Source organism: Bradyrhizobium sp. 215_C5_N1_1 (genome assembly GCF_052075935.1).
GTDB classification, from domain to species: Bacteria; Pseudomonadota; Alphaproteobacteria; order Rhizobiales; family Xanthobacteraceae; genus Bradyrhizobium; species Bradyrhizobium barranii.
Genome location: NZ_CP197228.1, coordinates 2,153,264 through 2,209,028, shown reverse-complemented (window position 1 = coordinate 2,209,028; position 55,765 = coordinate 2,153,264). Strand labels below are relative to the sequence as shown.

Sequence of the window (55,765 nt, the reverse complement as noted above, 5' to 3'; positions counted from 1 at the left end):
CATTCCGCCGAGCCGTTGGCGAACTGGGCGACATAGATGTCGCTGTCGAGCGCGGTGACGCCACGGAACGAAACCGCGCGCAATGCACCGAGCCGCGCCAGGATCGCCTGGTCGAACGGAAGCTGCTGGCGCGTGATGTCGGCCACCTCCGACGTCATGCGCTCGTAGTCCGGCTGGCCCTTGCCGACACCATCGATGTAGTGGCGCAGCATCTCCTCACCATTGGCGATCGGAACGGCGCGGCGCGCGGCGCGGCCGGGACGCGCACCGAGGTTTGACGCCTCGACGTTGTGGAAGCGCGTCTGCCGGCCCGGCACCAGAACCTCAAGACAGCGCCCCGACTTGTCGGCGATCATCCAGGGATTGTTCACGGTGGTCGTGGAGGCCCAGGTCGCGTTGGGCCTGACGACGCTCTGCATCCTGCGATTGCCGCTGGCGTCGAGATTGAAGACCTGAAGGTCCTCGCCCATCTCGTTGTAGACCATGATCCTGATCGGCGAGGTGCCGGCGCGGCCGCGCACGCTCGCCTCCTCCGAACAGGAGACGATGCCGCCGAGTTCGTCATTGCCGTCGGCCCGGAACAGCACGTCGCCGGCCTTGCCGTCGGGCTCGAGCATCAGGCGGAATTCGGCCGTGCCGTTCTCGAACTTCGCGCCATAGATGTCATAGCCGCCGGGGCCGACGCCACGGAAGAAGAGCGATTCCACCGCACCGAGCGCCTGGAACGCCTCGCGCATTTCATTGAGCTGCCGGTGGACCTTGGCCGCAAGCGGCGCGCTCATGCGATCGTAGTTCGGCGTTCCGGCGCGCAGGTCTTCGATCCCGCGCAAGATCATCTCCTTGCCGCCCGCGACCGGGACCTGCTCCCTGAACCTGTCAGGAACTTCCGCAAGGCGGCGCGTGAAGTCCGCCTCGACCGCCTGGGCCACCGCTGCATCGACGCGAGGCGCGAGGCGAGCGCCGAACATCGCGCTCTGCACCAGCACGCGTGCAACCTTTGACTGCTCGTCGCGCAGGAAGATCAAGAGATGGTCGCCGCGGAAGGAGAAGGCGTCAGCGCCCTCGGCGAGGACCTGCGTTGCGCCCTGTCCCGTCTCACGCAACCAGAGACGATCGCCGTCACGTCGCAGCGTGAGCACGCGGTTCGGCGCGATCCTGTACCAGCCGACATATTGATCGAGCGACGCGGGGTCGACGGCCGCCGTCGGCATCTCGGCGACGCGAACGGCGCGGATATCGCGGCCGTTCATGCGCAGCGTCAGCTCCGAGGAGCGGCGCTCCGCATCGAGCGGGAACGTGATCTCGCCGGACGAGGCCGCGTAGGCCGCGGTGCCGTCACTGCCAACCGTCAGGCGCAGCCTGCGTTGTCCGGTGAGCTGGCCGTAGAGGTCCTCGCCCTCGCGGAAGATGGCGAACACCGAGGCAGGACCCATGGCGTAGAAATTGACGAAGGGGCGGTAATGCTGGGCCGGCACCTCGCCGGTATCCGCAGCGACGGGCGCGGGATCCGGGGTGCGATAGGCGATCATGCCGGCGGACACGATCACAGCCGGAATGATCGCGGCTGCGATCCACAGCCGCTTGCGCCAGCCGACCGCGACGGGCATGGCGGCGGCTGCGATGATGCGCTCGACGCGTGCGCGCACGGTCGATACCCGTGCCATCGCGAGCTCCACCGGCCGCGGATTTACGCTGGTTGCGACATCGAGCAGGATTTCGGCATAGGACCACCGGTCGTCGATGACTTCGATCGCCTCGGCGTCGCTGATGATCTCGGCGAGCTCGGCCAGACGCGCGAGCTGCCACCACGAGAACGGACTGAACCAGAACACTGCACGGTTGAGCGAGGCGAGCAGCAGGACGTAGAAATCGCGATTGGCGACGTGCGCGCCCTCATGCGCAAGCACCGCGAGACGCTTCTTCGCATCCCAACCGGAGAACTGCGGCGGCACCAGAATGGTCGAGCCGAACGTGACGGGACCGCCGACCTCGCGGCTGACGCGCACGTCGGCGTCGATCAGCTGCGGGCCGCTCATCGGCCTTGCCGCGCGTGCCAGACGCCAGGTCAGGCAAAGACCGATGGCCAGCCGCAGCAGCAACGCGCCGGCGACGCCGGCATAGACGATGGTGGCGACCAACCACCAATTGATCGATACAACAGCTTTTGCCGGCGCCACGACAGCAGCGCCCGGCGGAATCGGCAGCGCCGGTTGCGGGGCCTCCAGCATCGAGATGTCGGCCGGCAGGAAATCATCCGGCACGGATACCGGCAAAGGCATCCGGGTGATCGTCAGCGTCGGCCAATGCATCACGAAGGGCATCGCCAGCGATGCCAGCAGCACGACGACCCACGCCGTCATGTGGATGTGCGGATTGCGCACGCGAAACAGGTTGAGACCGAACCAGACGACGCCTCCCAGCACGAAGGAGCGTAGCGCCGCCTCAGCCAGAGTTGCGATCATTCTTTCTTCACTCCCCTCGCCTTCTTCGCCTTGGCCACCTGGTCGGCCAGTGTACGCAGCTGCTGCTGGTCGAGCATCGCATTGTCCACCATGCCGACGAGGACTTCCTCCATCGAACCGTTGCAGAACCAGTCGACGATACGCTGCACCGCCTTGGCCGCGACCCGCGCGCGCTCTTCCGCGGCGTGGTAGACATAGGTGCGTCCGTCCACGGTGTGCCGAGCATAGCCCTTTTCTTCCAGCCGGCGCAGCACCGTGCGGACGGTCGATTCCTTCAGACGCCGCGACAGCCGCTCGCGCACGACCTCGGCCGTAACGGGACCATGGGCCCAAACCAATTGCATGACCTCGTGCTCGAGGTCGCCCAGTTCGGGCAAACGATCGTCCATGGCATCTGACCTTGCGGATTGAGTTTTCTTGTAACGCTACAGATCGTCGCATATGCGGCCGCGCCGCGCAACGGCGATTCCACCTGAAATGGTGTTGCTATGCCGTCATGCCCGGGCTTGTCCCGGGCATCCACGTTCTTCGTCCCGCGCGGCAAAGCGTGGATGGCCGGGACAAGCCCGGCCATGACGATGTGGAGGCAGTCAGTACTGCGGCTCGTACATCTGGGACTGGATCAGGCCCTTCACGTCGTTGGGAGCGGGGCCGTCGGCGAGACCGCGCTGGTAGGCGACGTCTGCCACCGCAACGGCGATGCGGGCCGAGACCTCGCGAATGCGAGGGAGCGCCGGATAGAGGCTGCCCTGCGCGAGGTCCTCCTTGCCGACGCAATCAGCGAGCGTATGGGCGGCCGCCATGAACATCTCGTCCGTCACCAGGCGCGAGCGGCTGGCGATGACGCCGAGGCCGACGCCGGGGAAGATGTAGGAGTTGTTGCCCTGGCGCGGCACGAAGCTGCGGCCGTTGAGCGTCACGGGATCATAGGGACTGCCGCAGGCGAACAGTGCGCGGCCCTCGGTATAGCGGTAGGCATCCTCGGCCGAGCATTCGGCCTTCGAGGTCGGGTTGGAGAGCGCGAACACGATCGGCTGCTCGTTGAGCGCGGCCATCGCCTTGAGCACCTCGGGCGTGAAGGCGCCGCCGACCGCGGCGACACCGATGATCGCCGTCGGCTTCAGCGTCTTGATCGCGGTGAGGAAATCGGCGATCGGCGCCTGGCCGGCATGGGCATAGCGCAGCTTATGGCCAGAGAGGCCGTCACGGCCGCCGACGACGAGGCCGCGGGAATCCACCAGCCAGTTGCGCCGGAGAGCTTCCGCCTCGGAAATTCCCTCCGCCATCATGGCGGAGACGACGAGATCGGCGATGCCGGTTGCCGCCTCGCCTGCACCGAGGAACAGGATGCGCTGATCCCTGAGCTTGCCGCCATTGACGCGCAGCGCCGAGAACAGGCCGGCGAGCGCCACCGCCGCGGTGCCCTGGATGTCGTCGTTGAAGACGCAGGCCTCGTCCCGATATTTGTGCAGCAGCTTGAACGCCGAGTGATTGGCGAAATCCTCGAACTGGATCAGCACGCCCGGAAACGTCTTTCGCGCGGCCTGCATGAACTCGTCGACGAAGCTGTCATAGGCCTCGCCGATGAGCCGCCGCTCGCGCAGGCCGAGATAATAGGGATCGTTCAAGAGCTCTTCGTTGTTGGTGCCGACGTCGAGCACGATCGGCAGGCAATGCTCGGGATGCACGCCGGCGCAGGCTGAATAGAGTGAGAGCTTGCCGACCGGGATGCCCATGCCGTTGGCGCCGAGATCGCCCAGCCCAAGGATGCGTTCGCCATCGGTCACGACGATCAGCTTGGCCGGATAGGGCCAGTTCTTCAGGATCTCCGCGATCTGGCCGCGATCGCGCGATGAGATGAACATGCCGCGCGGCCGCTGGAAGATCAGACCGTATTTCTGGCAGGCGAGCCCGACCGTCGGCGTGTAGATGATCGGCTGGATCTCGTCGATATTGTCGACGACGACGCGGAAGAACAGCGCCTCGTTGCGGTCATGCAGCGCATTCAGCGCGACGTATTTCTCCAGATCCGTCGGCAGCGTGCGCAGATTGGTCAGCACGCGCTCGACCTGGGTCTCCATCGTCAGCACGCAGGGCGGCAGCAGGCCGCGCAGGCCGAGCGCGTCGCGCTCCGCTTCCGTGAAGGCGGTGCCCTTGTTGAGCAAGGGATCGCGCAGCAGCGTCATGCCGTGAGCGGGGTCGGATGATGTCGAATGGGCGCTGACCCGAGCAGGTCTATTCACGAATTCCCCCAGGGAGTTTCTTATTGAAGGGCAAGCATTGTCGGCCAGTGCTCACCTGAGATCAAGGACGTAGAGACTCAAGGCTCGATTGTGATCTCGCACCGCAGCGAGATTTCGCGAAAAGCCGGCATTTGCGCGCGAGAAGAGGTCAACGCAGCAGGACTACTCGGGCTTGATGTCGGCGGCCTTCACGATCGGCCACCATTTCTCGGTCTCCGCCTTCTGGAATGCGCCGAGCGCCGAAGGCGATTGCTGGTCGGCAGGCGGAATCTCCTGCCCCAATTCGGCGAAACGCTGCTTGACAACGGGATCGGCAAGCACCGCGACGATGGCCGCGTTAAGCTTTGTGACGATCTCCTTCGGCGTGTTCTTCGGTGCCCAGATGCCGTGCCAGTAGGAGATGTAGAGACCGGGCAGGCCCGCCTCGTCGACGGTCGGAATGTCGGGCGCGGATGCCAGCCTTGTCGGCGACGTCACCGCGAACGCCTTGATCGCGCCGTTCTTGTATTGCGGCAGCGAGTTCGAGGCTTGGTCGAACATGATGTCGATCTGGCCGGCGACGAGATCGATCATGGCGGGTCCGGCGCCGCGATAAGGCACGAACTGGAAATCGGTCCCGGTCTTCTCCTTGAAGAAGACGCCCGCGACGTGTGCGCCCGTGCCGGCACCAGCCGTGCCAGCAGTCGCCTTGCCGGGGCTGGCCTTCAGCCACGCAATCATCTCTTTCAGATTGTTGGCCTCGAGCGACTTCCGGCCAACGATCAGCTGCGTTCCCATCGCGATCGTCGCGACCGGCTCGAAATCGGCGATCACATCATAGGGCAGCTTGAAGATTGCGCCGTTCAGCACATGCGTGCCCCAATGGCCGATGGTGATCGTCGTGCCGTCAGGCGTCGCGCGCGCGACGCGGGCGCCCGCAATGCTGCCGGAGGCACCGGCGACGTTCTCGACCACGACGGTCGTGTGCAGCTGAGCGGCGATCCGCTCGGACAGGATCCGCGCCAGCGTGTCGGTCGGGCCGCCCGCCGCGAACGGCACCACGAGGGTGATGGGGCGCGACGGGAACGGCTGGGCGCCCACCGGTACGGCCCACGCCGCGCATCCGATCAATGTGCAAATGACGATCACATGACCGCGTAGTCCGGCCCACAGCCCCTGCATTCCATCCACCCTTTTTCATCGCCCGCATGTTGTCAGCGGGCTGGGGCCGGAGTGAACGCTGCCGGGCGGGCAGAGGCAAGCTGGAAATTATGCCGAGCGCTAACCAGCCGCCCGCCGCGGGGCCAGATTGGCGGCGCCATCAGCCGGCGGCGCGATCTGCATCAGGATGGTCTGGACCGGCGATGCGACCTCGATGCCGTTCTGCTGGAAGCGCAGCTTCATGCGGCGGTTGAATTCGCGCTGCACCGGCCAGCGGCCGGCCTCCGTGCAGCGGATCTGGCCGACGATCGACACCATGGCACCATCGACCTTGTCGATGCCCCACAGCTCGAGGTCGCCGCGAATTGCCGCGCGAAACTCCGGCTCGCGGCGCATCTCCTCGACGATGTCCTTGAGGATCTGGCCGGCGCGGTCAGTGTCTTCCTTGTAGGCGACATTGACGCTGACGGATGCATTGCCGGCGCCGCGGCTGGCATTGGTGATGGTCGTGACCGCGCTGAACGGCACGATGTGCACGGCGCCGTCGCCTGCGCGCAGACGAATGGTGCGGATCGAGACGTTCTCGACCACGCCGGAGAGGCCGGAGACGCTGACATTATCGCCGACCTGGACCGTGTTCTCCAGCAGCAGGAACAGACCGGTGATGAGATCCTGCACCAGCTTTTGCGAGCCGAAGCCGATGGCGATGCCGACGATGCCGGCGCCGGCCAGCAGCGGCGCGACGTTGACGCCAATCTCGCTCAGCGCGGTGAGGCCGACCACGGTGGCAATCAGGCAAAGCAGCGCCGTCCGCAGCATCGGCTGGAAGGTGCGCAGGCGCGCCGCGCGGGCGTAGTGCCCGTCGCGTGACAGCGTATTGATCTGGCGGTCCAGCAGCGCGTTGCTGGCTTCCCAGATGGCGGCAGCAATGAGCACAGCGATGCCGATGGTCGCCACCGCCGAAATCAGCCGGCTGCCGATCTGGCCTCCATAGAACCAGACGATGGCGTCGACGCCCCAGACTTCGAGCACGGCCACGAAGCCGATGAACGCGATCACGCTGGATACGATCTTGCGCAGCAACGGCAGATAGCGGTTGGCGCGGATCTCGAGGCCCGGAAAGCGCTGGAGGATCTCCGGCCTGATGCGGAAGCCGCGGTCGATCAGGCTCAGCGTCACCATGATGGCGACGCGCGTGATCAGCGCGACCACGACGGTGCCGACGAAATATTGCAGCAGCAGCGAATAGCCATTGCGGATGTTGAGCGCCCACACCGCCCACAGCGCAAGGTCGAGCGCGATGGCGAGATAGTGCCAGCCGCCGGCAATGCGGTTGCGCAGGCGCGCCGCGATCCCCTGCCGCTCCGCCGGGGCGCGGATGGCTTCGGCGACCTGGCGGCGGCATTGCAGGATGATGACGACGACGAAGAGATGCACGACCAGCAACACCATGCGCAGCAGCGCGGCATAGCCGGCGCGATGCAGGCCGAGCAGCAGCGCCACATTGGCGAAGGCGATGCCGGAGACACCGACGCCGACGATGCGCCGCGCCCAGATCTCGATATAGGCCGCGGTTTCTGCCCGAACCGGAACCAGGCCAAACGGCCCCGCCAGCGCGCGGACGACGCAGATGAGCCCGCGCGAGAACGCATAGGCATTGACGACGGCCAGGATCACGAGGCGGACGGTTGCTGGATCGCCGATCTCCGTGCCGAGCAGTGCGGTTGCGACACCGATGAAAACGAACACGGGAAGCAGCTCGAGCAGGAGACGCCCGAGCACGAAGGGCAGCCGCAGCAGCAATTGCCAGACACGTGCGAGACTGTGGCGGCGCTTGTGCAGTTCGGGCGCGGGCGTGACATCGGCGACCGATGAGGGCGGATCGGCGATGGGCAGCACCTGCGCCGGCAGGCGCGCGGTTTGGGGTACGCGTCCTTCCAGGAAGGCGACCGGTCGCCGGATCGCGCGGAAGATCACCCACTCCGCCGCAATGGCGCAGCCGAGCACCAGCGCGAGCTTCCACGCGATCTCGATCAGGAGGTTGTAGGCGACGGGATCGTTGGCGGTCCGTACGATCCAGTAATAGAAGGCGGGGAAATGCGTCAGCGTCCGCGCCACGTCGGCGATCTCGCGCGATATCTCGCCGATCTCTTCCGACACCGTGAGCAGGAGCTGTGCGCCAAGGCCGTCGGCCGAGAGCGGGATCGGCGATTTCTGCTCGTGCGCGGCGGGCACGGGCTGCTGCTGACCGGGCACATTCGCGATCACGCGCAGCGTATCGATCATCTGCGCACGTTTTTTGTCGTCCTGGAGCGTCTCCAGCGCCCGCTTGGCTTCCTCCGGCGACAGTGCGGCGGCCCTATTGGCGGCCGGCGGCTCGGCGCGAACGGTGGAAAGAGATGAGATCGCGATGAAGAGAGCGGCGAGGAACGCCGGGGCAAGCTTGTGCGACACGAGGATTCCCTGGAAAAGCGCATGCGCCGGCGGAGTCGGGACTGTCGCCGCCGAAGCACTGCGTCATGTCGTATCGACGCTATTCGCCCCGGCGCTGTGTCGGAAGTTGGCCAACGCGGCGACATTCTCTTGGCATTTGCCGCGGTGCAGGAACGGGAACCGTCGGCCCCGTGCGGCCGAACATCAACCGAGTGCGATGCGCACAGCAAAGCTCGTCCGTCATTCCGGGAGTCGGCCCGGAATGACGGCGAGGAGGAGGAGGAGAGAGCAGGATGTCAAAGCGCCTATCGCGGCGGCCGCATCACGGCCATCCGACATGATCGGTGTGATGCAAAATACAGCGCCGGGAAGGTAGGGGCTTTGCCTCACTGATGCAGCCCGCTAAACCTTGACCCGGCGTGCCGTTCGCGGTTTCTGCCGCTATGCGATAGTCCGAACGAGCTCCATCGCACTTAACGCGGCTGGATCTGCGGAGGTGGAGTCATAGACCTCCCCTTGCTCATGAGGTGGACGTTACGCGTCGCGTATTCGCGACCAGCACGATGCTCCTCCCGTGACACAAAACTGTCAAGCAGGATCAATGGTGCCGGTATCACATTTGAGGACGTGTTCCCTCCCACCTCGACAGATTGATCACAGTGGATCAGGGAATAAATTCCCTCCCGCCGCGTTTGTGTCAGAGAGTCCATTCGCCTTCCGCATTCCATCCATTTCCAGAAAGCAAGACATGAAAGCATTACTTTGCATCGCCGCTGTCGCGGCCCTCCTGACTGGATCAGCCTTCGCGCAGACCCCGCCGCAGACCTCGACCAAGAAGGTCGACGGCACCGAGAACGTCTACGTCTTCCGCTATGGCGGTCATCAGTCGATGTTCATCGTAACGCCGCAGGGCGTGATCGCGACCGACCCGATCTCGTATTTGCGTCCGGCAAAGCCCTATATCGACGCCATCAAGGCCGTCACCGACAAGCCGATCAAATACGTCATCTACAGCCACCACCATTACGACCACATCGCCGGCGGCCAGCCCTTCAAGGATCTCGGTGCCACCTTCATTGCGCACCGGCGGACCAAGGAGCGCCTGCTCGAGCTGAAGAAGCAGAATTCGCTGCTCGCCGATGTCGTGATGCCGGACCAGGTGATCGACGACAAGAAGAGCATCACGCTCGGCGGCACCACGCTGGAGCTGAACTATGTCGGCCGCAACCACTCCGACAATTCGCTGGTGATGCGGCTGCCGAAGGAGAAGATCGTCTTCGTCGTCGACTTCGCGCCGATCGAGTCCGTGCAGTTCCGCAACATTCCCGACAACGCCTCGCCGGTCGAGTATATCGCCTCGCTGAAGAAGCTGGCCTCGCTCGACTGGGAGCGGATGATCCCCGGCCATCCCTATGCCGGAGGGCGCTTTGGCACCAAGAAGGACGTCGAGGACGACATCGCGTACATGGAAGATCTGTCCGCGGAGGTGAAGAAGGCCGCCGATGCCGGCAAATGCTTCGACACCGCGATGAAGGAAGTGAAGCTGCCGAAATACGAGAAATGGGCGAATTACGAGACCGCCCTTCCCGCCAATATCGAGCGTTTCTGCTACTGGTGGGGCCGCGGGTATTGAGGGTCGGCTTGCTCAGACGCGACGAGCTTCGCTCGCGCTGAGATCGTAGGGTGGGCAAAGGCGCTCTTGCGCCGTGCTCACCACCTCTCGCCGGATGAAGATTGGTGGGCACGCTTTGCTTTGCCCACCCTAGGGATCGCCGCTAGCGAACGCGCCGCCCTGTCCTCGCCGACGGCGCCTGCGCGAAATACGGATTCGTCAGACATGTCGCCGGACGCCCCTGCGCGCTTGCCTGACACCGGGCGAACGAGGAGAAATGCAGTCCATCCGCTCGCCCTCCAACTCGCCGAAGACGTGCAGGCAGACCGGCGCATCGCCCCCATAGGTCTGGGCGCGCGCGGAACCGGCGATCGAGAGCGCGGCGAACAGGGAAACGACGACAGCAGGCTTGTACACGACAACCTCGAAATCAGAGAAACATTTCAGTCAAATCAACCGTCGACGAGTTGCCGATCAAGTCGAAGTTTTGCGTCAGCCAGCTTCGCGCGGCCTCGCGCCCCTCGTCACGCAGACGGCACAACAGACTCCATTCGGGATGGAACTGCGTGGCCGTTCCGAGCTGCGACATCAATTGGTCGTTTCCAATCCAGTGCATGAACATGCGGCTGTGCGTGTTGCGATCGAGCTCGCCATTGTCGATCAGCCGGGTCGCGAAGGCAATCGCGCGCATCTCACGCATCAGTGACGAATTGAAGCTGATCTCGTTGATGCGATGGAGAACGTCGGCGGCGCTCGCCGGCAGTTCGTCACGCCGGATCGCGGTCACCTGCACGATGATGACGTCTTGGCTACCTTTTCGATAGATCAGCGGAAAGATCGCGGGATTTCCGAGATAGCCGCCATCCCAATAATGCTCGCCGTCGATCTCGACCGCCTGGAAATATGGCGGCAAACAGGCCGAGGCGAGCACGGTCTCCGCGCTGAGCAGCGGCGTCTGGAACACCTTGATCTTGCCGGTACGGACATTCGTTGCGTTGAGAAAGAGCTGCGGTGCGTCCGGCGATGAATTGAGCCGATCGAAATCGACCACGCGTAGCAGCAACGACCGGAGCGGATTGAAGTGGAGGGGGTTGAGCAGGTTCGGCGGCACCGTGTGCGTCAGCGTGTGGATGAAAGCATGGACAGGGTGATATTCCGGCGGCAGCTTGAGGGCCTGGATCAACTGGTTGAGTGGCGAGAACAGGTCATAGACCTGATCCATCCGCGAGACCTCGTACCAGAACGCATGCAGGTTCTGCCGCGCCGCCTCGGCTCCACCGATGGCCATGCCTGAGGCCAGCACCACCGCATTCATCGCGCCCGCGCTTGTAGCGCTGATCGCCTCGATGGCGAGCCTGCCGTCCTCGAGCACGTGGTCCAGCACGCCCCAGACGAAGGCGCCGTGCGCGCCGCCGCCCTGGAGCGCGAAGTTGACGTTCTTCTGGTTGCTGGTCTCACGGGCGGTCACTTTGCGGGCTTCCGGCCTCCCTTCCCCTCGCGCTCCAGCGCCTTGCGCACCTCGTCGAATTCGCCAAGCGAGGCCTTGTCGGCGCGGGGGAAGCGCAGGTCGAGCTTTTCGAGCGCCGCGACGATCGCCGAGCCGATCACGACGCGCGCGAACCATTTGTGGTCGGCCGGCACGACATACCAGGGCGCGTGCGACGTTGCCGTATGCCGGACGATGTCCTGATAGACCGCCTGGTAGCGCGGCCACAGCGCGCGCTCCTTGATGTCGTCCATCGAGAACTTCCACTGCTTGGCCGGTTCCTCGAGCCGCTCAAGGAAGCGCTCGCGCTGCTCCTCCTTGGATAGATTGAGGAAGAATTTCAGAACCACCGTGCCGTTGCGGCTGAGATGGCGCTCGAAAGCGGAGATGTCCTCGAACCGCTCCTTCCAGATGTTCTTGGTGACGAGCCCTTGCGGCAGCTTCTGCTTGGCAAGAATCTCCGGATGCACCCGCGTGACCAGGCACTCCTCGTAATGGGAGCGGTTGAAGATGCCGATATGGCCGCGCTCGGGCAGCGCGATCGCGTGGCGCCAGAGGAAATCGTGATCGAGCTCCTTGGTGCTCGGCGCCTTGAAAGCATGGACCTCGCAGCCCTGCGGGTTGATGCCCTCGAAGATCGCCTTGATCGCAGAATCCTTGCCGGCGGCGTCCATGGCCTGGAGCACGATCAGCACCGACCAGCGGTCCTGGGCGTAGAGCTTCTCCTGAAACTCGATCATCCGCTTCTTGTTGGCGTCGAGAATCTCCTGCGCCTTCTCCTTGTCGAGATCGCCCTTCTCGTTGGTCTTGTAATCCTTGAGGTGAAACTTGCCCGATCCGTCGTAACGGAACGGCGTGATGTAGCTGTCAAGTTCCTGGGCGAGCGATTTGGACGGCTTCTTGCTCATGAGCGCGGGGCACCTTGCGTTGCGGCTTCAATCGGTCGAGCAGGCTACCAAGGATGCCCTTGGGAAGGAATATGATGAAAAGGACCAGCAGCACGCCATAGACGAGGTTGTCCCAGCCGACCGCCTTGGTGCCGAAGCCGATACGCAGGGTTTCCGCCAGCAGAATGGTGATGACAGCGCCAAAGGTCGGGCCGAGCGAGACGAACAGGCCGCCGACGATGGCCGCGAACACCATCTGGAGCGACACCGCGATGCCGCTGACGGTGTCGGGGGTGATGAACATCTGGTACTGGCAGTACATTGCGCCGGCGAGCGCCGTCATCACCGCACTGAGCAGCGTGATCTTCAGCTTCTCCGCGGTGACATCGACGCCGGCGGCGGCCGCGGCATCCTCGTCCTCCGAGATCGCCTCGAGCGCGTAGCGGGCCATGCTGCGGTCGACCCAGTGCCAGACCACGATGCCGAAAAGCCAGACCCCGAGCGCGATCAGATACCAGGTCGTCTTGTCGTCGAATTGCAGCGCCAGCAGCTTGTTGCCGGAGGCGCGATTCGGCGTATAGCCGAGCGAGCCGCCGGTATAGTCGCGCGTCGCCGTGATGACCTGGAGCACGATTCCTGACAGCGCCAGCGTCACCAGCACGAAATAGTGGCCGGTGATGCGGAAGCGGAAGCAGGGATAGCCGACGATCAGCGCCAGCGCACCCGCCGCAACCATGCTGATGGGAATGCCGATCCAGGGCGACCAGCCCAGATGATTCCAGAGCAGCGCGGTGACATAGGCGCCGATCCCCATGAAGCCGCCATGGCCGAGCGAGACCAGACCGAACCGTCCCATCATCGACCAGGACGTGTAGGCGAACGACCAGATCAGGATCAGCACCAGGATGTGCAGATGATAGGGATCGCGATAGACGAAGGGCAGCGCGACCAGCGCCGCCAGCCCCACCGCCCATGCCGCAAGCCGCCCCTGCCCCATCATCGGCGCCTCGCAAGCAGGCCCGCGGGCCGGATGAACATCATGACGATGAAGAAAGCGAAGGCGAGCACGTAACCCCATTCCAGATCGGAGAACAGGCCGCCGAGCGAGATAATCTCGGCGAACACGAAGGCGGCGATGAAGCCGCCAATGAAATTGCCGAGCCCACCGAGCACGCAGATCAGGAAGGTGATCGGCCCGAACGAAAGGCCGACGAAGGGGTGCACGTCATATTGCAGCACGAGCAGGCAGGCGGCGAGCCCGGCCAGCCCGCCGCCGATCGCGGACGTGATGAGATAGATGCGCCTGGTGTCGACGCCCATCAGCGCCATGATCTGCCGGTCCTGGGAAATTGCGCGGATCGCGGTGCCGGTGAAGGTCCGCGTCATGAAGAGGTAGACGACGACCATGCCGATCAGTGCGGCCGCGAATGAAAGCAGCCGCGCGTAACTAAAATTCATCTCGCCAAAGGCGAGCACCGGCAGGCGGATGCCGAGATTGCGGAAGTCGATGCCGAAAGCGACGGTGGCAAAGCTCTGGAGCACGAACAGCACCCCGCCTGTCGCAAGCAGCTGGTTGATCGGCGGCGCGGTGAGCAGCGGCGCGATCACGAGGTAGTGCAGCGCGGCGCCGAGGATCGCGACGAGCAAAATGGTGAACGGCGCTGCGATGAAGTAGCTGAGGCCGTAATACTGCACGATGAAATACATGGCGTACATGCCGATCATCACCAGCTCTGCGTAGCAGATCCAGGTCACGTCGATGACGCCAAAGATCAAATTGAGCCCGAGCGCGAGCAGTGCCAGCACGCCGCCGAGCAGGATGCCGTTGATCACGGCCTCCAGCAGATAGATGTCGAAAATGCCCAAAAAAGCTTGCATGCCTGCATAAACCTCATACCCCGAGATACGCTTCCTTGACCGTGTCGCTCGCCAGCATCTCGGCCGAGGTGCCGGACGCCCGGATCGTGCCCGCCTCGATCAGATAAGCGCGATCAACCACTTTCAGCACCTGCTGCACGTTTTGCTCGACGATCAGCACCGTCAGGCCGCGGGCGCGGATCCGCTTCACCAGCTCGAACACCTGCTGCACCACGACCGGCGCCAACCCTGCCGACGGCTCGTCGAGCAGCAGAAGTTTTGGATTCGACATCAGCGCGCGGCCGATCGCGCACATCTGCTGCTCGCCGCCGGACATGGTGCCGGCCATCTGGTGGCGGCGTTCCTTCAGGCGCGGAAACAGGTCGAACACGACATCCAGCCGCTCGGCATAGTGGCCGCGCGCTTCCTTCATGAAGGCGCCCATCTTGAGATTGTCGTCGACCGTGAGCTGCGGAAACAGCCGCCGGTTCTCCGGCACATGCGCGATCCCGAGGCTAACGATCTTGTGCGGCGGCGTCGCCACGACATCGACGCCCTCCATCCTGATCGACCCGCGCGTGGGACGGATCAGGCCTGAGATGACGCGCATCAGGGTGGTCTTGCCGGCGCCGTTCGGACCGATGACGCCGACGGCCTCGCCGGCCTTCACGTCGAGATTGACGTCGAACAGCGCCTGGAATGTGCCGTAACCCGCGCTGACCGAACGAAGCTCCAGCATCGTCTAGCCTCCCGAGCGGCGGCGCGCTTCCGCCGCCGCGGCCTGCGTGGTCTCTGCATCGGTGCCGAGATAGACCTCGATGACGCGCGGGTCGCCGGCAACCGCGCTCGGCAAGCCTTCCGAGATCTTCTCGCCGTGATCGAGCACCATCACGCGGTCGACGACGCGCATCAGCACGCCCATGATGTGCTCGACCCAGATGATGGTGATGCCGAGCTCGTCGCGGATGTTGCGCAGCATGTCCGCCGCCTGGTCCATCTCGGTCTCGTCGAGACCGCCGAGGCTCTCGTCGGCAAGCAGCAGTTTTGGCGCGGTGGCGAGCGCCTTCGCAAGTTCGAGCTTCTTCAGGCCGGCTGCGCCCAGGCCATCGACGCTGGCATGGCGATCGGTCGGCAAGCCCACCATCGCAAGTGACCGCTCGGCCGCCTCCTCCGCCCTGGCACGACTGTGGCGGCCCTGGCCGTAGAAGCCGGCCAGTGCGACATTCTCGAAGATTGTCAGGCGTCGGAACGGCCGCGGAATCTGGAAGGTGCGGCCGATGCCGCTGTTGATGATCCGGTGCGGCGCAAGGCCCGCGATCTCGACGCCGCCGAACAGGATCGAGCCGGATGTCGGCGCCAGCGTGCCGGAGAGCATGTTGAAGATCGTGCTCTTGCCCGAGCCGTTGGGGCCGATCAGGCCGAGGATCTCGCCCTGATCGACCCGAAACGACACGTTGTTGACGGCGGTGAAGCCACCAAACCGCTTCACCAGCCCGCTGACTTCCAGCACCGCCCTGCTCCGCCGCTACTGGTTGCTGTAGGTGGTGCCCTTCGGCAGCGGCAGCACAGCCTCGCGCTGCGCCTGGCTCTTGGGCCACACCACAGAGGATTTGTCGTCGATGTACTGGATCACGACCGGGAACGAGCGCTCGTTCTGCCCGGCCATCGGCGTGTCCTCGCCGTAGAACTTGACGCCGAAGCCGAGCATCGTGCCGCCTTCGGGGATGTCGGTGTCGAGCGCAGCCTTGCGCAGCGCGTCGGGATCGACGCCGCCATACTTCTTGATCGCGCGCGGCAGCACATCACTCATGAATACGTAAGTGTTGGACGCGCCGATGCCGACATGCGCCGAGCGGATGGCAACGCCGGGCCTGATCTTGTCGAACTCCTCGCCGACCATCTTGATGACGGGCGGGAGCTTCGGATCCATGGTCTTTTGGTTGGCGAGCCAGATCGAAATCGGGTCGGTGTTGAAGATGTAGGTGGCGTCAGCCCCCATCCCCTCTTTCAGCTTCTCGTAGACGCCGTAGCCGGCACCATGGCCCATCAGCGCGCCGAACTTCAGCCCCTGCTCGCGAGCCTGGCGCAGCAGCAGCGTGATGTCAGGGTTGTAGCCGGTGTGGAAAATGACATCGGGCTTGGCACGCTTCAGCTTGGTCACCAGCGCGGAGAGATCGGGCGCCGTCGCCGAATAGCCTTCCTTCATCACGACGTTGAAGCCCGCCTTCTTCGCGCCGGCCTCATTGCCCCTGGAGACGTCGACGCCATAGGCGCCATCCTCGTGGATGATGGCGACGCGCAGGTCCTTCGGCTCCTTGTCGAACTTCGCCTTGGCATTCTGCGCGATGAAATCCATCGTCATCATGCCGAACTGGTCGCCGCTCGCCTGCGGGCGGAACACGTATTTGTAGCCCTTGTCGTTGAACACGGCCGACGAGATGCAGGTCGTCATCCACATGAACTTCTTGAGCTGCTCGACGCGGGCGGCCACCGGCACGCATTGCGCCGAGGAGAAGAAGCCGAGCACCATGTCCACCTTCTCCTGCTCGAGCAGGCGGACGGATTCGTTGATGGCGATGTCGGGTTTGCTCTGCGCGTCGGCATAGACCGCCTCGATCTTGTAGCCCTCGACGCCGGTCTTGGCGAAGTGGTCGAGAATAATCTTTGCGCCGATATAGCCGAGCTCAGATCCACCGCCCGCGAGAGGCCCGGTCAGGTCGAAAACAACGCCGATCTTGATCTTCTTCTCTTGAGCCTGAGCCGAAGCCATCAAGCCCGTCGCTGATATCGCGACCAACAGCCCACGTACCAAGCGGGCAGCCATGCGCAGGCGCATCAAAACCTCCCTGGACGATTGTGCATCGCATTCTTGTTGCTTTTGCTTTTTGGCCCATCACATGGGCTGGGCGCAGCGATGTCAAGCCTCGCGCTTCAGCGCGACGCGAACTGCTGCTCGATAAAGGCCGTGACAAATCGCGGCATGGTCGGCGTGAGATCACTCATCCCGCGCACGAGATGAATGGCCGACAGCTCCGGATCGGCTTCGCGGGCGAGGTTGGCCTCGATCCGGGCCCGGGCCACGTCACCCGGCATGTCCAGGTTGATAATTTGAATCATTGCAATCGACGGACCAGTGACGACACAGTGCCAGTCCGACTGGGTCCGGTAGTCGGCCGCGGTCAAGCCGGTCTCTTCCCCGAGTTCGCGGATGACACTGCCGGGAATGTCGAGCGCGCCGTCACTGACGTCGTCCAGATCGGGCGTGCCCGAGGGGAAATAGATGCGGCCCGCATTGGCGGTGTGCTGCGCCATCTCGCCCATGATGAAGGCGCCGTCGGAGGCGCGCAGCGCGCCCATGCCAAAACCGTTGAACACGGCCTTGTCGGGAAAGCCCCAGTCGCGCCAGGCAAGGAAGCTCGCGAAATCCGTCTCGAAATAGGTCGCGGCGAGATGGCCGTCCGTGAACACGGCATCGCGCCCGAGCAGGACGCGGCCGTTCCACATCTTCGGCCGCTCGCGCAGCTTCTCGGCGAAATGCGCCGCAATCTCGGCGCGGCGCTCTTCGGCGAACGGCCAGGCGATTGGCCGCACGGCAAGATCAAGCGTCGTGACGCGATGAATGACCAATGACGTCATGACACCTGATTACAATGCCTTCGCGTCAGTTATTTGGCATTCCCCGTGGTCTTCTTGGCCTGATCGACGTATTTGTTGGTAAAGGTCTTGCTGACGTCGATCTTGGCGGCGGCGACCTCGGGCGAGCCGACGCTGAACACCGCGAGCACCGCATCCGCGCCCTTCGGGTCCATCTTGCCGGTTTCGGAGAACATCGGGATCGTGTTCTTCAGCGCGGCGAGATAAAGCTCCTTGTTCTTGCCGACCATCTCGTCCGGCATCTTCGCCATGATCTCCTCCGGCGAATGCGAATGGATCCAGCCGATCGTGGCCAGCATTGCGTTGGTGAGCGCCTGCGTTTCCTTCTCGTGGCCGTTGATCCAGGCCACGGTCGAGTACAGCGCGCCGCCCGGATATTCGCCGCCGAACGTCTCGAGCGTGTCCTTCTGGGTCCGGGTGTCGCTGAGGATGCGCAGATCCTTGTGGCTGCCCTGGAGCACGGTGACGGAGGGATCGAGCATCACGGCGGCGTCAATCTGCCCCTGCTCCATCGCGGCCACGGCGGTGGCGCCGAGGCCGACGCCGATCACGGCGGTGCCGGCGGGATCGAGCCCGTTCTTCTTGAGCAAATATTTGAGGAAGAAGTCGGTCGAGGAGCCCGGTGCGCTGACGCCGACCTTCTTGCCGGCGAGATCCTTGATCGACTTGATTTCGTTCGTGTGCGACGGCGAGACCACCAGCACGAGGCCGGGATAGCGGTCATAGACCACGAAGGCTTGAAGCTCCTGCTTCTTGGCGGCGAGATTGACGCAATGGTCGAAATAGCCGGAGACGACGTCGGCGCTGCCACCGAGCACGGCCTTGAGCGCGTCCGAGCCGCCCTTGAGGTCCACGAGCTCGACATTGAGGCCCGCCTTCTCGTATTCGCCGAGCTGCTTTGCCAGCACCGTCGGCAGATAGCACAGGCAGGCGCCGCCGCCGATCGCGATGGTCACCTTGCTTTGCGCCGCGGCAAGACCGGTGGTGAGCGTCAGCGCGAGCAGCGCGCCGGCGAGCCTGGCAATCGTGTTCTTCATTGGTTTCCTCCATTCGGCCGGCGGCACCATAGAGCAGCGGGACTGGCTTGAGAAGCACTGCCAAAGTGCGACTCGCCATCAGCCTTTCGGCACAATAGCATGGGTCCACAAGAACAATTCTTGATGGGGAGGATCATCCATGAATCGCCTTGCAATCGGCCTGTCGATCGCCGCCGCCTTTGCCACCGGATGCGGCGCCAACCAACTGCTCCGGCCGGCGCTGGCTGCCGAGAACGTCACTGCGCAGATCATCCACACCGGCGAGATGGAAGGCGACGCACTCGGCCCCGCCAACAATGTCGGCTACCGTTCCAAGATGTTCGCCAGCGCCGACGGCGCCACCATCTCGATCCAGGTCGGCAATGTGCCCAAGCACATGCATCCCAACACCAACGAGATCCAGTACATCCTGGACGGGACCGGGACGATCTGGCTCGGCGACAAGGAGGTGACGGTGAAACCCGGCGACCTCGTCATCATCCCGAAGGGCACGCCGCACGGCGGCACCAAGCCGATCAGCGGTCAGGTCAAGGCCATCGCGATCAAGACGCCGCCGCAGGCGCCCGATGACACCAAGCTGCTGGACTAGGCTCCCCGCAACTCGGGCCGGTTGAACGTTCGGGCTCGCACTGCCGTGCGGGCCCGTTCCGTGAATCCCGGCGCTAGATCGGGCGCGTCTGCTTCCGGATCTCGTTCGCGATCGGCTTGAGGGTGTCTCCCGGAAGCTGGCCGACGAGCGTGTAACCCATGCCGCCATCCGCCCACACGAAGCCCGCGACATCGCCGGTCGATTGCGGCATCATCGGCGTATCCAGATTGCGGTTGCTCATCGGGCGCGTCAGCAGGACGAGGCGGTCACCGCGATCATCATCATACATGAACATCGCGGCCGGACCATGCGACGTCGCAACCAGACGACCGCCCATCAGCCTGTAGCCTGAGACAGAGAGGTCCGGCACCTTGACCGGCTGCTTCAGCCGCCTGGAGACCCATTGCGTGAGCTCGGCGCTGTCGGACGCCCTTATCTCGACCGGCCGCACGCGGTCCGGTGCAAAGACGTTATAGGAGTAGGCGGCCTCTTGCGCCAACGAGGACAGTCCGTTCGAGCCTTCCTGCAAGACGCTGCGCATGGTCCACCCGCCGAGACCGCCGATGCCGAGAAGCAACACCGCAGCGATCGCACCCCACACCCGTAGCGGACGACGCTTCCGGCCCTCGATGATGTGCGACAAGTTCAACTCTGCCGGCAGCGGCTCATCGGCGATTGACGCCAGTGCGCCGCGCAACTGCTCGCGCTGGGCGGCGAAGGCCGCGACGCGCGCGGCGACATCAGGATGATTGTCCAGATAGGATGCGATCTCCGCGCGACGCTCGGGCTCGAGCGCCTGGTCCACATAGGCGTGGAGGTCATCTTCGGTGACCGGCCGCTGGTTCATTTCAAGCTCCGCAAGGCCACGACATTTTTGGGCGTAACGCCGTCCATCTCCTGCTGCAGCCTCTCCCGCGCGCGCGATAGTCGTGACATGACCGTACCAATCGGGACGTTGAGCACTGCCGCAGCGTCCGCATAGGAAAGATCCTCGACCGCAACAAGCAATAACACGGCCCGCTGCTCATCCGGGAGTTTTGCCAGCTTGCTCAGGACATCCTGATAGATCAACCTTTGCTCCTGGGCTGCCGCACTGACGAGTTCCTGCTCGCCTGCATCGTCGATCGGCATATGCCTGCCTCGCGCCTTGGCCTGGCGGAATTGGCTGACCGCCAGATTGTGGAGGATGGTGAACAGCCAGGCACGCACGCTGCCGTCGCGCCGCTGATGCCAGCGGCTGACGGCGCGCTCCAGGCAATCCTGGACCAGATCGTCGGCCGCGGAGCGGTCGCGCACGAGGGCGCGCGCATAACGGCGGAGCGCGGGGATCAGTGGCTCGACCTGAACCAGCATGTCCTTCATGAAGCGCTCCGCCTGCTCTCCCTTGCCGTCAGGCGAGATGTCATTGCGCCTCGATCTGGACCGCCTCGCCGGGCGTCGCAGCATCGCCGGCCGCAATCACCAGATAGCGCTTTGCAGTCGCGGCCGACTGGTCGACGATCTGCCGGATCGGGCCGGCCACATTGACGATAGCGGATCCGGCCGGATTGGTCATGAACGCCGCCAACGGCTGCAACGGGCCACTGCCGTCGCCATGCTCCGCCAGGGCAAGCACATATTTCTGCTTGGGCTGAAGTCCCGTCACCGAAGCCTGCAAGATCTGAATCAGGCCCTGATCGAACAGCGACACGCTGGTCGGCGCCATGCCGTCCTTCGCACCGTCCTTCGACGCAAGCGTCAGATGAGCGACTTGGCCGGCAACGCCGAGGGCCTGCAAATTCTGGCGGTCATCAGGGTTAGGCGCAGCATTTGGAACATACGCGATTGCCTGCGGCGCCTGGCCGATCGGAACGTTCCCGACCACCTTATTGGTCGCCGTGTCGATGGCCGCGAGTGCGTCCGCGTTCTCCAGCCCCACATAGATGCGCGTGCCATCGCCGGACGGCCAGACGCCGTGCGGCAGATTGCCGACCGGGATCGTCGCGACCTGCGAGAAATCGTCGGTGCGGAACACCTTTACTTCGTTCAGGCCACCGATGGTGACGTAGGCGAACGTGCCCTTGGCAGTGTGCGCGAAATTGACGTGGTTGGTGATCGGCCCGGTATCGATCGTCTTGATCGCGTTGAACGGTGGCTTGGCGTTGAACACCTGTGTCCGGCCGACGTCCTTCAGCGTGAACCACACCTGGTTTCCATCCGGCGTCGCCGCGATGTTCGGGCAGAATGGGCTCTCCTGCTTCACCGTGGCGACGATCTTGTGCTCGGCCACCGCGACGACGTCGGTCTCGGGATTGAACGACGAGCAGATGTAGCCGTATTTGCCGTCGGGTGAGAAAATCTGCATGCCCGGCCCGTTCGGGGTCGTGATGCGGGTCTTCTCCTTGAAGCTGATCGGATCGATGACGGAGATGTAGTTCTCGCCGCGAACGGTGACCCACACTTCCTTGCCGTCCGGCGTGAAGAACGCCTCGTGCGGCGATCGTCCGACGTAAGTGATATGCTTGACCGCGTTGGTCGCGGTGTCGATGAAGCTCACCGAATTCGAGCCGATCGATACCACGGCGAGCGTCTTGTGATCGGGCGAGAAGCCCATGCCATGTACGAGCACCTGGCCCTTGTAGAGCGGGCTGAAATTGCCGGGCTGCGGGTCGCCCAGCCGGATCACGCCAAGCAGCTTGTTGTCGACGGGATCGGTGACCGAGACCGTATTCGAGAACTGCTCTGCGGCGTAGACGCGGTCGTGGTGGCTCACCGGAATATCGGGAGCGGACAACGCGCCCGGTGCCTGCCCTGCCCACGCGACCGAACCGGTCGCAAGCATCGTGGCCGCCAGGAAAATGCTCTTCATCATCATGCTTCGTGACGTGGTCATCTGCGGCTCCTACTTCTTCATTCCCGTGGACATATCCATCTGCATGCCCGGATGATGATGAACAATTGTGTTGGGAGCTGAGGGCGGTTGGGTCGGGGCGGGCGTGGTGTCAGTCGCCGGTTCGCCGATCGCGAGCTTCATGGCCGCGATCTCCTGCATCTGGTCGACGATGATTTCCTGGGCGATGCGCCGCAGCTGCTCGTTCTTGCCGTAACGCAACTCGATCACCGCCATGTCGATCGCGCCCTGATGATGCGGGTTCATCATCGCGACGAAGTCGCGATCGATGTCGCCGGTCGGCTTGGCCGCCATGTCGTTCATCATCTTGGTCATCGCCGCTTCGTTTTCTTCCAAAAACGCACGCTCCTCCGCGCTCACCGCGGCCGGTGGGGCGGCCGGATGGGCTTCATGCGCGAACACGAGCAGCGGGAGTACGGACGCGACCAGAATTGGCGCGGCAAGGAACGCCGTGCCGAGGCCGGGCCTGGGCCATCGGTATCTGCTTGCAAGAGCCGCTACGGCGCGGCGAAACTGTGAGGGGGGCATCCTGAACTCCCATGCAGGTGGTTGCATGGGGGTATGACGTATGGCCGCGCGTTCTATTCCGGGCGGTCAATCACATAAACGTCAGCAGCCAAACGAGGCGGACTACCCCCGCCCGTCCACGGTCGGGCGCCAGACCAGCAGCCTGCGCTCAACCAGCGTCACCCCGAAGTCGATCAGGATGACGAAGGCCGACAACACGAACATGCCGGCGAACACGCCCGCGACGTCGAAGATGCCTTCGGCCTGCTGGATCAGATAGCCGAGCCCTGCCGCCGATCCCAGATATTCGCCGACGACCGCACCGACCACGGCGAAGCCGACCGAGGTGTGCAGCGAGGAGAACATCCACGACAGCGCCGACGGCCAATAGACGTGCTGCATCAATTGCCGCTCGCTCATGCCGAGCATGCGGCCATTGTCGAGCACGGTGCGGCTGACTTCCTTGACGCCCTGATAGACGTTGAAGAACACGATGAAGAACACCAGCGTCACGCCGAGCGCGACCTTGGACCAGATGCCGAGGCCCAGCCACAGCGCGAAGATCGGCGCAAGCACGACGCGGGGCAGCGCGTTGACCATCTTGACGTAAGGGTCGAACACTGCGGCAACCAGCGGCTGGCGCGCGAACCAGAAGCCGACCAGCACGCCGCCGAGCGATCCGATCACGAACGCCAGAATCGATTCCGTCAACGTGATGCCGAGATGCTTCCAAATCACGCCGGACGAGAACCATTTGACGATCTGGCTGAACACGTCGACCGGGTTGGAGAAGAAGAACGGCGGCAACAGGATTTTTCCGAACACCGGCACGGTCGCAAAGAGCTGCCACAGTGCGAGGCAGACGACCGCGACCAGGACCTGCAGCGCAAGCAGCGTCACGCGCGACATCAGATCGCCTCCGCCGCTTGGGTCGATTGCGCGTAGCCCTTCATCACCTCGTCCTTGAGCACGCTCCAGATCTCGCGGTGGAGCGCATGGAACTCCTTATCCAGCCGCACCTCGAAAATATCGCGCGGGCGCGGCAAGCTCACGCGCCAGTCGCCGATGATGCGCGAGGACGGCCCCGCCGACATGATCACGACGCGGTCGGCGAGCGCGATCGCCTCTTCGAGATCATGGGTCACGAACAGCACGGCCTTGCGGTCGGCATTCCAGAGGTCGAGCAGCAGATTGCCCATCACCTGGCGGGTCTGCGCATCGAGCGGCCCGAACGGCTCGTCCATCAGGAGTATCTTTGGGTCGCGGATCAGCACCTGTGCCAGCGCCACGCGCTTGCGCTGGCCGCCCGAGAGCATGTGCGGATAACGGTTGGCGAAGGCGCCGAGGCCGACGGAAGTCAGCCATTTTTGCGCGCGTTGCAGCGCCTCGGCGCGGGGCGTGCCCGCGATCTCGAGCCCGATCGCAACATTGTCGAGCGCGGTCTTCCAGGGGAACAGCGCATCGGCCTGGAACAGGTAGCCGGCGTCCCGGTTCAGCCCCGCGAGCGGCCGGTCGAAAATCTTGATGCTGCCGGCGGCGGGCTTGAGCAGGCCGGCCGCGACGTTGAGCAGGGTCGATTTCCCGCAGCCGGTCGGCCCGACGATGGCGACGAACTCGCCCTGCGCGACCGAAAGATGGGCCTTCTCCACCGCCGTATAGACCCGGTCGTCCCCCAGCCGGAACGCGACTTTGGCGTCTTCCAGCGCCACTGCCGTGGGCGTCGTCATGTATTCCCTCCGAACTTGGCCCGATGCCTTAGCCGCTCGCGCGGCCAAGTTCAATCGAGCCGCCAAGCGTGCTACGCATGGGTCCTGCCGTGCTCTTACCCTCCCCTGGAGGGGGAGGGTCGGCTCGCATGAGCGCAGCGAAATGTGAGACGGGGTGGGGTGACAGTCTCTCCTTTGAGGCAGTCCCCGCGTGGAGAGGTCACCCCACCCCGCTTCGCACTCCGCGCCGCTACATGCGAAGCGACCCTCCCCCCTCCAGGGGAGGGTAAGAGAGTGAGCCCCGCCCAATGCCTTCCAGGCCGATGATTGGCTATTCCCGCGTCAGCAAGAACTTCGGCTCACTCACGGCCGTCGACGATGTGTCGCTCGACATCGCCGAGGGCGAATTTCTGGCCATCGTCGGCGGCTCCGGCTCCGGCAAGACCACGCTGCTGCGGCTCGCCAACCGGCTGATCGAGGCCGATGCCGGCACGATCACGGTCGAGGGCGAGGATGTGCAAGCCGTCGATCCGGTCGCGCTGCGGCGCCGGATCGGCTACGTCTTCCAGAGCGGCGGGCTGTTTCCGCACCTGAGCGTCGCCGACAATATCGGGATCACGCCAAGGCTGCTGGGCGCACCGGCAGCGGACATCACCGCGCGGGTCGACGAGCTGCTCGAGCTCGTGCAACTCGACCGTCGCGCGCATCGCGATCGCCTGCCCGAGGCGCTCTCCGGCGGCCAGCGCCAGCGCGTCGGGGTGGCGCGGGCGCTCGCGGCACGGCCCCGCATCGTGCTGATGGACGAGCCGTTCGGCGCGCTCGATCCCCTCACCCGCGATGCGCTCGGCGAGGATTTTCGCGAACTGCACCGCAAGCTCGGCCTGACCACGGTCATGATCACCCACGACATGACGGAGGCGATCCTGCTCGCCGACCGCATCGCGGTGATGCGCAGCGGAGAGCTGCTGGCGCAGGGCACGCCCGCGGAGCTCTCGACGAGCGGCGACGCCTATGTGCTGGAGCTGCTGCGCACGCCGCGGCGCCAGGTCGAGCGGCTGAACGCGCTGCTGCCACAAAGCGGTGCGGCATGAGCCTGTTCGCCGATCCGCGCTGGGGCGAGGCGCTGTCGCATCTGCCCGACTATCTCGGCAACCATGTTCGGGTCAGCCTCGCCGCGCTCGCGCTTGGCCTTGCCGTCAGCCTGCCGCTGGCGATCCTGACCCGCAACCGCCCGGCGCCGCGCGCTATCCTGCTCGCGCTCGCAAGCATCGTGCAGACGGTGCCCGGCTTGGCGCTGCTCGCGCTGTTCTATCCGCTGCTGCTGCTGGTCGCGTCCGTGACACTCGCCTGGTTCGGAATCTCCTTCTCGGCTTTCGGCTTCCTGCCGGCGATGCTGGCGCTTGCGCTCTATTCGATGCTGCCGGTGCTGCGCAACGGCATCACGGGCCTCAACGGCATCGATCCCGCGCTGATCGAAGCCGCCAAAGGCGTCGGCATGACCGCGCGGCAGTCGCTCATCATGGTCGAGCTGCCGCTGGCGCTGCCGGTGATGATGGCCGGCATCCGCACCGCGGCGGTGTGGGTGATCGGCACCGCGACCCTGTCAACGCCGATCGGGCAGACCAGCCTCGGCAATTATATTTTTGCCGGGCTTCAGACCCAGAACTGGGTGTTCGTGCTGTTCGGCTGCTTTGCCTCGGCCCTGCTCGCGCTCGCCGTCGATCAGCTGCTCGGCCTGATCGAGAGCGGCTTGCGCCACCGCAGCCGCCTGCCTGCCGCGCTCGGCGGCATCGGGATCGCGGCGCTGGTCCTCGCAACGCTGGTGCCGACGATGGGACGCTCGTCGCAGAGCTATGTCGTCGGCGCCAAGACGTTCGCCGAGCAATATGTGCTGTCGGCCCTGCTGAGGGATCGCCTCCAGGCCGCCGGTCTCCCCGCGACCGCGCGGTCGGGTCTCGGCTCCAGCGTGATCTTCGAGGCGCTCAAGGCCGGCGACATTGATCTCTATGTCGATTATTCCGGCACGCTGTGGGCCAACCAGCTGCACCGCACGGACATCAAGCCGCGCGCGGAGTTGTTGGCGGAGCTCAAGACAGCGCTCGCAAAGGACCATATCACCCTGCTCGGCGAGCTCGGCTTCGAGAACGCCTATGCGCTGGTGATGCCGAAGAAGCGCGCCGAGGCGCTCGGCATCCGCACCATCGCCGATCTCGCCGCGCATGCACCGGCGCTGTCCATCGCCGGCGACTACGAGTTCTTCTCGCGCCCCGAATGGGCGGCGCTGCAAAAATCCTATGGCCTCTCGTTCCGCGCCCAGCGCCAGATGCAGCCGGATTTCATGTATGCGGCCGTCGCCAGCGGCGAGGTCGACGTGATCGCCGGCTACACCAGCGACGGACTGATTGCAAAGTACGATCTCGTCGTGCTCGACGATCCCAGGCACGCGATCCCGCCCTACGACGCGGTCCTGCTGCTGGCGCCGAAGCGGGCCGGCGATGAGCGACTACGGGCCGCGCTCGGGCCGCTGCTCGGCAAGATCGACATCGCCACAATGCGCGAGGCCAATTTACGCGCCAGCGGCAACGACGCGAATTCATCGCCGGATGCGGTGGCGAAGTGGCTTTGGGAGAAGGTGGGCAAGCGGTAGGCCCGGATTTCGTAGGGTGGGCAAAGGCGCGTAAGCGCCGTGCCCACCGTCTCTCAACACGAGCAACGGGATGGTGGGCACGCTTCGCTTTGCCCACCCTACGATCTGGGTCTGCGTAGCGATCAGCGCTACAGCCCCCGGATGATCCCGGCATTGATCAGCAGCCGGTTGAGCCGCCGCGCCTCGGCGCCGTCCTTGCAGCCGTAGAAGATGCCTTTGCAGCGGAGCATGATCTGCTTCTGCTCGGCAAAGGAGGGATCGAGCGGAATGCCGGCGGCTTCCTGGATCACCAGCGGGAGATAGGGGCCGTCGACCGTGTCCATCACGGCCTCGCTCTTCACCGGCTCGAAATTGATGGCGTCGATCGCGTAATAGGTCGCGTAGAGACGCGGATCGTAAGCGTCGAGCTTCTTGCCGAGGGCGCCCTCGTCGAGCCCGGGCTCGAGGAGGTTCGGTGCAAACTCGGGCTGATGATCGCCGTAGCGCACGATCAGGAAGGGCTCGCCGGGAAAATTCTTCTTCAGGCCCGCGACAAACGCTCTGTACTGCTCGGCGCTCATCGCCTGCCGGCGCAGATATTCGTCGATGGACGCCACATTATTGCCCGGCGCGCGCCAGTTCGGCAGCAGATCGGGGCGGAAGCGCGTCTCCCAGGGGAAATGATTGGCGCCGAGATAGATGAAAGTGAACAGCGGCTTGTTCGGCGGCTGCTGGCCCATCAGCTGGAGCGCCTTGTCGTAGAAAAAGGAGTCCGGCTCGACGTCCTTGGCGCCGAGATCCTTCGAGTCGAGGAAGCGTTCGACGCCGGTCGTCACCTGAAAGCTGCGCGCGCCCATGAAGCCGCCATAGGCGGGATAGAGCGATAGCGTGTCATAGCCGCAGCGGCGCAGCGCCAGCGGCAGGCCGCGCTCGACGCGGTTTGAGGCGATGCGCGTCACGAAATAGGCGAAGCGGCCGAACGAGCGCGAGGAGAGGCCAGCGAGCACGTTGTATTCGGTGAACCAGCTCGGCCCGCCATTGCTCTCGGCCAGGAACGTGCGCTGCTTGCCGTCAAAGGATTTGAAATGATCGCCATAGCGCGGCGGCACCTTGATGCCCTGGGCAGCGCGAATGTCGAAGCTCGATTCATCATGGACCATGATGATGTTCGGCCGGCGGCCCGCGGGGTGGCAGGCATCCACCAGCGGCATGTTGAGCCGCTCGTTGGTCGAGGCGGCCGACTCCATGAAGCCGTATTGCGCGAAGTCGGAGACCGCGCTGACGCCGGAGCGGAAGAATTTCGAGAGATAGCCGTCATCGTAATAGCCGCGCCAGGCCTCGTCCGGATGATAGAGCGAATAGCCGACCAGTGCGGCAAGACAGGCGAGCGTGGACGCGAACGCCGGCAGGCGGCGGATGCGAAACGGATCGAGCCACCACAGCGCATACATCAGCGGCAGCGTGACGAGGCCGGCCCCGATCACCGACCAGCGCAGGTTCGGGAATATCGTGAACAGGAACGCCACGGTGTCGCGGTCGATCATCATCAGGTCGATGAAGTTGACCGTCATCTGCACGACGTCGTGCTTGAGACGCGACAGCAGCACCAGCACGACGACCATGGTCAGCGACAGCGCACCCGACAGTGCCGGCCGCCGCAAGAGCGTGATCCAGAAGAAATTGAGGATGCCCCAAGCGAGCACGAACGAAAGCCGCGAACCGAAATCGGTCTCGGTCTCGTACATGAGCGCGAGGGCGGCAAGATGCGGCGCGGCAACCGCAAGCAGGCGCCAGATGCCGAGCGCGGCAACGCTCGCCAGCACGGCGGTGGTGGCAGAAGGACCTGGATTCGGCGCGGACGCCATCGACGGCACGCAACTTCTGGTCCGGCGCGATGAATACCCAGCCGTCGGGCCGGCCTGCGGCGTTCGGCGCAGCCGGAAGCCTGCACCGTGTCATAAAACTGTAATTGAATGGTCACGGACAAGCAACGCGTGTCGCGGTCCGACCTTCGCTTAATGTTAGCAGGCGGCGAACAGCCGCACGGCCAACTCCATCCCCTCACCCCGAGGAGCCTGCGAAGCAGGCGTCTCGAAGGGCGAGGCCCGAGTGGGCCTGCATGGTTCGAGACGGCGCTACGCGCCTCCTCGCCATGAGGGTCAGTCAGTTCAGGAGCCGCGGCCCGGCTTCGCGATCCCCGCGATAAACAGGTCGATCACCCCTTCCGCCATCCGCTCGGTCTCGCCCTCCTCCACCCCCCAGCGCGGAAAGTGGCCGTCAAGATTCATCCGGGCAAAGCCGTAGACCAGGGCGCGGCCGGCGATCTGGATGCGCTTGAGATCGACCGACCGCAGCAGACCCTGCTCCGCCGCGTCTGCCAGCATCCGTTCGGTCAGGGCGATCAGCTCGGCATTGTCGCGTGTCAGCTCCGCGGAACTGCCATGAGCGAAGTAGCGCCCCGTCGAGATGATCTCGAAATGCGCGGGGTTGCGCATCGCCCAGCGCAGGTAAGCGAGCCCGAAGGCGCGGAAGCGGCCGAGCGGGTCGGTGGCCGGCGCCTGGTCCAGCGCCACCTCGATCTCGGCGCGAAAGCGCCGCTGCGCCTCCCCGGCCACCGCCGCCATCAGCGCGTCGCGGTTGGGGAAGTGCCGGAACGGCGCCCCCGGCGAAACCGCGGCCCGGCGTGCGGCCTCGCGCACCGAGACTTCGGCACCCTCCGCCGCCAGTTGCAACGCAGCATCGATCAGCACGCGGCGGAGGTCACCGTGATGATAGGGCCGGGCTTCTGGCGTTTGGCGGCGGGCGCGCGGCTTGGACGGCTGTCGGGCGGGCATGGCGCTTCCTAGCATCACCTCAACGTGAATGTAAGCATCGATTACACCGTTGACGACTTCGTCAGCCTGAAATGTAATCGATGCTTACATTAAGGAGGAGACCGCCATGTCACAACGCCAAAACTGGTTCGAGGGCTGGCGGCTGCTCGCCGTGCTCACCCTGAGCCTGATCGCGCTCAGCCTGTGGATCGCGTCGATGCGGCAGTTCGAGGTCGAGGGCGTACGGATGGTGATCCGTTTCACGGCGCGAAGCTCGCTGCTGCTGTTCTGCCTTGCCTTCAGTGCTGCGGCGCTCGCACGGCTGTGGCCTAACGCCTGGACCCGCTGGCAGCGCCGCAACCGTCGCTATCTGGGCTTGAGCTTTGCGGCCTCCCACGCCATCCACGCAGGCGCGATCGTTGCCTTCGCCAAAATGGACCCGGCCGGCTTTGTGGAGGCGACTTCGGCCGCGTCCTACATCTTCGGCGGCATCGGCTATGCATTCATCATCGCCATGAGCGCGACCTCGTTCGACCGCACCGCCGCGCTGCTCGGACCGCAGGCCTGGCGCGTGCTGCACCTCGTGGGCGGCTATTACCTCTGGTTCCAGTTCATGGTGTCGTTCGGCAAGCGCGTGCAGGCGATGCCGCTCCATGCCGCCTTCCTCATTCCGTTGTTCGCCGTGATGGCGCTGCGGCTGATCGCGATGGCCGCCCACCCCCGCCGACGGACGGCCGAAGCGAGCTGAACGTCGATCAGCCCTGCGGCAGGAACCCCAGGCGCTTTGCGATGATGCGATCAACCGTCCGTTTCGGCAGCAATGCGCCGACCAGATGGCGCAACGGATCCGGCGTGATCTGGTAGCGCACCTTGGGGCTCGCGGCGGTCAGCGCCTCGAACACGATTTCGGCGATCCGCTCGGCCGGCAGGCCCTTCGCACCGAGGTCCATCATGAACGCCATGACCTTGTTCAGCGCCGGCAGATAGGGCGAGTTCTGGTAGACGGAGAGATCGATCTCTTCGGCCTTGCTCCAGATCGGCGTCTTCACTGCGCCTGGGGCGACGATGATGACGTCGATCCCGAACAGCATCAGCTCACGCCGCAGGCTCTCCGACAGGCCTTCGATGGCGTGCTTGGAGGTGCAGTAAGGCGCCGACAGCGGATTGCCGTTCTTGCCGGCGACCGAGCTGATCATCACGATCCGCCCCTTCGGCCCCTTCAGCGATGGGTCCGCGCCGAGCAGCGGCCCAAAGGCTTGCGTCGCGATGACCGGGCCGATGACGTTGATGTCCATCTGGCGGCGGAAATCGTCGACCGACAATTCCAGGACCGGCCCCGCGACCGCAATGCCGGCATTGTTGACGAGCCCCGCCAGCGTGTCGCCAGCCAGCGCCTCGCGAACCTGGCGCGCAGCGGCGAGCACGGCGGCCTCGTCGGTAACGTCGAACAGGAGCGGCGTGAAGTTCGCGCCGAACTCACCCCTGAGCCGGTCGGCGTCGGCCTGCTTGCGGACGCTGCCGAAGACGCGGTAGCCGCGCCCGATCAGAAATTTCGCAATGGCCCAGCCGATGCCGGTGGACGCGCCGGTGACGACGACAGATCGCATAGACCCCTCCCCCTCAAGTTCCCGCGATCATGGAGAGAAGGATGTGTCAGCGCAATGCCACCAACGCTCAAAGGGACGTCGCGGGTGTCGATTCTTAAGATGAAGCGGCGCGCGAACTTCGCGACATGAGATTGATTGCGCCCTGAAGATGCAGATGAAGATCCGAATCCTCGATCTTGAAGACGCTGGGCTTTTGGCGATCGCGAGCTTCTGGAGAAGTTATGAAAACGACGCGAGACCAAGAATGTGGTTTAAGCGTCAGTTCTTCGCGCTCAGAGGGCATGTCAGCTCGCGAAGAATTTGAATGAAGCCGCAATGCTTCGCGCGAGATGAAAGGAGCGAGACCGCCGTTCGCGATCTCGCTCCGATGTAGTCGAGAAGGTTTAAAATTTGGTTTGGCGAGCGAAGCTTGTGTTTCGCTCGTCATTCCGGGGCGCGACGAGGTCGCGAACCCGGAATGACGGCGCAGCCGTCAGTTCTTGCTCTTGTCGACCAGCGCGCCCTTCTTGATCCAAGGCATCATGTCGCGGAGCTTCGCGCCGACTTCCTCGATCGGATGCGCGGCGAGCTTGGCGCGGGTCGCCTTGAACGAGGTCTGGTTGACCTTGTTCTCAAGCATCCAGTCGCGGGCGAACTTGCCGCCCTGGATGTCGGCGAGAACGCGCTTCATCTCGGCCTTGGTCTCCGCGGTGACGATGCGCGGACCGGTGACGTACTCGCCGTACTCCGCGGTGTTGGAGATCGAGTAGTTCATGTTGGCGATGCCGCCTTCATAGATCAGGTCGACGATCAGCTTCACTTCGTGCAGGCACTCGAAATAGGCCATCTCCGGGGCGTAACCGGCTTCGACCAGGGTCTCGTAGCCGGCCTTGATCAGCTCGACCAGGCCGCCGCAGAGCACGACCTGCTCGCCGAACAGGTCGGTCTCGCACTCTTCCTTGAAGGTGGTCTCGATGATGCCGGCACGACCGCCGCCGACGGCGGAGGCGTAGGAGAGGCCGAGGTCATGGGCGTTGCCCGAGACGTCCTTGGCGATCGCGATCAGGCAGGGCACGCCGCCGCCGCGCTGATATTCCGAACGCACGGTGTGGCCGGGGCCCTTCGGCGCGATCATGAGCACGTCGAGGTCGGCGCGCGGGTCGAGCAGGTTGAAGTGGACGTTGAGGCCGTGCGCGAACACGAGGGCGGCGCCCTTCTTCATGTTGTCGTGCAGGTGCTCGCGATAAATGTCGCCCTGGAGCTCGTCCGGGGTCAGCATCATGACGAGGTCGGCCCATTTGGCGGCTTCGGCGACTTCCATCACCTTGAAGCCGGCGGCTTCCGCCTTCTTGACCGAGCCCGAGTCCTTGCGCAGCGCAATGGCGACGTCCTTGACGCCGGAGTCCTTGAGGTTGAGCGCATGGGCGTGGCCCTGGCTGCCATAGCCGACGATGGCGACCTTCTTGCCCTTGATCAGGTTCAGGTCGGCGTCGCGATCGTAATAAACACGCATAGTCGTTTCCTCGTTCAGGGCCAGAATCGGCCAAAGGTCAGTGTCCGAAGGGTGAAATTTGCGGATTTCGGGGGCTGTCTAGAGCATTTTCAGCCCCTAGGGAAACCCGTTTCTGCATGGAAATCCGCGACATCATGCATCCATGAAAACGGGGTAGAGGGAGGCGAGCAGCAGGAGCGCCATCACGATATTGAAGGCGCGGACCAGCCGCTCCGAGGTCAGTACCGGTCGTAGTGCAGTGCCGAACAGGGCCCAGACCACCGTCGAGACCGTGCCGACGAGCAGGCTGATCAGGGTCTGGATCGCGATGTTCAGGGGGAATTGGGCGATGGCGGCATAGGCGGTGATGGTGCCGATCACAATCACCCAGCCCTTGGCGTTGATCCACTGGAACATCGCCGCGCCCCAGAAGGTCATCGGGCCGCGGCCGTCCTCCTCGCCCCGCTTGGCCGGCCCCGAGAAGGCGATCACCGCGGCGAGGTAAATCAAGTAGGCGGCGCCGGCATATTTCAGGATGGTCTGGAGGATCGGATAGGCCAGAAACACCGTGCCGAGCCCGAGGCCGACGGCGCCGACCATGAAGGCGAAGCCGATCGTGATGCCGGCGATATGCGGGATGGTGCGGCGGAACCCGTAAGTCAGTCCCGACGACAGCAGCATGATGTTGTTCGGCCCCGGCGTGAAGAACATCACGAGGGCGAAGATGATGAAGGCATAGAGCAGCGACTGGGACATGCTCACCTCACGCGGTCTTCGGCAGCGGCTGCGGGCGTCTCGCCAGCACCATCACCGCGATGCCGCCGATGACCGTCAGCATCCCGGCCAGCCGCAACGGGCCGAACTTCTCGCCAAACACGATGCTGGAAGCAGCCGAGCCGACGAACGGCACCAGCAGCGCGAACGGCACCACTTGCGCTGCGGGATAGTCACGCAGCAGCCGGCCCCACAGCCAATAGGCGATGCTGGTCGAGATGGCGCCGATCGCCAGCAGGCAGACGAGGCCAGTCGGCGACATATGGATCAGCGACTGGAAGGTCGGCGCCGGCCCGTTGACGACCAGCGCCAGCGCGAACAGCGGCACGGCGGCGGTCAGGCAGAGCCAGGCGAACAGGTCGAACATCGGCGCGCCACGGGCGCCGCGCAGCAGGAGATTGCCGACGGCAAAGCAAATCGGGGCGATCATCAGCACCGCGAAGGCACCAACGCTGAAATCGTAACCGACGGTACCGCAGATCAAGAGCAGGCCGACTGCGGCGACGACGATGCCAAGGGTCTGCACCGGCGTCGGCCGCTCGCCGAATGCGATCGCGGCAAAGCCGATGGTGAACAGCGCCTGGCTCTGCACGACGACGCTGGTGAGCCCCACCGGCACACCGTGCGCGATGCCATAGGCTTGGCTCAGGAACTGGCCGAGGAACAGCGTAAAGCTGATCGCGATCAGCAGCGACCAGGCGATCTTCGGCTTGGGAATGAACAGGCACGGCACCGCGGCAATGGTGAAGCGCATCGCCGTCATCAGCTCCGGCGAAAGTTCGTCGAGCGCGATCCGGCTCGCCACGAAGGCAAGCCCCCAGATGACCGCCACCAGAATGGCGATGAGGATATCGGCCGGCTTCATTGTTGTTCTCGGTTCTGCTTTGTCGTGCAGCCCTGTTTGTTGTTCTGTTCTAGCCTTGCTCGCCGGCTTTCGGTTTCCGCAGCAGATAAGTACCGTGCATGGGCGCGTGGTAATCGACCGAGACCAGCGTGAAGCCGACATCGGTCAGCAACCGCTCCATCACCCAGCCGAAGGTGGAATATTCGTCGCGCATGTGCGTGACGACGCTTTCGCGCGAAAAATCGTGGTTCTTGATATGGAAGTCGGCCCATTGCTCGACGTCGCGCTCGATGGCGTCGGGCATCGAGGCGTAGACGATGTCGCGCAGATAGAAGCTCGCGCCCGGCTTCAATGCACGGTAGATCCGCGACATCGCCACCGCCTTCCAGAAATCCGGCAGATGGTGCAGCGTGAACTCGCTGACGATCAGATCGTAGGATTCCGGGCGGTAGGCGAAGCTGAGCAAGCCGGCGGACTGTGTGCGCACGGGCGCCTTACGGTCGCGGGCGTAGATCTCGGCGAGCGCCAGCATCGCCGGCGAGATATCGATGGCGTCCACCTCGGCACCCATCAGCGCCGCTTCGGTCGCGAGCACGCCGTTGCCACAGCCGATATCCGCGATGCGCCAGCCGCGCTGCACCCCGAGCATTTTCAGCGCGGCGCGCGCCCGCAGATCGGCATCGTCATGGGCGTCGTAGATCGAGGCCACTGCGGGCTCGATTCCCATCCGGTTGCGCTCGTTATAGTACCAGTCGCGCGCCAGCATGGCTCACATCCCCTCAGGCCCGCGGCCAATCGCGGCAACGCCGGTGCGCGACACCTCGACAAGGCCGAGCGGGCGCATCAGGTCGATAAACTGGTTGATCTTGTCCGTATTGCCTGTGATCTCGAACACAAAGCTCTCGGTGGTGGCATCGATCACGCGGGCGCGGAACGCATCCGCCAGCCGCAGCGCCTCGACACGATGCTCGCCCTGCCCGCGCACCTTCACCATCGCAAGCTCGCGCTCGATCGAGCGCTTGGTCAGGGTCATGTCGACGACGCGATAGACCGGGATCATGCGGTCGAGCTGGTGCTTGATCTGCTCGATCACCATCGGCGTGCCCGTGGTGACGATGGTGATGCGCGACAGGTGCTTCTGGCTCTCGGTCTCCGAGACGGTGAGACTTTCGATGTTGTAGCCGCGCCCGGAGAACAGCCCGATGACGCGCGCGAGCACGCCCGGCTCGTTCTGCACGAGCACCGAGAGCGTATGCGTCTCGTTGGGATCGTGGCGGTCCTCGATGAAATAGGCGGATGCCGGCTGGTTCATGGTCGTCCCCTCTTGTCTCTCCGTCACGCCATCGCTGGCGCCTCTGCCCCGACCCAACTGCGGAACAGATCGAAATCGATATTGCCGCCGGACAGCACGAGACCGACGCGCTTGCCTGACAGCTTGGTCTTTTCCTGAAGCGCCGCGGCGAGCGCGGCGGCGCCGGCGCCTTCGGCGAGATTGTGCGTGTCGGTCCAGTAGGCGCGGATCGCGGCGGCGACCTCGTCGTCGGAAATCTGCACGATGCGCGCGGCACCCTTGCGGATCAGCGCGAACGCGTCTGCGTCGGGAATGCGCGTTGCCATGCCGTCGGCCAGCGTGTTGCTGGTCTTCGTCGTCACGACCTTGCCGGCCGCGAACGACAGCGCGTAGGACGGCGCTTCGGTCGACTGCACGCCGACGATCTCGGTCTTCAGGCCGAGCAGGTCACGCGCCATGATGCAGCCGGAGATGCCAGAGCCCTGCCCGATCGGCACATAGAGAACATCGAGATCCGGCGCCGTCCGGAACAGTTCGAGCGCATAGGTGGCGACGCCGAGCACGAGATCCGGATGGAACGACGGCACCATGTGCAGGCCGGTAAATTGGGCGCGCCGCTGCGCCTCTTCGGCGGCCGCCTGAAAGTCCTCGCCATGCTCGACGAGCTCGGCGCCAAACGCCTTCATCGCGCGGTTCTTCTCGACCGAGTTGCCGCGCGGCACGTAAATCACTGCCGGCACGCCGTGACGGCTCGCGGCAAAGGCCAGGCTCTGGCCGTGATTGCCGCGCGTCGCCGAGATGATGCCCGGAATGTTCGGCCGCTCGCGCTTCAGCCGTTCGAGATAGACGAGACCCCCGCGCACCTTGAAGGCGCCGATCGGCGTGTGGTTCTCGTGCTTGACGATGACCTGCGTCCCGAGGCGCTCGGCGAGCAGCGGCCAGCCGCGTGCCGGCGTCGCCGGCACCGCCTGCCCCACGATCGCATGTGCGCGCTCGAGCTCCGTCAGGTCGAACATGACGTCACACCAGCGCCTTGCCGCCGGCGAACGCCTTTGCCGTGGCTTCGTCGTTGGCCTGCTCGGGCAACAGCATCTCGTTGTGCGCCTTGCCGGAGGGGATCATCGGGAAGCAGTTTTCGAGCGCCGCGACGCGGCAGTCGAACAGCACCGGACGCTTGACCGAGATCATCTCCTGGATGGCGCCGTCGAGATCGGAGGGCTTGTGCACCTGGATGCCGACGCCGCCATAGGCTTCGGCGAGCTTGACGAAATCCGGCAACGCCTCCGAATAGGAATGCGATAGCCGGTTGCCGTGCAGCAGCTGCTGCCATTGCCGCACCATGCCCATGTACTGGTTGTTCAGGATGAAGATCTTGATCGGCAATTCGTACTGAACCGCCGTCGACATCTCCTGCATCGTCATCTGCACCGAGGCATCGCCCGCGATGTCGATGACGAGGCTGTCGGGATGGGCAACCTGCACGCCGACCGCGGCCGGCAGGCCGTAGCCCATGGTGCCGAGACCACCGGACGTCATCCAGCGATGCGGCTCCTCGAAGCCGAAGAACTGCGCCGCCCACATCTGGTGCTGGCCGACTTCCGTCGTGATGTAAGTGTCCTTGCCGCGTGTCGCCTCGAACAGGCTCTGGATCGCGTGCTGCGGCAGGATCACGTCGTTGCTCTTCTTGTAATAGAGCGAGTTGCGGGCGCGCCACTGCGCGATCTGCTGCCACCAGGCTTTGATGTCGGGCTTCTTCGCTTCCGCCTTGAACACCTGGAGGATGTCGCCGAGGATGTTGCCGCAGTCGCCGATGATCGGCACGTCGACACGGATGTTCTTGTTGATCGAGGACGGATCGATGTCGATGTGGATCTTCTTCGAGCCCGGCGAGAACGCATCGACGCGGCCGGTGATGCGGTCGTCGAAGCGCGCGCCGACGCACAGCATGACGTCGCAATCATGCATGGTCATGTTGGCTTCATAGGTGCCGTGCATGCCGAGCATGCCGAGCCAGTTCTTGCCCGACGCCGGATAGGCACCCAGGCCCATCAGCGTGGAGGTGATCGGGAAGCCGGTGACCTCGACCAGCTCGCGCAGGAGCTTGGTCGCCTCGGGGCCGGAATTGATCACGCCGCCACCGCTGTAGATCACCGGGCGCTTGGCATTGGCGAGCAGCGACACGGCCTTGCGGATCTGCGTCGCGTCGCCCTTCACGCGCGGCGCGTACGAGCGGTGCACGTCCGACTTGCGCGGCGGATGATAGGTGCCGGTCGCGAACTGCACGTCCTTGGGCACGTCGACGAGCACCGGGCCGGGACGGCCGGAGGTCGCGACATAGAAGGCCTCGTGCAGCACCTTGGCGAGATCGTTGACGTCGCGCACCAGCCAATTGTGCTTGGTGCAGGGCCGCGTGATGCCGACCGTGTCGCACTCCTGGAACGCGTCGTTGCCGATCAGATGCGTCGGCACCTGGCCGGAGATGCAGACCAGCGGAATCGAGTCCATCAGCGCGTCGGTCAGCGGCGTCACCATGTTGGTGGCGCCGGGACCGGAGGTCACCAGCGCAACGCCCGGCTTGCCGGTCGAGCGCGCATAGCCCTCGGCGGCGTGGCCCGCGCCCTGCTCGTGCCGGACCAGGATGTGCTGGACCTCGCTCTGCTGGAAGATCTCGTCATAGATCGGAAGCACGGCGCCACCGGGATAGCCGAAAATGTCGGTCACGCCATGATCGATGAGCGCGCGAACGATCATCGCGGCGCCGGTCATCTGGTTCGGATCGTGGCTCTTGTCGCTCATTGTCTTGCTCCGGATGCGCTGTTGTCAGCGGCTTCGTTCGTGTCGGGTTCGGGAAATAAAAAAGGCCCCGAAGAGGGCCCATGCACACCGCCTGTCTTGTGGATGGCAGCTAGCCACCCCCGGCGGTGTGCCTGGGTACGACGGCGATAAGGAGTTTGGTAATAATGTTACGCATGGCAGGTGCCCGGCTTCCCAAAGGTTGCGCGAAACATAACGGTCAAAGCCCGGATGTCAAGGCAATGCGACCGTTCCCGCGCGATTTTGGCAATGTAGCGGTGTTCCCAGGGTTCGGCGAGAGGTAAATTCGGGAACCCGGGTACAAAAGCGCGTCAGCGGAGGTCCCGCTCCGCATTCACGATGGCGGCAAGCCACCCCCTCGCCTCCTCCGGCTTCACCCATTCGAACTCGGGCAGTTGGTGCCGGAACCAGGTGAATTGCCGCTTGGCGTAGTGGCGGGTGTCGGCGCGACCGATCGTGGCCGCCTCGTCCAGGCCGATCTCACCGCGCAGATGCCGGATCAGGGCCGGCACGCCATGGGCTTTCATCGCCGGCAGCAGCGGATCGAGATGTCTGGCGGCGAGCCACTCCACCTCCCTCAACGCGCCGGCACCGAGCATGGCATCGAAACGGGCATCGATGCGGGCATAGAGCTCGTCGCGCTCGGGGGCGAGAAACACCGCGCGAAAACTGTCCTTGGGCAGCAGCGGCGGCTGGCCTTCATGGTGCCAGTCGAGCAGCGAACGGCCCGTCGCTTCGACCACTTCGAGCGCGCGCGCGATCCGGGTGCGGTCGCGCAGGTTCAATCGTTCGGCGGCGCGCGGATCACGGCGTGCAAGTTCCTCATGCAGCGCCTCGACGCCGTTCCGCTCCAGCCGCGCGCGCACGTCCTCACGTATTTCGGCGGGAATAGGCGGCACCACGGAGAGGCCCGCCGTCAGCGCCTTGAAATAAAGGCCCGTGCCGCCGATGAAGATCGGCAGGCGGCCTTCGGCTTTCGCCTCGTCCAGCGCCTTCGTCGCGTCGACCACCCATGCGCCGGCCGAGAAATTCACGGCCGCATCGACGTGGCCGTAGAGACGGTGCGGCGCGCGTCCTTCCTCGCCATGTGTGGGGCGCGCGGTGATGATGCGGAGGTCACGATAGACCTGCATGGAATCGGCATTGATGACGATTCCGCCCGTACTCAGGGCAAGCTCGAGCGCCAGCGCCGACTTGCCGCTGGCGGTCGGGCCTGCGATAAGCACGGCCTTGCCAACATGTCTTCTGCTGACTTGTCCCTCGCTCACGAAAACCTCAAATGTCCCTCGTCGCCACGCTGATCTGCAATCCCGACAATCCCGCGCTCGACAGCACCATCGTCGACGGCGCCCGCGCCGTGCTGCCCCAGGCGCAACCTGCGCACTGGCTGTTTGACGGGGTTGCGGTCGACATTCCCTTCGGCGCGCAGGATAACCTCCAAGGCGACCGTCACGCCATCGAACAGCGGTTGCGCGAGCTTCGCGGCGACCTTCCCATCGACATCGTGGTGCAGCCAGTCGGCTTCCGGCGCAAGAAGCTTTTTCTCGCCGACATGGATTCCACCATGATCGGCCAGGAATGCATCGACGAGCTCGCCGATCTCGTCGGAATGAAGGCCCACGTGGCGGCGATTACGGAACGCGCGATGCGCGGCGAGATCGAGTTCGAGCCAGCGCTGCGCGAGCGCGTCGCGCTGCTGAAGGACCTTCCCGCCAGCGTGGTCGACGAGGTGCTGGCCAAGCGCATCACGTTGACGCCGGGCGGCCGCGAACTGGTCGCGACCATGCGCGCCCACGGCGCCTATACCTGTCTCGTCTCCGGCGGCTTCACGCTGTTCACGCGCGCGGTCGCCGCCAAGATCGGCTTCCAGGAGAACCGCGCCAACGAGCTCGTCGTCCGCGACGGCAAGTTCACCGGCGAGGTCAAGGAGCCGATTTTGGGCCGCGCGGCAAAGCTCGCGACGCTGGTGGATCTGATGGAGTCGTTCGATCTCGACGACATCGACTCGGTCGTGGTCGGCGATGGCGCCAACGATCTCGCGATGATCCAGGCGGCGGGCCTGGGCGTGGCGTATCACGCCAAGCCAGCGGTCGCGGCTGCGGCTGCCGCGCGGATCGACCATGGCGATCTCACCGCGCTGCTCTATGCTCAGGGGTATCGGCGGGACGAGTTCGTGGAGGCTTAGCCTCTCCCGTCGTCAGCACTTGCGGCACGCCCAGCGGCCGTAGGGTGGGCAAAGGCGCTTGCGCCGTGCCCACCACTCTTGTCGCGATGGTGGAAAGATGGTGGGCACGCTTCGCTTTGCCCACCCTACTGGATTGTGCGGCGACTACTGCACGCTCAACGCCACAAACCGCAGCTCGCCGTCGGCGTTGGAGACGAGCAGCAGCACAGACTTCTTGCCGTCCTTCTTGAGCTGGTCGACCCGCTTCTGGATGTCGGCGCCGCTGGAGACGGCCTCCTGCGCGACCTCGACGATGACGTCGCCGGCGGAGAGGCGCTTCTCGGCAGCATCCGAATTGGCGTCGACATTGGTGACGACCACGCCCTTGACGCTGTCCTTGATCTTGTAGCGCGTGCGCAAATCCTTGCTGAGCGCGGCAAGATCGAGACCGAGCGCCTTCTGCGTCACCGGCTTCTCGGGCGCCGGCTCGTCGGTCTTGACCGCGGCCTGCACCTTGTCGGGATCCTGGAGACGGCCGAGCGTGACCTTCTTGGTCTCCTCCTGGCCCTTGCGGATGATGACGACATCGACTTCCTTGCCGACCGCCGTGTCGGCGACGACGCGGGAGAGATCCTTGGGATCCTTGACGTCCTTGCCGTCGAACTTGACGACGACGTCGCCGGGCTCGATGCCGGCGGGCTTGGCCGGGCCCTTGTCATCGACGCCGGCGACCAGCGCGCCGCGCGCGGGCTTGATGTTGAGGCTCTCGGCGATCTCGTCGGTGACGCTCTGGATGCGCACGCCGAGCCAGCCGCGGCGCAGTTCGCCGAACTGGCGGAGCTGATCGACCACGGCGACAACCGTCTTCGAGGGCACGGCAAAGCCGATGCCGATCGAGCCGCCGGAGGGCGAGATGATCAGCGTGTTGACGCCGATGACGTCGCCATCGAGGTTGAACAGCGGACCGCCGGAATTGCCGCGGTTGATGGAAGCGTCGGTCTGGATATAGCTGTCATACGGCCCCGAGGAGATGTCGCGGTTCTTGGCCGAGACGATACCGGCCGTCACCGTGCCGCCGAGGCTGAACGGATTGCCAATCGCGATCACCCAGTCGCCGAGGCGCAACTTGTCGGAGTCGCCGAACTTTACCGCCACCAGCGGCTTCGGCGGCTTGATCTTCAGCACGGCGAGGTCGGTCTTCTTGTCGACGCCAACCAGGTCGGCCTTGATCTTGGTGCCGTCGTTGAGGATGACGTTGATCTCGTCGGCGTCCGCGATGACGTGGTTGTTGGTGACGACGACGCCAGCGGTGTCGATGATGAAGCCGGAGCCGAGCGAGTTGGTCTTGCGGGGCGGGTTGTCACCGCGCTCGCCGCCCTTGCTGCCGCCGCCGGGGCCGCGGCGGTTCTTGAAGAAGTCGTCGAAGAACTCCTCGAAGGGCGAGCCGGGCGGCAGTTGCGGCATGGTGTTGCTGCCGCCGCCGCCGCCCTTGGCTTCGACGGTCTGCGAGGTCGAGATGTTGACGACCGCGTCGATCACCTTCTCGGCGACGTCGGCGATCCCGTCCGGGCCACGCGCAAGGGCCGGCGTGCCGAACGCGCTGAATGCACTGACGGCGAGCGCGGCCAGCCCTAAGCGCAAGCGGGTCGGGGCAATGGTGGCAGCGGTCATTGGTATCTCCAGAGAAAAGGATCAGGCGCCAAGGATTCGCCCCCAAGACTGCGCTCGAACGGGGGGACGGCGCAAGCGCGGAGCTTAACGGGCCTCAAGACCCGGATAATACGGCGAAAACCAGTCTCTCGCCTTCACTTTGGCGTTGGCGTGACGCCTAAATCGGACGGCGCATAACCCAGATCAAGACCAGGCCGGCCACGGCCGAACCGATCCCAACCGCCCGCAGGATATTGTCCGGCGTGGCGATGGCGCTTTTCATGGCCTTGCGCATCCAGTTCGGACTTGCCGCGAACATCAAGCCTTCCAGCACGAACAGGATGCCTAAGCCGATGAGGAAGTCGGCGAACGCAATGGACCTCATCGGAATGGAACCTCCCGTAGTGCTGTTCTTGTCTGGACGAAGGGCGGCAGAACTGCCGCCCTCTGTCTAGCTCACGGCTTCGCCGGCGTCTCGGTTGCCGTCTTGCCGGACGGGTTACCAAAGAACCGGAAGAAATCCGAGTCCGGCCGCAGCAGGAAGCGGGTGTCGTTCGCGCGCAGCCCGTTCTCATAGGCCGTCATCGACCGGTAGAAGGCGAAGAAGTCGGCGTCCTTGCCGTAGGCTTCCGCGAACAGGCGGTTGCGCTCGGCGTCGCCGACGCCGCGGATCTGCTCGGCCTGCGATTTGGCTTCCGCCTCGATCACGGTCGCCTCGCGGTCGGCCTTGGAGCGGATCTCCTGTGCCTTCTGGCCGCCCTGCGCACGGAACTCGGCGGCTTCGCGCTCGCGCTCGGTCTTCATGCGCTGGTAGACCGCCTGGCTGTTCTGCTCCGGCAGGTCGGCGCGGCGGATCCGGACGTCGACGACCTGGATACCGTAGCCGTCGGCCTCGCGATCGAGCTGGTCGCGGATGCGCTGCATCAGCTTCTCGCGGTCGTCGCGCACCACGTTGATGAAGGTGACCTCGCCGAGCACGCGGCGCAGCGCCGCGTTCAGGAGCGTGGTGAGCTGGATGTTGGCGGCCTGGATCGAGCCGACGCTCTGGTAGAAGCGCAGCGCGTCCTTGATGCGGTAACGCGCGAAGGCGTCGACCACGAGCCGCTTCTGGTCGGACGCGATCGCTTCCTGCGACGGGTTCTCCAGATCGAGGATCCGCTTGTCGATGTTGATCACCGAATTCCACGGCGCCTTGAAGTGCAGGCCGGGCGCGGTGACGACGTCGACGGGACGGCCGAACTGCAGCACGATGGTCTGCTCGGTCTGTTGCACCGTGAACAGCGACATGTAGCCGACGATCACGACGAGCAGGAGGGCGAGCAGCGTGACGATACCTGTGACCGGAGACCTCATCGGTTGCCTCCGCTCGACTGCTGACCGGTGGTAGGCGGCCGCTTGGTCGTCAACTCACTGAGCGGCAGATAGGGCACAACGCCCTGGCCCGAGGGGCCGCCGTCATAGACGAGCTTGTCGGCGCCGCCGAGCACGCGCTCCATCGTCTCAAGATAGATCCGTTCACGCGTCACGTCGGGCGCCTTCTTGTATTCCTCGTAAACCTTCAGGAAGCGCGAGCTCTGGCCCTTGGCCTCGGCGACCGTCTGCTCCCTGTAGCCTTCGGCGGCCTGCGTGATCTGCGCCGCACGTCCGCGTGCCTGCGGCACGACCTGGTTGGCGTAGGTCTGCGCCTCGTTCTGCAACTGCTCGAGATTGGCGCGCGCCGCCTGGACGTCGCGGAACGCGTCGATCACCTGCGCCGGCGGGTCGACCTTCTGCATCTGCACCTGGCTGATGAGAATACCGGCGCCGTAGCTGTCCAAGGTCCTCTGGATCAACTCCTGCACGCCCTGTTCGGTAACGTTGCGCGCACCGGTCAGGATCGGCTGGATCTGCGAGCGGCCGATCACCTCGCGCATCGCGCTCTCGGAGACCGCCTTCACGGTGCCTTCGGGATTCTGGATGTTGAAGAGGAAGTCGCCGACGCCGTCCGGCTTGATGCGCCAGAGCACGGTGAAGTCGACGTCGACGATATTCTCGTCGCCGGTCAGCATCAGGCTCTCTTCCGGCACGTCACGAATGGAGCGGCCGCGTCGTGCCGGATCGTCGATCAGCGTCATGCCTATGGAGATCGTGTTGACGCGCAACGCCTTCGGCAGCAGCACGGTTTCGATCGGATAGGGCAGATGATAGTTCAGACCCGGCTGCACGGTGCGGACATGCTTGCCGAAGCGCAGCACGACGCCGAGCTCTTCGGATTGCACCCGGAAGAAGCCCGACAGCAGCCAGAACGCGATGATGAGCAGGACGATCAGCGTGATGCCGATGCCGGAGAAATAGCCGCCCGGCATGATCTGCTGGAGGCGGTCCTGGCCGCGCCGCAGAAGGTCTTCCAGATCCGGCGGCCTTGGCCCGACCGGTTGCGGGCCGTTGCCCCATGGTCCCTTCGGACCCGAGCCCCATGGGCCACCGCCCTGATTCTTCCACGGCATTCGACGCTCTCCTCGGCAGGGTGAAAATCGCCCCCGCCCGCTTTGTCCGGTCCGGCTTTATAGGGGACAGGCAAGTCCCTTACAACGCGGCCCGGGCTGTCCTTCGAGCTATGCTCGGGCACGAAAAAGTCAATGTAAACATTGACGAATGCGGTTAATTGCCCGCCCGCCGACGATATGTCACATAGGAGTAGTCGGCGCTGTCGTCGGGGCCGGCAGGATGCCGGATGCGCCCAACCTCATCCCACTCTGCCTTGTCGATGTCGAAATGCGTGTCGCCTTCGGGACGCGCATGCACTTCGGTGATTTCGAGGCGATCGGCGCGATCGAGCCATTGCCGATAGATCTCGGCGCCACCGATCACCGCGATCTCGGCGACCGAACGCCGCAGGGCATCGCCAAGCGCAACCGCGCCCGCATCGGCAGCCGATGTCGTGACGATGGCGCCATTGGCGCGATAATCCGCATCGCGCGTGATGACGATGTTGGTACGGCCAGGAAGCGGCCGGCGCAGGGTTTCGAAGGTCTTGCGGCCCATGATCACGGGCTTGCCGATCGTGAGCGCCTTGAAGCGCGCCATGTCGGATTTCAATCGCCACGGGAACCCGTTGCCGGCGCCGATGACGCCGTTCTCCGCGATCGCGACGACGAAGATGATCTCCATCAGGACGCGCTCCCTGCAAGTCGTGTCAGCGCGGGGCCGGTGACGCGGCACAGCGTCCAGTCGTCCATCATGACGGCGCCGAGCGATTTGTAGAACGCGATCGACGGCGCATTCCAGTCGAGCACCGCCCATTGCAGCCGCGACCAGCCGTTGTCGACGCACTCCCTGGCGAGATAGACCAGCAGCGCCTTGCCAAGGCCCTTGCCCCGATGCGACGGCCGCACATAGAGATCTTCGAGATAGATGCCGTGACGGCCGCTGAAAGTGGAGAAATTGACGAACCAGACCGCAAAGCCGACCGGCTCGCCGTTCCACTCGGCAATCGCGCAATAGAGCTGCGGACGCTCGCCCAACAGCGCTTCCGCAATCATCGCCTCGGTCGCCTCGACTTCGTGCGAAAGCTTTTCGTATTCGGCAAGCTCGCGGATGAGAGCAAGAACCAGCCCGGCTTCACCGGCGCGCACGCGGCGGATGGTCAACGACATCTGCGCTAGACCGCGACTTCCGCCTTGATGTGCGGATGCGGATCGTAGCCGACGAGCTCGAAATCCTCGTAACGGAAGGAGAAGATGTCCTTCACATCAGGATTGATCCGCATCACCGGCAGCGTCCGCGGCGCACGCGTGAGCTGGAGCTTCGCCTGCTCCAGGTGATTGGAATAAAGATGGGTGTCGCCGAGCGAATGCACGAAGTCGCCGGGCTTCAATCCCGTGACCTGCGCCACCATCATGGTGAGCAGCGCGTAGGAAGCGATATTGAAGGGCACGCCGAGGAAGACGTCGGCCGAGCGCTGATAGAGCTGGCACGACAATTTGCCGTTGGCGACATAGAACTGGAAAAGCAGGTGGCAGGGCGGCAGCGCCATCTTCTCGACGTCGGCGGGATTCCAGGCGGTGACGATCAGCCGGCGAGAATCCGGGGTGCGCTTGATCATGTCGATGACATTGGCGATCTGGTCGATGCTGTGCCCGTCGGCCGTGGGCCAGGAACGCCATTGATGGCCATAGACCGGCCCGAGATCGCCATTGGCATCGGCCCACTCGTCCCAGATGGTGACGCCGTTGTCGCGCAGATATTTGATGTTGGTGTCGCCCTTCAGGAACCACAACAGCTCATGCACGATCGCCTTCAGCGGCAGCCGCTTGGTGGTCAGCATCGGGAAGCCGGCAGACAGGTTGAAGCGCATCTGATGGCCGAACACCGACAGCGTGCCGGTGCCGGTCCGGTCGGTCTTCTCGGCGCCGTCTGAAAGAATCCGCTCGAGCAGGTCCTGATACTGGTGCATGTGCCATTGAGCCTTTGGGGAGGCGGCGAACTTAACGGCGCGCCCCGCGCTACGACAGCAGCGATTCGCTGTTTAACCCCATTATACCCCGAAAAGTGACTGTTCCCGGTGCAAACAACAAGGGGCGGAACTTGCGTCCCGCCCCTCGCCTATCGGCTTGAAAGTGCTCGTTAAGTTGCCGGCTTGAGCACCGGGGTCCACTTCGCGATCTCGTTCTTGACGAGGGTCGCCAGCGCCTCCGGCGTCCGGTCCTTGGGACCCGGAATGACGCTACCGAGCTCGAGCAGGCGCTTCTTCACGGTCTCGTCGTCGAGCGCCTTGATGGCGGCGGCATTCAGGCTCGCAATGATCGCGGGCGAAGTTCCCTTCGGCGCGAACATCGCGTTCCAGGCCTGGGCCTGGAACGCAGGCAGGCCGGCCTCCGCCGTGGTCGGCACGTTCGGCAGCGACGGATTGCGCTCGGCCGTCGCGATCGCATAGGCCTTGATGGTGCCGGCATTGATCTGCGGCACCGCATTGACGATCTGGTCGCACATGTAGTCGACCTGTCCGGCCACCAGCGCATTCATCGCGGGGCCCGTGCCGTTGAAGGGCACGCCGACCGGCTTGATGTCGAGGATCGAGTGCAGGAGCTCGCAGGAGACGTGCGAGACCGAGCCGACGCCGGCATGCGCGGCATTGACCTTCTCGGCGTTCGCTTTCACGTAGGCGACGAACTCCTTGAGGTCTTTCGGCGGAAAGTCCTTGCGCGCCAGGATCAGGATCGGCGTGCCCGCGAGCAGCGCGACCGGCTCAAAATCCTTTTCGGGATGGTAGGCGAGTTTCGGATAGAGCGGCACGGAGGCGGCATGCGTGCCCATATGCCCGGTAATGAGCGTATAGCCGTCATTGGCCGCGCGCGCAGCGCGCGTGGTCGCGGTGGTGCCGCCGGCGCCGACCACGTTCTCGATGATGATGCTCTGTCCGAGCGTCTGCGCCATGTGCCCGGTGACGATGCGCGAAATCACGTCGGTCGGTCCGCCGGCCGCGAACGGCACGATCATGGTGATGCTGCGCGTCGGATAGGTCTGCGCCTCCGCCGGTGCGACAAAGCCGCACAACGATGCGAACGCTGCGGCACATGCGCCCGCAAGCGCGCGAATGGAAGTCATCTCGATCCCCTCGGACGTAAAACAAAAATGCCGGCCACAGGGCCGGCATTTTCATTTCACGAAGCGGTCACACAAGTCGATTCGACTTCCGAATGCGGCGTGCGGACGCAGGGCGCCGCGACGACGCAGGCGCGGTCAGTTCTCGGATTCGGTGAACACCTCGTCGCGCTTGGCGCGCAGCACGGGCAGGACCGTGAGGATCAGCAGAAACGCCGCGATCGCCAACAGCACCGCCGACAACGGACGCGTCAGGAACACGCTCCAGTCGCCGCGCGAGATCAGAAGCGCACGACGCAGGTTCTCTTCCATCAGCGGTCCGAGCACCATGCCGAGCAGCAGCGGCGCCGGCTCGAAATCGTGCTTGATCAGCCAGTAGCCGACCAGACCGAAGACGCCCGCGAGAATGACGTCGACCGGTGCGTTGTTCACCGAGTAAATGCCGATCGCGCAGAAGATCACGATCGAGGGGAACATCAGCCGGTAAGGCACGCGCAGCAGCCGCACCCAGATTCCGACGAGCGGCAGGTTGATGATGATCAGCATCAGATTGCCGATCCACATCGAGGCGATCATGCCCCAGACCAGATCCGGCTGCTTCTGCATGACCTGCGGGCCCGGCACGATGCCGTGGATGGTCATCGCGCCGACCATCAGCGCCATCACCGCGTTCGGCGGGATGCCGAGCGTCAGCAGCGGAATGAACGATGTCTGCGCCGCAGCGTTGTTGGCGCTTTCCGGCCCCGCCACGCCCTCGATCGCGCCGCGGCCAAACCGCGACGGGTTCTTGGCGAGCTTCTTCTCGAGCGTATAGGCCGCAAACGACGCGATGACCGCGCCGCCGCCGGGCAGGATGCCGAGGATCGAGCCGAGCACCGTGCCGCGCAGGATCGCAGGCGCCGAATCGACCAGGTCTTTCCTGGTCGGCATCAGGCCGGTGATCTTCTGCTGCACCAGATCGCGGTTCATCTCGGCGCCGGCGTCGAGGTTACGGATGATCTCGGCGAAGCCGAACACACCCATCGCTACCGTCGCGAAGCCGAGGCCGTCGGCGAGCTCCGGAATGTTGAAGGCCATGCGCGAGGCGCCGGTCTCGATGTCCGAGCCGACGATCGAGAGCAGCAGGCCGAACACGATCATCGCGATCGCCTTCAGCACCGAGCCTTTGGCCAGCACCACCGCGAAGATCAGGCCGAGCACCATCAGCGAGAAATACTCGGCCGGACCGAACGCCAGCGCGAGCTTCGTGAGCGGCGCGCCGAGGACGGCGATCAAAACGGTCGCAACGCAGCCGGCGAAGAACGAGCCGATCGCGGCGATCGCCAGCGCCGGGCCGGCACGGCCCTGCTTGGCCATCTGGTGGCCGTCGATGGCGGTGACGACCGATGTCGCCTCACCGGGTATGTTGACCAGGATCGACGTCGTCGAGCCGCCATACTGGGCGCCGTAATAGATGCCGGCGAGCATGATCAGCGCGCCGACCGGCGGCAGGCCGAAAGTGATCGGCAGCAGCATCGCGACCGTCGCGATGGTGCCGATGCCCGGCAACACGCCGACCAGCGTGCCCACGAGGGCACCAATCAGGCACATCAGCAGGTTGATCGGAGAGAACGCGACGGCAAAACCGTGAGCGAGGTTGGCAAAGAGCTCCATTACACCCTCACTGAACCAGGAAACGCGGGAACATCGGCATCGGCAACCCGAGCACGTACGGGAACAGGATTGCGCAGCCGAGCGTCAGGCAGGCGCCGACGATGGCGGCCTCCAGCCAGCGCGTCTCATGCGAGCCCAGCGCCGCAATCATGAAGCTCACGAAGGCCGTGACCACGAGGCCGAGTGGCCGGATCGCCAGCGCGAAAAACAGGATCGCGACCATCACGAACAGAGGCCCGCGCCAGGAATAATGGGCCATCGCCGGCCCATCGGTCAAAAGGCCGGTCAAGGCGATGCCGGCCGACAAGGCCACCAGCAATCCACCGAACATCCGCGGCGCCGTGCCGGCGCCGAAGGAGAAGCCGCGCATGCCCTGCAGATCGCTCGACGCCCACAGCGCGAACAGGGCGAGCGCCATCAGGATGACGCCGCCGACATAGTCCTGCGCCGACCGGATCGTCATGAACAGCGTGAGGATCGCCACTGCAAACAGTGGATAGGAATAGATCAGGGCCAGCAGCACATCGGATGATGCCTTCTTGGTGCCGGCACCGAACGATCCGAATATGGCACTGGGCGCGCCGGCGAGCAGCGCCGTCGCATGGCCGGTTACGACCTGCAGTGGGCCGCGCCCGGCACCCCAGCCGAAGATCGTCCCGATCGACCAGATGAATTCGAAAATCTGCGGCGCGATCGCCAGCAGGCAGAAGCCGATCGCCACCGAGGTGTTTCGGGTGGCAGTCGCCGAGTGGCCCATCGTGTCGGCCATGCTTGTCTCCTCCGCGACTCCTAAGTCACGAGCACTGTTGTTCTAATCGGCTGGAAAAGGATCCCCCGCCCGGATCACTGCCTAGCGATTTTCATTACACAATGCCAGCAAAACCAATCAGGCCTCCGGCGAGCAGAAGCCAGAGTGGATTGATGCGCGAGACGGACGCGAGCACTGCAACCGCCGCGGTCAGAAGCAGCGCAGCAAAGGTGCGATCGGTCGACTGGGCCAGGATCAGGGCGCTGGCTGCCATCAATCCAATCGATAGCGGAACCAGTGCAGTCTGAATCAAGGCGGGCCAGCGCGATTGGCTGGGCCGGCTCAGCAGACGGCTGACATAATAGGCAAGCAGCGCCGTCGGCAGGCACATCGCCAGCGTCGCCGCCAGCGCGCCGGGGATGCCGGCGACGGCATAGCCGATTAACGTGACGATAAGTACGTTCGGACCTGGCGAGAGCTGTGCGATCGCATAGGCGTCGGCGAACTGCTTCTCGGTCATCCAGTGATGCACGTCGACTGCGATGCGGTGCATCTCCGGCACCGCCGCCGCAGCGCCGCCGACTGCGAACAACGACATTAGACCAAAGGTGGAGATCAGCGCCCAGATCGGGTTTTCGCTGTTCATACTGCTACCTTCCGCCGCACCCAATATGTGACGCCGATACTGATGGGAATCGCGACCAGCAGCACCGCCTGGAGCGGCAGGCGAAGCACGCCGATCGCAACGAACACGCCGAGCATGAGAATGAGCACGACGACGTCCATCCGCTTGAGCAATGGCATCATCATGCGGAAGACCACCGCGATCAGCAGCCCGACCGCCGCGCAGGAGATGCCCGCGAGGATCCGGCGCAGCACCTCCACATCGCCGAACCGGGCGTAGATGATCGCAAGCACGGTCATGATCACCGTCGGCGGCAGCAACAGCCCGGTAAAGGCGGCAACGCCGCCGGCGATGCCGCGCAGCCGCGACCCGAACACCATCGACAGGTTCACGATGTTGGGCCCGGGCAGGAAATGGCAGAGCGCAAAGGTCTCGTTGAACTCGTCCGCCGTCATCCAGCGGTGCTGATCGACAATGGCGTGGCGGGCAAACACCAGGACCCCGCCAAAGCCGGCCAACGACATCCGGGCGAAGGCCAGGAACAACGCGACGAGGCCGGGCGGAGGAGCGTGGGCGGCTGGATGGTCCGGCTCTTGATCTGGCTCTTGATCCGGCTCTTGGGCGGCCGGTGCTGAATCCGTGGACATGTCAGGAGCTTAGAACGCTGGCCGTCCCAGGGCCAAGATCATACCGAGGCCCGCCCGGGACCTATCCAAAGGGAACCGTGGGATCGCCGCTCGAAACACCTGTCATTTGAAACCTTTGCCCCCTATATTGGGGGTGCCGGTTCGCCGGCTATGGAAATAAACGGTCGTCGCAATAAACCATTCGGACCCGGGGGCGGTACCCGGCGCCTCCACCAAAGCCCACCAGCGGGCTCACCCAGAGCGGGCTTTGGCGGGGGCGAAATAGGATCGACGAGGGCGTAAAGGGCGTTCTTTTTCTCGGTATTGTTCCGCCGTTATCGGGCTATGCAATAGTTGCCAACGACAACTTTGCTCCGGTTGCTCAGGCTGCGTAACGCAGTTTGAAAGACCATTCTGAAGTCCTAACGGGTTAAGCTCCGTTAGGCGGGGTTCGGAGGCACCTGGCAACAGAAGCCTCCACTTACCTCTTATTTCCTTTCCGGCGGGGACTCCTGCTGACCCGTCAGGCGCGGTACTATTGCGGCTTGGCGAGTCGGGCCGGCAGGGCCCAACTCCTGGAATGCAACAGGACCACCATGGCGACCGATCATATCCGATACGATGTGCTGGCCCGCGACGCGCTGCGCGGCGTGCTGCGGAAGGTGCTGACCGATGCCGCGTCCCATGGACTGCCGGGCGAGCACCATTTCTTCATCACCTTCATGTCGAAGGCCGAGGGCGTGAAGCTGTCGTCGCGGCTCCTGGCGCAATATCCGGAAGAGATGACGATCATCCTCCAGCACCAGTTCTGGGATCTGACCGTGCTTGAGGACCGCTTCGAGGTCGGCCTGTCCTTCGGCGGCATTCCGGAGCGGCTGATCGTGCCGTTCAGCGCGATCAAGAGCTTCCTCGATCCGTCCGTGAAGTTCGGCCTCCAGTTCGACACCTCCGATGTCGCCGAGGTCTCGCCCGAGACATTGCCGGCCGCTCCCGCGCCGTCGGCCGTCGCGGTGCCCGCACCTGCCAGTGAACCGGCGGAAAGCGCCGAGGAGCCGACCGCCCCGAACCAGGGCGGCGCTGAGGTGGTGCGGCTCGATCGTTTCCGCAAGAAATGATCTAGGTTGGACCCGAAACGGTCGCGCCCGGCCAAACTGCCGATATAGAAGAGCACATGAAGAGGCTGCGCGGAATTCCGCGCCGCAGAATGGATGTGCTCATGGCCAAGACTGCTCGCTCGAAGACTGCTCGCTCGAAGACTGCCCGCCCCGCCAGCCGCACCGAGACCGACAGTTTCGGTCCCATCGAGGTCCCCGCCGATCGCTATTGGGGGGCGCAGACCGAACGCTCGCGCCAGAATTTCCGCATCGGCATCGACCGCATGCCGATCGAGCTCGTGCATGCGCTCGGGATCGTCAAGCTCGCCGCCGCACAATCCAACCTCGCGCTCGGCCTGCTCGACCAGCGCCGGGCCAATGCCATCATCCGCGCCGCGCGCGAGGTGATCGAGGGTAAGCTGGACGATCATTTCCCGCTGGTCGTGTGGCAGACCGGCTCGGGCACGCAGAGCAACATGAACCTCAACGAGGTCATCGCCAACCGCGCCAATGAGCTGCTCGGCGGCGAGCTCGGCGCCAAGAAGCCGGTGCATCCCAACGATCACGTCAACATGAGCCAGTCGTCGAACGACTCGTTCCCGACCGCGATGCACATCGCGGCCGCAAGCCGCATCAATGCCGATCTCGTCCCTGCCCTCGGCGAGCTGTTGCGCGCGCTCCGCAAGAAGGAGAAAGAGTTCGCAAAAATCGTCAAGATCGGGCGGACACACACCCAGGACGCGACGCCGCTGACGCTCGGCCAGGAATTTTCCGGCTACGCCGCGCAGGTCGAAAGCGGCATCGCCCGCCTCAAGGTCGCGGTGAAGGACCTCTATCCGCTGGCCCAGGGCGGCACCGCCGTCGGCACCGGCCTCAACTCCAAGCCGCGCTTCGCAAGACTGTTCGCAAAGCACGTTACCGGGATTACGAAGCTGCCCTTCACCAGCGCCGCCAACAAATTCGAGGCGCTGGCCTCGAACGACGCCTATGTGCTGGCGCACGGCGCCATCAATTCCGTCGCGACAGGCCTGTTCAAGATCGCCAACGACATCCGCCTGCTCGGATCGGGCCCGCGCTCGGGCCTCGGCGAGCTGATCCTGCCGGAGAACGAGCCGGGCTCCTCGATCATGCCCGGCAAGGTCAACCCGACGCAGTGCGAAGCGATGACGATGGTGTGCTGCCAGGTGTTCGGCAATCACACTGCGATCACAGTCGCCGGCAGCCAGGGCCATTTCGAGCTCAACGTCTACAAGCCCGTGCTCGCCTACAACATGCTGCACTCGATCCGGCTGATGGCGGACGCCGCGCGCTCCTTCACCGAACATTGCGTCAGCGGCATCCGTGCCGACGAAAAGCGCATCAGGGAGCTGATGCAGCGCTCGCTGATGCTGGTGACCGCGCTCGCCCCGAAGATCGGCTATGACAACGCCGCCAAGGTGGCGAAGACCGCGCATGCCAACGGCACCACGCTGAAGGAGGAGGCGCTGCGGCTCGGCTTCGTCTCAGCCGACGAGTTCGACCGGCTGGTGCAGCCGGAGAAAATGACGCGGCCTGGATGAATTCCGAATTCCGATAGTCATCCGTAATGATACGGTGCCCTGGGGCTCATAAATATAAGGCCTAAGGGCCGGGATTTGATTACCGTCAATGTTGTGGCGAGGCGGCGTGCTACGCAGGCCTCTCTGCCCTTTGACGGGGCTAATTCATCGTTTGATGGCCCGAGGGGCCAATTGACGAGGACGAGCGAATGGCGATCAAGTCTCATAGGGCGCAACACGGCACCCAGTTTCTGAATGTTTCATCCTGCCAGAAGAGGAGCGGATGATGGAGACGCGGCATGGGGAACGTCATCAACCTGAATCGTTTCAGGAAGCGCGCCGAGCGGGAAGCCACGGCGAAGCAGGCGGACGTCAACCGGGCGAAGTTCGGCCGCACGAAGGCGGAGCGGTCGGCGGAGGAGACGCGCGCGGACCAGGCGAAGGCGCATCTGGACCAGCATCAGATCGATCGCGAGGATCAGTCATGAAGTCGCCCGTGGTGAAACGGTCGATCGTGGTCGCCGGCCACAAGACCAGCGTCAGCCTGGAAGAGGCGTTCTGGAACGGCATGAAGGAGATCTCGGGCCTGCGCAACATGACGCTGTCCGAGCTGGTCGGCGAGATCGACGGCAACCGCCAGCAGGGCAATCTGTCCTCGGCGATCCGCCTGTTCGTCCTCGACTACTTCAAGAGCCGCGCCATGGCCGCCATCCAGCCGGAAAAGGTCCCGGCCCAGTAGCCGTTGGGCGTCCTCCAACGGCGCCTCACGGTTCTGCACTTTAAAATCACTCTAAGGTGCAGTTTCAGCCGACCCGCGCGCTTGACCTCACTGCCCTGCGTTGAAAATACAGGGCATGACCGACACCAATGACACGCGTTCGCGGATGCCGCTGGGCCTGGCCCAGCGCGGCTATATCGGCGTCATCCAACACCTTTCTGCCGGGGATGCCGGCTCGGCGCTCTCGGACATCGAGCTCGAGAGCCGGCTGATCGAGCTCGGCTTCGTCGAGGGCGCCCGGGTCGAGGTCCTGCACGAGGGCCTGGTCGGGCGCGACCCGATCGCCGTCCGTGTCGACAACATCACGATCGCGGTCCGCCGTCGTGAAGCCATGGCCATCATTGTCGCCTAGATAGCGACCGGAAATCTGATCCCATGGAAGCTCCTCTGCTGCATCTCGCCCTGGTGGGCACGCCGAACAGCGGCAAGACGTCGCTGTTCAACGCGCTGACCGGCAGCCGACAGAAGGTCGCGAACTATCCCGGCGTCACCGTCGAGCGCAAGGAAGGCTTCTTCGTTACGCCCCTGGGACGCCAGGTCTCGGTGGTCGACCTCCCCGGCAC

At 64.5% G+C, this 55,765-nt stretch carries 56 protein-coding genes and 1 other RNA gene (2 of these 57 cut by a window edge); 13 read left to right on the top strand and 44 right to left on the bottom strand.

Going from position 1 to position 55,765, the window contains the following annotated elements; all coding sequences use genetic code 11:
* From AB7G19_RS10365 to AB7G19_RS10345, 5 genes are all read right to left on the bottom strand, one after another.
* Positions 1 to 2,462, bottom strand: partial view of a M56 family metallopeptidase gene (locus AB7G19_RS10365; RefSeq protein WP_441267773.1) — the 5' portion only. Its footprint begins 58 nt before the window's first position; 2,462 of the gene's 2,520 nt are visible here — the first part of the coding sequence; it begins with the start codon at positions 2,460 to 2,462; the stop codon falls past the left edge of the window.
* Positions 2,459 to 2,851 (bottom strand): BlaI/MecI/CopY family transcriptional regulator, encoded by a 393-nt coding sequence (locus AB7G19_RS10360; protein WP_014493096.1) that lies wholly within the window; start codon positions 2,849 to 2,851, stop codon positions 2,459 to 2,461. Before AB7G19_RS10360 ends, AB7G19_RS10365 begins: the two co-directional genes overlap by 4 nt.
* Before the next feature lie 201 nt (positions 2,852 to 3,052).
* Complete coding sequence (locus AB7G19_RS10355; RefSeq protein ID WP_441267772.1) at positions 3,053 to 4,705, bottom strand: NAD-dependent malic enzyme; 1,653 nt, start codon at positions 4,703 to 4,705, stop codon at positions 3,053 to 3,055.
* Between the two features lie 162 nt (positions 4,706 to 4,867).
* Entirely contained in the window at positions 4,868 to 5,866 is a 999-nt protein-coding gene (locus AB7G19_RS10350; RefSeq protein ID WP_441267771.1) for a tripartite tricarboxylate transporter substrate-binding protein, read from the bottom strand.
* Positions 5,867 to 5,965: 99 nt separating this feature from the next.
* Positions 5,966 to 8,299 carry a mechanosensitive ion channel domain-containing protein gene (locus AB7G19_RS10345; protein WP_441267770.1) on the bottom strand — a complete coding sequence of 778 codons (2,334 nt, stop codon included), beginning with the start codon at positions 8,297 to 8,299 and terminating at the stop codon, positions 5,966 to 5,968.
* A 727-nt stretch (positions 8,300 to 9,026) separates the two neighbouring features.
* Between AB7G19_RS10345 and AB7G19_RS10340 the strand changes: the two genes are divergently transcribed.
* Complete coding sequence (locus AB7G19_RS10340) at positions 9,027 to 9,911, top strand: MBL fold metallo-hydrolase (RefSeq protein WP_063981648.1); 885 nt, start codon at positions 9,027 to 9,029, stop codon at positions 9,909 to 9,911.
* Positions 9,912 to 10,053: 142 nt separating this feature from the next.
* Here the strand turns inward: AB7G19_RS10340 and AB7G19_RS10335 are convergent, their stop codons facing one another.
* The 10 genes from AB7G19_RS10335 to AB7G19_RS10290 all read right to left on the bottom strand — a co-directional run bounded on the left by AB7G19_RS10335 (position 10,054) and on the right by AB7G19_RS10290 (position 18,811).
* Positions 10,054 to 10,173, bottom strand: a complete 120-nt coding sequence (locus AB7G19_RS10335) for a DUF3551 domain-containing protein (RefSeq protein WP_441268817.1) — start codon at positions 10,171 to 10,173, stop codon at positions 10,054 to 10,056.
* Between the two features lie 147 nt (positions 10,174 to 10,320).
* Positions 10,321 to 11,358 (bottom strand): patatin-like phospholipase family protein, encoded by a 1,038-nt coding sequence (locus AB7G19_RS10330; protein WP_441267769.1) that lies wholly within the window; start codon positions 11,356 to 11,358, stop codon positions 10,321 to 10,323.
* On the bottom strand, positions 11,355 to 12,284 hold the full coding sequence (locus AB7G19_RS10325; RefSeq protein WP_441267768.1) for a polyphosphate kinase 2 family protein: 930 nt from the start codon (positions 12,282 to 12,284) through the stop codon (positions 11,355 to 11,357). Before AB7G19_RS10325 ends, AB7G19_RS10330 begins: the two co-directional genes overlap by 4 nt.
* Positions 12,244 to 13,263, bottom strand: coding sequence for a branched-chain amino acid ABC transporter permease (locus AB7G19_RS10320; RefSeq protein WP_441267767.1), 1,020 nt, complete (start codon positions 13,261 to 13,263; stop codon positions 12,244 to 12,246). Before AB7G19_RS10320 ends, AB7G19_RS10325 begins: the two co-directional genes overlap by 41 nt.
* Positions 13,260 to 14,141 (bottom strand): branched-chain amino acid ABC transporter permease, encoded by an 882-nt coding sequence (locus AB7G19_RS10315; RefSeq protein WP_441267766.1) that lies wholly within the window; start codon positions 14,139 to 14,141, stop codon positions 13,260 to 13,262. The genes AB7G19_RS10320 and AB7G19_RS10315 overlap by 4 nt, the downstream gene beginning before the upstream one ends.
* 13 nt (positions 14,142 to 14,154) lie before the next feature.
* The gene (locus AB7G19_RS10310) at positions 14,155 to 14,859 is read right to left on the bottom strand and encodes an ABC transporter ATP-binding protein (RefSeq protein ID WP_028150400.1); all 705 of its coding nucleotides are present in this window, start codon (positions 14,857 to 14,859) and stop codon (positions 14,155 to 14,157) included.
* 3 nt (positions 14,860 to 14,862) lie between these two features.
* Positions 14,863 to 15,630, bottom strand: a complete 768-nt coding sequence (locus tag AB7G19_RS10305; RefSeq protein WP_354122042.1) for an ABC transporter ATP-binding protein — start codon at positions 15,628 to 15,630, stop codon at positions 14,863 to 14,865.
* Positions 15,631 to 15,645: 15 nt separating this feature from the next.
* Positions 15,646 to 16,956 (bottom strand): ABC transporter substrate-binding protein, encoded by a 1,311-nt coding sequence (locus AB7G19_RS10300; protein WP_441267765.1) that lies wholly within the window; start codon positions 16,954 to 16,956, stop codon positions 15,646 to 15,648.
* 95 nt (positions 16,957 to 17,051) lie between these two features.
* Positions 17,052 to 17,756, bottom strand: a complete 705-nt coding sequence (locus AB7G19_RS10295; protein ID WP_441267764.1) for an NUDIX hydrolase — start codon at positions 17,754 to 17,756, stop codon at positions 17,052 to 17,054.
* Between the two features lie 29 nt (positions 17,757 to 17,785).
* On the bottom strand, positions 17,786 to 18,811 hold the full coding sequence (locus AB7G19_RS10290; protein WP_071910550.1) for an ABC transporter substrate-binding protein: 1,026 nt from the start codon (positions 18,809 to 18,811) through the stop codon (positions 17,786 to 17,788).
* A gap of 139 nt (positions 18,812 to 18,950) precedes the next feature.
* Between AB7G19_RS10290 and AB7G19_RS10285 the strand changes: the two genes are divergently transcribed.
* A complete protein-coding gene (locus AB7G19_RS10285; protein WP_441267763.1) occupies positions 18,951 to 19,400 on the top strand; it encodes a cupin domain-containing protein in 450 nt (149 codons plus the stop codon).
* 73 nt (positions 19,401 to 19,473) lie between these two features.
* On the opposite strand, the gene AB7G19_RS10280 is transcribed toward AB7G19_RS10285, so the two are convergent.
* The 6 genes from AB7G19_RS10280 to AB7G19_RS10255 all read right to left on the bottom strand — a co-directional run bounded on the left by AB7G19_RS10280 (position 19,474) and on the right by AB7G19_RS10255 (position 24,524).
* Positions 19,474 to 20,247, bottom strand: coding sequence for an anti-sigma factor family protein (locus AB7G19_RS10280; protein WP_441267762.1), 774 nt, complete (start codon positions 20,245 to 20,247; stop codon positions 19,474 to 19,476).
* Positions 20,244 to 20,762, bottom strand: a complete 519-nt coding sequence (locus tag AB7G19_RS10275; protein ID WP_441267761.1) for a sigma-70 family RNA polymerase sigma factor — start codon at positions 20,760 to 20,762, stop codon at positions 20,244 to 20,246. Before AB7G19_RS10275 ends, AB7G19_RS10280 begins: the two co-directional genes overlap by 4 nt.
* A gap of 40 nt (positions 20,763 to 20,802) precedes the next feature.
* A complete protein-coding gene (locus AB7G19_RS10270; RefSeq protein WP_441267760.1) occupies positions 20,803 to 22,272 on the bottom strand; it encodes a YncE family protein in 1,470 nt (489 codons plus the stop codon).
* A 9-nt stretch (positions 22,273 to 22,281) separates the two neighbouring features.
* A complete protein-coding gene (locus AB7G19_RS10265) occupies positions 22,282 to 22,818 on the bottom strand; it encodes a DUF305 domain-containing protein (RefSeq protein WP_354112525.1) in 537 nt (178 codons plus the stop codon).
* A gap of 102 nt (positions 22,819 to 22,920) precedes the next feature.
* Positions 22,921 to 23,706 (bottom strand): ABC transporter permease, encoded by a 786-nt coding sequence (locus AB7G19_RS10260; RefSeq protein WP_063981635.1) that lies wholly within the window; start codon positions 23,704 to 23,706, stop codon positions 22,921 to 22,923.
* Positions 23,706 to 24,524 (bottom strand): ABC transporter ATP-binding protein, encoded by an 819-nt coding sequence (locus AB7G19_RS10255; protein ID WP_014493075.1) that lies wholly within the window; start codon positions 24,522 to 24,524, stop codon positions 23,706 to 23,708. Before AB7G19_RS10255 ends, AB7G19_RS10260 begins: the two co-directional genes overlap by 1 nt.
* Before the next feature lie 287 nt (positions 24,525 to 24,811).
* Between AB7G19_RS10255 and AB7G19_RS10250 the strand changes: the two genes are divergently transcribed.
* The gene (locus AB7G19_RS10250; RefSeq protein ID WP_085399718.1) at positions 24,812 to 25,594 is read left to right on the top strand and encodes an ATP-binding cassette domain-containing protein; all 783 of its coding nucleotides are present in this window, start codon (positions 24,812 to 24,814) and stop codon (positions 25,592 to 25,594) included.
* Complete coding sequence (locus AB7G19_RS10245) at positions 25,591 to 27,150, top strand: glycine betaine ABC transporter substrate-binding protein (RefSeq protein ID WP_085399719.1); 1,560 nt, start codon at positions 25,591 to 25,593, stop codon at positions 27,148 to 27,150. Before AB7G19_RS10250 ends, AB7G19_RS10245 begins: the two co-directional genes overlap by 4 nt.
* A gap of 128 nt (positions 27,151 to 27,278) precedes the next feature.
* On the opposite strand, the gene AB7G19_RS10240 is transcribed toward AB7G19_RS10245, so the two are convergent.
* Both AB7G19_RS10240 and AB7G19_RS10235 read right to left on the bottom strand, forming a co-directional pair.
* On the bottom strand, positions 27,279 to 28,994 hold the full coding sequence (locus tag AB7G19_RS10240; RefSeq protein WP_071910536.1) for a sulfatase-like hydrolase/transferase: 1,716 nt from the start codon (positions 28,992 to 28,994) through the stop codon (positions 27,279 to 27,281).
* A 303-nt stretch (positions 28,995 to 29,297) separates the two neighbouring features.
* Positions 29,298 to 29,963 carry a TetR/AcrR family transcriptional regulator gene (locus AB7G19_RS10235; RefSeq protein WP_085399720.1) on the bottom strand — a complete coding sequence of 222 codons (666 nt, stop codon included), beginning with the start codon at positions 29,961 to 29,963 and terminating at the stop codon, positions 29,298 to 29,300.
* A gap of 106 nt (positions 29,964 to 30,069) precedes the next feature.
* Between AB7G19_RS10235 and AB7G19_RS10230 the strand changes: the two genes are divergently transcribed.
* Entirely contained in the window at positions 30,070 to 30,690 is a 621-nt protein-coding gene (locus tag AB7G19_RS10230; protein ID WP_135214121.1) for a hypothetical protein, read from the top strand.
* Between the two features lie 7 nt (positions 30,691 to 30,697).
* Here the strand turns inward: AB7G19_RS10230 and AB7G19_RS10225 are convergent, their stop codons facing one another.
* The 9 genes from AB7G19_RS10225 to miaA all read right to left on the bottom strand — a co-directional run bounded on the left by AB7G19_RS10225 (position 30,698) and on the right by miaA (position 40,011).
* A complete protein-coding gene (locus AB7G19_RS10225) occupies positions 30,698 to 31,549 on the bottom strand; it encodes an SDR family oxidoreductase (protein ID WP_085399722.1) in 852 nt (283 codons plus the stop codon).
* A gap of 472 nt (positions 31,550 to 32,021) precedes the next feature.
* Positions 32,022 to 33,041, bottom strand: a complete 1,020-nt coding sequence (gene ilvC, locus AB7G19_RS10220; RefSeq protein ID WP_071910530.1) for a ketol-acid reductoisomerase — start codon at positions 33,039 to 33,041, stop codon at positions 32,022 to 32,024.
* A 132-nt stretch (positions 33,042 to 33,173) separates the two neighbouring features.
* Positions 33,174 to 33,776 (bottom strand): LysE family translocator, encoded by a 603-nt coding sequence (locus AB7G19_RS10215; protein ID WP_085399752.1) that lies wholly within the window; start codon positions 33,774 to 33,776, stop codon positions 33,174 to 33,176.
* A 7-nt stretch (positions 33,777 to 33,783) separates the two neighbouring features.
* A complete protein-coding gene (locus tag AB7G19_RS10210) occupies positions 33,784 to 34,659 on the bottom strand; it encodes an EamA family transporter (protein ID WP_085399723.1) in 876 nt (291 codons plus the stop codon).
* Positions 34,660 to 34,708: 49 nt separating this feature from the next.
* Entirely contained in the window at positions 34,709 to 35,404 is a 696-nt protein-coding gene (locus tag AB7G19_RS10205; RefSeq protein ID WP_135214120.1) for a class I SAM-dependent methyltransferase, read from the bottom strand.
* A gap of 3 nt (positions 35,405 to 35,407) precedes the next feature.
* Positions 35,408 to 35,950: an acetolactate synthase small subunit gene (ilvN, locus tag AB7G19_RS10200; RefSeq protein WP_014493064.1), complete on the bottom strand. Its 543-nt coding sequence runs from the start codon at positions 35,948 to 35,950 to the stop codon at positions 35,408 to 35,410.
* A 23-nt stretch (positions 35,951 to 35,973) separates the two neighbouring features.
* Positions 35,974 to 36,945, bottom strand: coding sequence for a threonine dehydratase (locus AB7G19_RS10195; RefSeq protein ID WP_085399725.1), 972 nt, complete (start codon positions 36,943 to 36,945; stop codon positions 35,974 to 35,976).
* 4 nt (positions 36,946 to 36,949) lie between these two features.
* Entirely contained in the window at positions 36,950 to 38,725 is a 1,776-nt protein-coding gene (locus tag AB7G19_RS10190; RefSeq protein WP_063981624.1) for an acetolactate synthase 3 large subunit, read from the bottom strand.
* Positions 38,726 to 39,054: 329 nt separating this feature from the next.
* On the bottom strand, positions 39,055 to 40,011 hold the full coding sequence (miaA, locus tag AB7G19_RS10185) for a tRNA (adenosine(37)-N6)-dimethylallyltransferase MiaA (RefSeq protein ID WP_085399726.1): 957 nt from the start codon (positions 40,009 to 40,011) through the stop codon (positions 39,055 to 39,057).
* Between the two features lie 11 nt (positions 40,012 to 40,022).
* Between miaA and serB the strand changes: the two genes are divergently transcribed.
* Entirely contained in the window at positions 40,023 to 40,928 is a 906-nt protein-coding gene (gene serB, locus AB7G19_RS10180) for a phosphoserine phosphatase SerB (protein ID WP_085399727.1), read from the top strand.
* Between the two features lie 144 nt (positions 40,929 to 41,072).
* Here the strand turns inward: serB and AB7G19_RS10175 are convergent, their stop codons facing one another.
* From AB7G19_RS10175 to AB7G19_RS10120, 12 genes are all read right to left on the bottom strand, one after another.
* On the bottom strand, positions 41,073 to 42,578 hold the full coding sequence (locus AB7G19_RS10175) for a Do family serine endopeptidase (protein ID WP_071910517.1): 1,506 nt from the start codon (positions 42,576 to 42,578) through the stop codon (positions 41,073 to 41,075).
* 157 nt (positions 42,579 to 42,735) lie between these two features.
* Positions 42,736 to 42,942 carry a DUF2065 domain-containing protein gene (locus AB7G19_RS10170; protein WP_025038031.1) on the bottom strand — a complete coding sequence of 69 codons (207 nt, stop codon included), beginning with the start codon at positions 42,940 to 42,942 and terminating at the stop codon, positions 42,736 to 42,738.
* A 71-nt stretch (positions 42,943 to 43,013) separates the two neighbouring features.
* Positions 43,014 to 43,910: a protease modulator HflC gene (hflC, locus tag AB7G19_RS10165; protein ID WP_063981620.1), complete on the bottom strand. Its 897-nt coding sequence runs from the start codon at positions 43,908 to 43,910 to the stop codon at positions 43,014 to 43,016.
* Positions 43,907 to 45,043: an FtsH protease activity modulator HflK gene (hflK, locus tag AB7G19_RS10160; RefSeq protein ID WP_063981619.1), complete on the bottom strand. Its 1,137-nt coding sequence runs from the start codon at positions 45,041 to 45,043 to the stop codon at positions 43,907 to 43,909. Before hflK ends, hflC begins: the two co-directional genes overlap by 4 nt.
* Positions 45,044 to 45,197: 154 nt before the next feature.
* Positions 45,198 to 45,707: a dihydrofolate reductase gene (locus tag AB7G19_RS10155; protein WP_085399728.1), complete on the bottom strand. Its 510-nt coding sequence runs from the start codon at positions 45,705 to 45,707 to the stop codon at positions 45,198 to 45,200.
* Positions 45,707 to 46,192: a GNAT family N-acetyltransferase gene (locus AB7G19_RS10150; RefSeq protein ID WP_085399729.1), complete on the bottom strand. Its 486-nt coding sequence runs from the start codon at positions 46,190 to 46,192 to the stop codon at positions 45,707 to 45,709. The genes AB7G19_RS10155 and AB7G19_RS10150 overlap by 1 nt, the downstream gene beginning before the upstream one ends.
* A 5-nt stretch (positions 46,193 to 46,197) precedes the next feature.
* Positions 46,198 to 46,992, bottom strand: a complete 795-nt coding sequence (locus AB7G19_RS10145) for a thymidylate synthase (protein WP_085399730.1) — start codon at positions 46,990 to 46,992, stop codon at positions 46,198 to 46,200.
* A 170-nt stretch (positions 46,993 to 47,162) separates the two neighbouring features.
* Positions 47,163 to 48,143 carry a tripartite tricarboxylate transporter substrate binding protein BugD gene (locus AB7G19_RS10140; protein WP_071910509.1) on the bottom strand — a complete coding sequence of 327 codons (981 nt, stop codon included), beginning with the start codon at positions 48,141 to 48,143 and terminating at the stop codon, positions 47,163 to 47,165.
* A 135-nt stretch (positions 48,144 to 48,278) separates the two neighbouring features.
* Entirely contained in the window at positions 48,279 to 49,793 is a 1,515-nt protein-coding gene (locus tag AB7G19_RS10135; protein ID WP_085399731.1) for a tripartite tricarboxylate transporter permease, read from the bottom strand.
* A gap of 7 nt (positions 49,794 to 49,800) precedes the next feature.
* Positions 49,801 to 50,562, bottom strand: coding sequence for a tripartite tricarboxylate transporter TctB family protein (locus AB7G19_RS10130; RefSeq protein WP_063981615.1), 762 nt, complete (start codon positions 50,560 to 50,562; stop codon positions 49,801 to 49,803).
* 94 nt (positions 50,563 to 50,656) lie between these two features.
* Positions 50,657 to 51,187, bottom strand: a complete 531-nt coding sequence (locus AB7G19_RS10125) for a chromate transporter (protein WP_063981614.1) — start codon at positions 51,185 to 51,187, stop codon at positions 50,657 to 50,659.
* A complete protein-coding gene (locus AB7G19_RS10120) occupies positions 51,184 to 51,813 on the bottom strand; it encodes a chromate transporter (protein WP_085399732.1) in 630 nt (209 codons plus the stop codon). The genes AB7G19_RS10125 and AB7G19_RS10120 overlap by 4 nt, the downstream gene beginning before the upstream one ends.
* Before the next feature lie 96 nt (positions 51,814 to 51,909).
* Between AB7G19_RS10120 and ssrA the strand changes: the two genes are divergently transcribed.
* The 7 genes from ssrA to feoB form a co-directional block, all read left to right on the top strand.
* Positions 51,910 to 52,274, top strand: a transfer-messenger RNA (tmRNA) gene (gene ssrA, locus AB7G19_RS10115).
* Between the two features lie 114 nt (positions 52,275 to 52,388).
* Positions 52,389 to 52,907 (top strand): SspB family protein, encoded by a 519-nt coding sequence (locus AB7G19_RS10110; protein WP_085399733.1) that lies wholly within the window; start codon positions 52,389 to 52,391, stop codon positions 52,905 to 52,907.
* Between the two features lie 89 nt (positions 52,908 to 52,996).
* Positions 52,997 to 54,445, top strand: a complete 1,449-nt coding sequence (fumC, locus tag AB7G19_RS10105) for a class II fumarate hydratase (protein WP_028156440.1) — start codon at positions 52,997 to 52,999, stop codon at positions 54,443 to 54,445.
* Between the two features lie 278 nt (positions 54,446 to 54,723).
* On the top strand, positions 54,724 to 54,912 hold the full coding sequence (locus AB7G19_RS10100) for a DUF4169 family protein (RefSeq protein ID WP_063981611.1): 189 nt from the start codon (positions 54,724 to 54,726) through the stop codon (positions 54,910 to 54,912).
* Positions 54,909 to 55,163, top strand: a complete 255-nt coding sequence (locus AB7G19_RS10095; protein WP_014493044.1) for a ribbon-helix-helix domain-containing protein — start codon at positions 54,909 to 54,911, stop codon at positions 55,161 to 55,163. The genes AB7G19_RS10100 and AB7G19_RS10095 overlap by 4 nt, the downstream gene beginning before the upstream one ends.
* A 115-nt stretch (positions 55,164 to 55,278) precedes the next feature.
* Positions 55,279 to 55,554, top strand: coding sequence for a FeoA family protein (locus AB7G19_RS10090; RefSeq protein WP_014493043.1), 276 nt, complete (start codon positions 55,279 to 55,281; stop codon positions 55,552 to 55,554).
* A 23-nt stretch (positions 55,555 to 55,577) separates the two neighbouring features.
* Positions 55,578 to 55,765, top strand: partial view of a ferrous iron transporter B gene (gene feoB, locus AB7G19_RS10085; protein ID WP_085399734.1) — the 5' portion only. The gene runs 1,684 nt beyond the window's last position; 188 of the gene's 1,872 nt are visible here — the first part of the coding sequence; the start codon lies at positions 55,578 to 55,580; its stop codon lies beyond the right edge, outside the window.

Bases quoted from the DNA above. Each gene is read 5' to 3' on its own strand.
- AB7G19_RS10170 (WP_025038031.1), bottom strand. From the start codon at position 42,942: ATGAGGTCCATTGCGTTCGCCGACTTCCTCATCGGCTTAGGCATCCTG.
- AB7G19_RS10190 (WP_063981624.1), bottom strand. From the start codon at position 38,725: ATGAGCGACAAGAGCCACGATCCGAACCAGATGACCGGCGCCGCGATG.
- AB7G19_RS10295 (WP_441267764.1), bottom strand. From the start codon at position 17,756: ATGACGTCATTGGTCATTCATCGCGTCACGACGCTTGATCTTGCCGTG.
- AB7G19_RS10250 (WP_085399718.1), top strand. From the start codon at position 24,812: ATGCCTTCCAGGCCGATGATTGGCTATTCCCGCGTCAGCAAGAACTTC.
- AB7G19_RS10260 (WP_063981635.1), bottom strand. From the start codon at position 23,706: ATGTCGCGCGTGACGCTGCTTGCGCTGCAGGTCCTGGTCGCGGTCGTC.
- ilvC (WP_071910530.1), bottom strand. From the start codon at position 33,041: ATGCGTGTTTATTACGATCGCGACGCCGACCTGAACCTGATCAAGGGC.
- AB7G19_RS10290 (WP_071910550.1), bottom strand. From the start codon at position 18,811: ATGAAGAACACGATTGCCAGGCTCGCCGGCGCGCTGCTCGCGCTGACG.
- AB7G19_RS10215 (WP_085399752.1), bottom strand. From the start codon at position 33,776: ATGTCCCAGTCGCTGCTCTATGCCTTCATCATCTTCGCCCTCGTGATG.
- AB7G19_RS10270 (WP_441267760.1), bottom strand. From the start codon at position 22,272: ATGACCACGTCACGAAGCATGATGATGAAGAGCATTTTCCTGGCGGCC.
- AB7G19_RS10245 (WP_085399719.1), top strand. From the start codon at position 25,591: ATGAGCCTGTTCGCCGATCCGCGCTGGGGCGAGGCGCTGTCGCATCTG.
- AB7G19_RS10350 (WP_441267771.1), bottom strand. From the start codon at position 5,866: ATGCAGGGGCTGTGGGCCGGACTACGCGGTCATGTGATCGTCATTTGC.
- AB7G19_RS10315 (WP_441267766.1), bottom strand. From the start codon at position 14,141: ATGCAAGCTTTTTTGGGCATTTTCGACATCTATCTGCTGGAGGCCGTG.
- AB7G19_RS10150 (WP_085399729.1), bottom strand. From the start codon at position 46,192: ATGTCGTTGACCATCCGCCGCGTGCGCGCCGGTGAAGCCGGGCTGGTT.
- AB7G19_RS10125 (WP_063981614.1), bottom strand. From the start codon at position 51,187: ATGAACAGCGAAAACCCGATCTGGGCGCTGATCTCCACCTTTGGTCTA.
- AB7G19_RS10135 (WP_085399731.1), bottom strand. From the start codon at position 49,793: ATGGAGCTCTTTGCCAACCTCGCTCACGGTTTTGCCGTCGCGTTCTCT.
- serB (WP_085399727.1), top strand. From the start codon at position 40,023: ATGTCCCTCGTCGCCACGCTGATCTGCAATCCCGACAATCCCGCGCTC.
- AB7G19_RS10285 (WP_441267763.1), top strand. From the start codon at position 18,951: ATGAATCGCCTTGCAATCGGCCTGTCGATCGCCGCCGCCTTTGCCACC.
- AB7G19_RS10095 (WP_014493044.1), top strand. From the start codon at position 54,909: ATGAAGTCGCCCGTGGTGAAACGGTCGATCGTGGTCGCCGGCCACAAG.
- AB7G19_RS10175 (WP_071910517.1), bottom strand. From the start codon at position 42,578: ATGACCGCTGCCACCATTGCCCCGACCCGCTTGCGCTTAGGGCTGGCC.
- AB7G19_RS10240 (WP_071910536.1), bottom strand. From the start codon at position 28,994: ATGGCGTCCGCGCCGAATCCAGGTCCTTCTGCCACCACCGCCGTGCTG.
- AB7G19_RS10320 (WP_441267767.1), bottom strand. From the start codon at position 13,263: ATGATGGGGCAGGGGCGGCTTGCGGCATGGGCGGTGGGGCTGGCGGCG.
- AB7G19_RS10275 (WP_441267761.1), bottom strand. From the start codon at position 20,762: ATGAAGGACATGCTGGTTCAGGTCGAGCCACTGATCCCCGCGCTCCGC.
- AB7G19_RS10300 (WP_441267765.1), bottom strand. From the start codon at position 16,956: ATGCGCCTGCGCATGGCTGCCCGCTTGGTACGTGGGCTGTTGGTCGCG.
- AB7G19_RS10225 (WP_085399722.1), bottom strand. From the start codon at position 31,549: ATGCGATCTGTCGTCGTCACCGGCGCGTCCACCGGCATCGGCTGGGCC.
- AB7G19_RS10110 (WP_085399733.1), top strand. From the start codon at position 52,389: ATGGCGACCGATCATATCCGATACGATGTGCTGGCCCGCGACGCGCTG.
- AB7G19_RS10195 (WP_085399725.1), bottom strand. From the start codon at position 36,945: ATGTTCGACCTGACGGAGCTCGAGCGCGCACATGCGATCGTGGGGCAG.
- AB7G19_RS10100 (WP_063981611.1), top strand. From the start codon at position 54,724: ATGGGGAACGTCATCAACCTGAATCGTTTCAGGAAGCGCGCCGAGCGG.
- AB7G19_RS10090 (WP_014493043.1), top strand. From the start codon at position 55,279: ATGACCGACACCAATGACACGCGTTCGCGGATGCCGCTGGGCCTGGCC.
- hflC (WP_063981620.1), bottom strand. From the start codon at position 43,910: ATGAGGTCTCCGGTCACAGGTATCGTCACGCTGCTCGCCCTCCTGCTC.
- AB7G19_RS10340 (WP_063981648.1), top strand. From the start codon at position 9,027: ATGAAAGCATTACTTTGCATCGCCGCTGTCGCGGCCCTCCTGACTGGA.
- AB7G19_RS10130 (WP_063981615.1), bottom strand. From the start codon at position 50,562: ATGGCCGACACGATGGGCCACTCGGCGACTGCCACCCGAAACACCTCG.
- AB7G19_RS10310 (WP_028150400.1), bottom strand. From the start codon at position 14,859: ATGCTGGAGCTTCGTTCGGTCAGCGCGGGTTACGGCACATTCCAGGCG.
- AB7G19_RS10155 (WP_085399728.1), bottom strand. From the start codon at position 45,707: ATGGAGATCATCTTCGTCGTCGCGATCGCGGAGAACGGCGTCATCGGC.
- AB7G19_RS10265 (WP_354112525.1), bottom strand. From the start codon at position 22,818: ATGCCCCCCTCACAGTTTCGCCGCGCCGTAGCGGCTCTTGCAAGCAGA.
- AB7G19_RS10325 (WP_441267768.1), bottom strand. From the start codon at position 12,284: ATGAGCAAGAAGCCGTCCAAATCGCTCGCCCAGGAACTTGACAGCTAC.
- AB7G19_RS10120 (WP_085399732.1), bottom strand. From the start codon at position 51,813: ATGTCCACGGATTCAGCACCGGCCGCCCAAGAGCCGGATCAAGAGCCA.
- ilvN (WP_014493064.1), bottom strand. From the start codon at position 35,950: ATGAACCAGCCGGCATCCGCCTATTTCATCGAGGACCGCCACGATCCC.
- AB7G19_RS10145 (WP_085399730.1), bottom strand. From the start codon at position 46,992: ATGCACCAGTATCAGGACCTGCTCGAGCGGATTCTTTCAGACGGCGCC.
- AB7G19_RS10255 (WP_014493075.1), bottom strand. From the start codon at position 24,524: ATGACGACGCCCACGGCAGTGGCGCTGGAAGACGCCAAAGTCGCGTTC.
- fumC (WP_028156440.1), top strand. From the start codon at position 52,997: ATGGATGTGCTCATGGCCAAGACTGCTCGCTCGAAGACTGCTCGCTCG.
- AB7G19_RS10280 (WP_441267762.1), bottom strand. From the start codon at position 20,247: ATGAACCAGCGGCCGGTCACCGAAGATGACCTCCACGCCTATGTGGAC.
- AB7G19_RS10230 (WP_135214121.1), top strand. From the start codon at position 30,070: ATGTCACAACGCCAAAACTGGTTCGAGGGCTGGCGGCTGCTCGCCGTG.
- hflK (WP_063981619.1), bottom strand. From the start codon at position 45,043: ATGCCGTGGAAGAATCAGGGCGGTGGCCCATGGGGCTCGGGTCCGAAG.
- AB7G19_RS10210 (WP_085399723.1), bottom strand. From the start codon at position 34,659: ATGAAGCCGGCCGATATCCTCATCGCCATTCTGGTGGCGGTCATCTGG.
- AB7G19_RS10235 (WP_085399720.1), bottom strand. From the start codon at position 29,963: ATGCCCGCCCGACAGCCGTCCAAGCCGCGCGCCCGCCGCCAAACGCCA.
- AB7G19_RS10140 (WP_071910509.1), bottom strand. From the start codon at position 48,143: ATGACTTCCATTCGCGCGCTTGCGGGCGCATGTGCCGCAGCGTTCGCA.
- AB7G19_RS10360 (WP_014493096.1), bottom strand. From the start codon at position 2,851: ATGGACGATCGTTTGCCCGAACTGGGCGACCTCGAGCACGAGGTCATG.
- AB7G19_RS10205 (WP_135214120.1), bottom strand. From the start codon at position 35,404: ATGCTGGCGCGCGACTGGTACTATAACGAGCGCAACCGGATGGGAATC.